Here is a 56,849-nt window from a genome sequence, read left to right as displayed (position 1 = left end):
CGGCGCCTTCAACCTGGGCAATGCGATCGGCGCTGCCGCGGGTGGGGCCGTGATCAGCGCGGGCCTTGGCTATGCCGCGGTGCCGGTGGTCGGCGGTCTGCTGGCGGCGGGGGGGCTGATGCTGGTCTGGCTCAGCCATCACCGCCACGGTGCGCCGGTGGCTGGCGCTGTCTGAGGCCCTGGCCTTCTGTCACGCAAAAGGGCGGCCCACACCGGGCCGCCCTTTTGGCATTAGGGGCCGGTTTCAGCTGTGGATGAAGTCCAGGACATCGTGAAAGAACTTCTCGGGCAGGGTTTCGACCAGGCCATGCGGCGCGCCGGGATAGGTCAGAAGCCGGGCCATCGGCGCGATCTTCGCCGCCTTCTCGCCGGAATTGGCGATCGGCACGATCTGGTCGTCGTCGCCATGGATGATCAGCGTCGGGATCGTCATCTTCTTCAGGTCCTCTGTGTAATCGACCTCGGAAAACTCGTGGATGCAGTCGTAAAGCCCCTTCAACCCGCCGGCCATGCCCTGCAGCCAGAAGCCGTCGATCAGACCCTGGCTGACCGCCGCCCCCGCGCGGTTGAAACCGTAAAAGGCGATGCTCAGGTCCTTGAAGAATTGCGAGCGGTTGGAGGCGGTGCCGGCGCGGATGCCGTCGAAGACATCCAGCGGCACGCCGCCCGGATTGGCCGGGGTCTTCAGCATCAGGGGTGGCACGGCGCCGACCAGGACCGCCTTGGCCACCCGCGCGGTGCCGTGACGCCCGATGTAATGCGCGACCTCGCCGCCGCCGGTCGAATGACCGATCAGGATGGCATCCTTGAGGTCGAGGCTCTCGATCAGCTCGTGCAGGTCGTCGGCATAGCGGTCCATGGTGTTGCCATCCCAGACCTGGGTCGACCGTCCATGACTGCGGCGGTCATGGGCGATGACGCGGTAGCCCTCCTGGCCGAAGAACAGCGCCTGCGTGTCCCAGGCATCGGCCGACAGCGGCCAGCCATGCGAAAAGACGATGGGCTGACCCTTGCCCTGGTCTTTGTAAAAGAGGTCGATGCCATCGGAAGTCTTCAGAAAAGCCATGGGAAATGTCCTGCCAACGCGATTAAGGAAGCGTACATGGCTCAGGCTTTTCCGCGCGCCCTCCCCAGCCGCAGGGCAAGGATAACGGGCCCGGGGGGCGGGTTATTGCAGCTTCGTGGTCGGTTTTTCACGATCGTGCGCCGGCAGGGCAGCCCTACTGGTTATCGCGGCGCCAGCGCCCTGGCGAGACGCCGACCTCGCGGCTGAAGATCCTTGTCAGGTGGCTTTGGTCGAAAAACCCGCAGTGGAGGGCAATCTGCGCCAGGGGCAGGTCGGTGGTGCGCAGCATCTGGCGGGCATGGTCCAGACGCTGGTTCAGCACCCATTGGTAGGGCGTGGTCCCCGTCGTCTCGCGGAAGGCGCGGAAGAACTGGCCGCGCGACATGTTCAGCGCATCGGCGATCGTGCCCATCGAGGCTTCGGGGCCGGTCTCCTCCATCAGCATCTCGGTCGCGCGGCGCAGGGCCGGGTCGGGCAGCCGCGGCACCCGGCGCGGCGCGCGCGGTCTTTCGGCGCCATAGCTGCGAAACAGATGGGTCACCATGGCGGTGCCGATCTGTTCGGCCAGAAGCGGGCAGGCGGCCTTGGGATCGGCCAGCGAGGGCAAAAGCGCCTGGGCCAGATGGCCCAGCACCGGGTCGTTCTGGGCGGCAAGCCGTGTCAGCTGCGGCAGGCGCCGGCTTTCGCCCCGGTTGGCAATCTCGGCCAGAAATTCGCGGTTCAGTTCCAGAAGGAAGAAATCGAAACTGCCCTCGACGTCACAGGCATAGGGATTCTCGAAATCGCGGATATAGGTCGAATCCTTGGCATAGACCTCGTCCCGCACCTCGCGCCCCTGAACCGACCGCCGCCGGTGGCCCGCGCGCAGCGACAGGCCGATCAGCAGGCCGCGGTCCTCGGGCGGGGTCTCCATCCGGGCGACATGCGGCCCCATCGCGGTCTTGCGGCGGAAGGTCATGCCGCCAACCGTCAGGCTGTGGTCATAAAGCAGCTCGTGCACGCCACAGCCGAGCGAATCCCGCACGACCAAATCGCTTGCCTGCGGCGGATTGGTGTTGAAATCCATCGGTCTCGTCCTTTCCTGCAGTCGTGTCAGACTGTTCGGGCGCATGTCGCGCAAATGTCCTGCATGAGGAACGCCGGTCAAGCTACCTCGAAATGCCTCACCGGTCACGGCAACTCGTCAAAATCCCATCAGCGCCACAAGCACAAAGGCGCCACTCAGGCCGATATGTTCAAAGAATGCGTCCATCTGCTGGGTCCGCGCCAAACCTTTGGGCTGTTCCCAGAACCGCAGCGCGATCAGTGTGGCGACCATCGTATAGCCCGCCAGCGCCAGTGCCGCGAGCGGGCGGTACCAGCCGAAGATCACCATGGCCGAGGTGGTCAGCTCGAAACAGATCGTCCCCAGCGCCAGAAGCCGCGGCGGGGCGAGGCCAAGCGCGATCATCTCCTCGGTCGCGGCCTGAAAGTCGAGGATCTTGGTCACCGGCCCCTGGATATAGGCCGCGCAAAGCGCCAGAAGGCACAGATGCAGCACGATGCCATTGTGCAGAAGTGCGGTGATCTGATCCATCTCAGACCGCCCAGCAGGCGCAACCCAGCGCCCCCCAGAAGGATTTGAGGTCCGAGGTCGGCAGACGCGCGCCCCAGGCGCTGGCATGGTCATGGCCATGCACGCCGCAGGCGCTGGCGCAGCCGCAGGTGCTCGCCACGGTTTGCGCCACATCGGGTTGCAGGCCCCAGGCGCCATAGCCGCCATAGGTGCGCACCGGCGACCAGTCCGGCATGGCGGGCGGCACCGGGTTGTCATCCAAGGGGGCGAAATCGCCTTTGGCAAAGACGATCCTGCCGCCGACCATGGTGAGGTCAGAGGTCATATGGGTGATCTCGGCCTCCGGCACGGCGAAATAATCGCGGTCGGGCAGGGTCAGATCGGCGAGGTAGCCGGGCGCGATGCGGCCGCGTTTGCCGTCCTCGTTGCAGAACCAGGCGACCTTTTCCGTCCACATCCGCAAGGCGGTTTCGCGGTCCAGACAGTTGCGCTGCGGGGTCAGGCGCAGGCCGCCCACCGTGCGCCCGGTGACCATCCAGGACAGGGAAACCCAAGGGTTGTAAGACGCCACCCGCGTCGCATCCGTCCCGGCGGAGGTGTGGATGCCCTTGTCCAGCATCTTGGCAATCGGCGGCGTGGCCTCGGCTGCTGCGGCGCCGTAGCGGTCGACGAAAACCTCGCCCTGATAGGCCATGCGGTGCTGCACCGCGACCCCGCCGCCCAGGGCCGCGATCCGGTCGATCGAGTGGTCCGAGATCGTCTCGGCATGGTCGAAGAACCAGTTCAGCCCCTGCAAGGGAATGTCCTTGTTCACCTTTTCAAAGACATCCAGCGCCCGGGTGATGGTCTCGTCATAGGTGGCATGCATCCGCCAGGGCCAGCGGTTCTCGGCCAGGATGCGGACCACGCCTTCCAGATCCTCCTCCATCGCGGCGGGAAGATCGGGGCGGGGCTCGCGGAAATCTTCAAAATCGGCGGCGGAAAAGACCAGCATCTCACCGGCGCCATTGTGGCGGAAGTAATCGTCGCCCTGGCGGTATTTGACCGACCTGGTCCAGGCGAGGAAATCGGCCTTCTCCTCCTTCGGCTTCTGGGTGAAGAGGTTATAGGCCAGCCGCACCGTCATCTGGCCCTCGTCGGCCAGTTTCTGGATCACGGCGTAATCGTCGGGATAGTTCTGAAAGCCACCGCCCGCGTCGATGACGCCGGTGACGCCCAGCCGGTTCAGCTCGCGCATGAAATGGCGGGTGGAGTTCACCTGGTAATCGAAGGGCAGCTTCGGCCCCTTGGCCAGGGTTGCATAAAGGATGCCGGCATTGGGGCGGGCCAGCAAAAGCCCGGTCGGGTTGCCGGCGGCATCGCGCTGGATCTCGCCCCCCGGCGGGTTGGGCGTGTCCTTGGTATAGCCCACCGCCCGCAAGGCCGCGCCATTCAGCAGGGCGCGGTCGTAAAGGTGCAAAAGGAACACCGGGGTTTCCGGCGCCACGGCGTTGATTTCCGCCAGCGTCGGCAGGCGCTTTTCCTCGAACTGGCTTTCGGTGAAGCCGCCCACCACCCGCACCCATTGCGGCGGCGGGGTGATGGCGACCTGGGCCTTCAGCATCGCCATCGCGTCCGACAGCGAGGTCACGCCATCCCAGCGCAGTTCAAGGTTATAATTCAGCCCGCCGCGGACGACATGAGTGTGGTTGTCGATCAACCCCGGCAAGACCGACCGGCCCTTGAGGTCGATGACCCGCGTCGCAGGCCCGGCGAGGGCGAGGATTTCTTTCTCCTCGCCCACGGCCTGGAACACCCCGGCCTGAATGGCCACGGCAGTCGCCTGCGGATTTTCGCGGTCCAGCGTGGTCAGCCGCGCATTGTGCAGGATCAGGTCGGGGGTCATGGGCAAGCTCCGTAAGGCAGGGGGAGGGGGAAGGGCCTAGTGCCCTTCCGAGGCGTTGAACATCGACTTGGCGTATTGGATGCCCAGGCCATAGGACCCCGCCAGACGCTGCGCGATACCGGTGGTGGAGGCATAGGTCTCGCCCCGGGCCCAGTCGCGCTGCAGCTCCAGCATATACTGGACCGAGGTCATCGGGCGGGCGCCGGCCTGCACCATCCGGTCCATCGCCCGGTCATGCGCCTCGGGCGTGACATCGCCGCAGGCATCGGCGATCACATAGACTTCAAACCCCTGATCCAGCGCCGAAATCGCCGGGCCGACGATGCAGACGCTGGTCCACAGGCCCGCCAGTACGATGCGGCCCTTGCCGATCTCGTTCACGCGGGCGATGACCGGGGCATCTTCCCAGGTGTTCATCGAGGTGCGGTCCAGCAGGGCCTGGCCGGGGAAGGGGGCTGTCACTTCATCGAACATCGGGCCGGAGAAGCTTTTGGCGGCGACCGTGGTCAGGATCGTCGGCACCTTGAAGCTGGCAGCGGCAGCGGCGACGAGGCCGGCATTGGTGCGCAGGTTGACGGCGTCGATGGATTTGGTCGCAAAGGCCATCTGCGACTGGAAGTCGATCATGATCAGGGTGTGGTCGGTCGGCGACAGCAGCGATTTACCGGGGGTTGCCGTTGCTTTGGGGGCCATCTTTATCTCCTGTTTTTTGGTTTCGGATCTGGAAATCGCCCGGGACGGGTCTTGGACGATCGTGCGCGGTCTTTCGGGATCGGGTTATTTCGCCAGGGCCTGCAGGGCGGGATGGCGGGCGAAGGCCAGCGTGCCCACCAGAACGATGGCGCCGGTGGCGATCAGCGGCAGGGTCAGTCCGCCCGACAGCCGGATCAGCAGCGCGCCGAGGGCGGCCCCGACGAAAAGCGCCACAACCGCGCCAAAGCGGCGTGCGATGTTGGGATTGGCCCCGCCAGCCAGGGTGCTGTCGGCGGCGATGCCGGTCAGGGTCATGGTCAGGACGGTGGTCGTCAGGTCCGGGATGCCCAGCCGTCGTACCGTCCCGTTGCGCAGGCCCATCGCCCCGCCGAGAAGGGCGATCATCGCCAGCTGGATCATGCCTTCCGCCGCAACGCCGCTGTTCAGACCCACCAGCGAAGCGGCCCAGATCAACAGGCTTTCGATCACCGCCGCCGTCAGAAGCCAGCGGTGCAGCGGCTTGCCGCGGTGCCAGTTGGCCGCCCGCCCGGCGATCAGGGCGCCGATCAGAAAGCTCAGCAGCGCCATCGCCAGCGGCACCGGCTTGAACCCTTCCGCCCCGCCCGCCGCAAAGCCAAGGAAGACGACATTCCCCGTCATGTTCGCCGTGAAGACCTTGCCCAGACCCAGAACCGAGATCGCATCGATCATCCCGGTCGTGACGGAAAGGATCAGCAAGAGCATCGGCATGGGCGACGCCATCTTGATCTCTGGAGTGTCCGGCATGGCAGGTTCCTTGCGGCAGGGATGCGGGTGGCGTGACGCCTTTCGACGGGATTATGTCCTTCTTTGCGGCAGCGGTATTGTTGAAAAGTAACGCACTGGTGACTTCAGTCTCCCCTGCGTTGCGCGCAGGGGACCGTGCGAGCCCTGGGTCAGACCCGCTCCAGGGCGATGGCGATGCCCTGGCCGACACCGATGCACATGGTGGAGAGCGACCTTCTGCCCCCGGTCAGCTTCAGCTCCAGCGCGGCGGTTCCGGTGATGCGCGCGCCGCTCATCCCCAGGGGATGGCCCAGCGCGATGGCGCCGCCGTTGCGGTTGACCCGGGCGTCATTATCGGCCAGGCCCAGAAGCCGCAGGGTGGCGATGCCCTGGGCGGCGAAGGCCTCGTTCAATTCGATCACGTCGAAATCGGCGGGGGTCAGGCCCAGCCGCGCCATCAGCTTTTGCGAGGCGGGGGCGGGGCCGATCCCCATGATCCGCGGCGGAACCCCCGCCGTGGCGCCGCCCAGCACGCGGGCGATCGGCGTCAGGCCATATTTCGCCGCCGTCTCGGCATTGGCGAGGATCAGCGCCGCCGCCCCGTCGTTGACGCCGCTGGCATTGCCCGCGGTGACCGAGCCGCCCTCGAACAGGGGGCGCAGCTTGGCCAGGGCCTCGGGCGTGGTGGCGCGGGGGTGTTCGTCGCGGTCGACCACAAGGGCATCGCCCTTGCGCTGCGGGATGGTCACCGGGGTAATCTCCTGCGCCAACCGTCCGTTGGCCTGGGCGGCGGCGGCCTTGGCCTGGCTGTCCAGCGCCATCAGGTCCTGCGCCTGCCGCGACACGCCGTAGTCACCCGCCACGTTCTGTCCGGTCTGCGGCATGGAATCGGTGCCGTAAGCCTTGTGCATCGCCGGGTTGATGAAACGCCAGCCGATGGTCGTGTCATAGATCGCGGCCTCGCGGCTGAAGGCGGTATCGGCCTTGGGCATCACCAAGGGCGCGCGCGACATGCTTTCGACGCCCCCGGCGATCATCAGACCCGCCTCGCCCGAGGCGATCTGCCGCGCCGCCGTCAGCACCGCATCCATGCCCGAGCCGCAAAGCCGGTTGATCGTGGTGCCGCTGACGCCGACCGGAAGCCCCGCCAGCAGCAGGGACATGCGGGCCACGTTGCGGTTATCCTCGCCCGCCTGATTGGCGCAGCCGAAGATCACGTCATCGACCGCCTCCCAATCCACGCCTTGATTGCGCGCCATCAGGGCCCGCAGCGGCACGGCGCCCAGATCATCCGGGCGCACGGCGGACAGGCTGCCGGCATAGCGGCCGATCGGCGTGCGGATATAGTCGCAGATGAAAACCTCGATCATGGCTCAAAGCTCCGGTACGGTCAGGTCGGCCACGGCACCTTCAAGGTGCAGCGTGGCGCCGGTCAGGGATTGCAGATCGTCGAAGGACAGCGAGGCGAGCTTTTCGCGCAGCACGAAATGGCCGGCCACAATGTCGATCACGGCGAGCGAGGAATAGACCCGGGTCACGCAGCCCACCCCGGTCAAGGGCAGGGCGCAACGGGTCAGAAGCTTTGGCTTGCCATCCTTGGTGACGTGGTCGGTGATGACCGCCACCCGCTTGGCGCCATGCACCAGGTCCATCGCGCCACCCACGGCGGGCACGCCCTTCGGCCCGGTCGACCAGTTCGCCAGATCGCCGGTCTCGGCCACCTCATAGGCGCCAAGGATCGCCACATCCAGATGGCCGCCGCGCACCATCGCAAAGCTGTCGGCGTGGTGGAAGAAGGCGGTGCCGGGCTTCAGCGTCACCGCCTTCTTGCCGGCGTTGATCAGGTCCCAATCCTCTTCCCCCGGCGCGGGGGCCTCGCCAAAGCCGAGGATGCCGTTTTCGGTGTGAAAGATCGCCTGTTTGCCGGGCGGCTGAAACTTCGCCACCATCTCGGGAAAGCCGATGCCGAGGTTGACATAGGCGCCATCCTCGATGTCCTGCGCCGCGCGCCAGGCCATCTGGGTGGGAGAGAGTTTGAGGCTCATTGCGCCACCTCCGGATAGACCGCCTTGGCGCGGTTCAGATCTTCTTCCTGCGCGGGCTCGGGAACCTCGACCACGCCGTGCACAAAGATGCCGGGGGTGATGACGGCTTCCGGGTCGATGGCGCCGGGCGCCACGATCTGGCTGACCTGTACGATGGTCGTGGCGGCGGCCATGCACATCAAGGGATTGAAATTGCGCGCCGCCATCCGGTAGGTCAGGTTGCCCAGCCGGTCGCCCAGATGCGCCTTGACCAGCGCATAATCGGCCTTGAGCCAGCGTTCCTGCACATAGGACCGGCCCTCGAAGACCTCCACCGGCTTGCCCTTGGCGAGGTCGGTGCCAAAGCTGGTCGGCGTGTAAAACGCCGGGATGCCCGCGCCCCCGGCCCGGATGCGCTCGGCCAAAGTGCCCTGCGGCACCAGCTCCAGCTCGATCTGGCCGGCCAGATAGCGTTCGGTGAAGACCACCGGATCGGCCGAGCGCGGGAAAGAGCAGATCAGCTTCCTGACCATGCCCTGTTCGATCAGCGCCGCCAGACCCACATGGCCATTGCCGGCGTTGTTGTTGACCACCGTCAGATCCTTCGGGTGACCGGTCGCAAGGAAGCGGTCGATCAGCGCATGGATCAGCTCGATCGGCGCCCCCGATCCGCCAAAGCCGCCGATCATCACGGTCATCCCGTCTGCGATCCCCGCCACGGCGCTGGCGAGGTCTGGAAGTGTCTTGTCCATCAAAGCCTCCAACCGGGCGATTCCGCACCCGCTTGGCGCAAGAGATAGGGGCAGGCGGGGGCTTTCGTCCATGCGGTTTGTGCGATATGCTGCGTTTGTTGACATATCGCACAAGGTGGGCAGATGACGATCAGCGAGCGCGACATCATGGGGGGCCTCGCCAAGGGGTTGCAGGTGATCGAGACCTTCACCGCCGAACGCCCGCGCCAGTCGATTGCCGAGGTCTCTGCGGCCAGTGGGCTGGACCGGGCCACGGCGCGGCGTTGTCTGCTGACGCTGGCCCACCACGGCTATGCCGATTACGACGGCAAGTTCTTCACCCTCCGGCCGCGGGTTCTGCGGCTGGGCACCGCCTGCCTTGCCACCATGCCGCTGCCGCAGATCGTGCAACCCCTGCTGGATGCCCTGTCGGAACGGATCGGGCAAAGCTCCTCCGTCTCGATCCTCGACGGGGCGGAGATCGTCTATGTGGCGCGCGCCGCGCAGCGCAAGGTCATGTCGATCGGCCTGATGCCGGGGTCACGCCTGCCGGCCTATTGCACCTCGATGGGCAGGGTGATGCTGGCCGCCCTGCCCGAGGCCGAGGCGCGCGCCCTGCTGGAGGCGGCACCCCTGCCGGCCCGCACCCCCTTTACCCGCACCGACCCCGAAGCCATCCTGATGGAACTGGCCCGGGTCCGCGCCGAAGGCTATGCGCTGATCGATCAGGAGGTGGAGCTGGGCCTGCGCTCCATCGCCGTGCCGATCCGCAATGCGCATCGCCAGACGGTGGCGGCGCTGAACATCGGCGCCAGCGCCTTTCACCAAAGCCCCGAGGGTCTGCGCGACGCCTATCTGCGGGATCTTCTGGCCCTGCAAACCAGCCTCGCGCCCCTGCTGCGCTAGCCCATGAAGGTTTCCGGCTCCATCGCATGGGACAGGAAATTCAGGCCGGATTTCAACGTCTCCCGCGTGATCGAGCCGCCAAGGCAGATGCGCAGGTGTTCGTCCGGCGTGCCGCCGACGGTGAAGGCGTCCGAGGGCATGATGCCGATATGCCGCCCCGACATCCGCGCGATGATATCGGCCCGGCTGGAACCTGCGGGCAGGCGCAGCCAGATGTTGAAGGCATTCTCGGCGGCGGCAAAGTCGAAGCCCGCCAGCGTCTCGGCGGCGAGCTTCTGGCGGGCGGCGGTTTCTTGACGGACAAAGCGGCGGATGCGGTCGGCGGTGCCATCCTCGATCCACTGGGTCGTCAGCGCGGTCGCGAGCGGAGAAGGCATGACCGACACCGCCCGCAGGGCCTGCCCCAGCGCATAGGCGTCCTTGCCGGTGGGCGCCACGGTATAGGCCAGCCGCAGCCCCGCGCCGATGCATTTGGCCAACCCGCCGATGTGCCAGGTCAGATCCGGCGCCGAAACCGCCAGCGGCGCCGGGGCCTTGGCGGGGATGAAGCCATAGGCGTCGTCCTCGATCAGCGGCAGGCCATGGCGGTTCAGGATCGCGGCCACGGCAAGGCGGCGCTCGGTCGGCATGGTCAGGGTCGTCGGGTTCTGCAGCGTTGGGTTGAGGTACAAGGCCCGCGGCCCGTGCTGGCGGATCGCCGCATCCAGCGCGTCGGGCAGGATGCCGGCGCCGTCCATTGCCACCCCTTCCAGCCGCACCCGCATCCGCCCGGCAATGTTGCGGATGCCGGGATAGGTGATGCTTTCGCACAGCATCACATCGCCCGGATTGGTCAGGATCGACAGGATCGCCATCATGGTCGGATGCGCCCCCGGCGTCACGGCGACCCGGTCCAGCCGTGGCACCATGCCGCGCAGCGACAGCCAGGTGGAGGCCGCGACCTTGTCCTTCTCGCTCCCGGTTGCGGATTGGTAGCGCAGCAAGGACACGAGGTTGGCCGAGACATAGTCCAGCCCCTCGCGCATCTTGGCGATCAGGGCAGGATCGGTCGGCTCCGGCGCCATGTTCATCGACAGGTCTTCCTGCTGGTCGCGCACCGGATCGGGCTGGCGGTCCACCGGCGCCGCCCCGGCGACGAAAGTGCCGCGCCCGACATGGCTTTCGACCAGACCCCGCGCCTGCGCCTCGGCATAGGCGCGCGAGACGGTGGTGAAGTCGATCCCGAGGCCTGCCGCCAGCCTGCGCTGCGGCGGCAGACGGTCGCCCACCGACAGGACCCCGGCGCGGATATCCCCCGCAATCGCATCCGCGATGGCGAGATAGCGGGGTTTGCCCGAAGAGGCGATCTTGGGAATCCAGTCAATCATGCGGCGCTCCTTTCCCGCTTTCTAGCGGGATGATTCGGAACATTGAAGCAGATTGTATGGATTTGGGCGACCGGAGGCCCGGCGAATATGTCGAATTGTAGGTATCGCGTTCGCGCCGCGTCGATAATTTAAGCGGATTTGCCGCCTGCCGCCCAAGTTTTCTGCGGGCAATCCGCCCATTGCCGCTATTATTGTATGTAGATTGAACTGCATATTGATTCATACAATCCCCGTGCGGCATCCCTGATTCACCAGCAGAAAAGGAGCGCGATATGCCGGCAGTTACCAAGGAACCGAACAAGGATGGCGACTTCCTCGTCGATTACGAGAACAAGGTTTTCCCGGATGTGAAGGCCGATCCGGGCGAGAAGGCCCTGATCACCTTCCATACAGTGGCCTTCGAAGGCTCCATCGGGCTTGTCAACATTCTCAACGCAATCCGCCTCAATCGGAAGGGCTACGAGACCTCGATCCTGCTTTACGGCCCGGGCGTCACCCTCGGCCTGCAGCGCGGCTTCCCGACGCTGGGGGACGAGGCTTTCCCCGGCCATCTGAATTTCAACAACAACCTCAAGCGCTTCATGTCCGAAGGCGGCAAGGTCTATGCCTGCCGCTTCGCGCTTCAGGCGCTGTACGGCCATGGCGAGGGCTCGCTGATCCCCGGCATCACACCGATCGCGCCGCAGGACGTGCTGGACTGCATCCTTCTGCACAAGAAGGCCAATGCCGTCATCATCGACACCTGGACCGTCTGACCCCCTGGCCGGGCCGCCACAGGCCCGGCTCCTCCCCCCCCCACCAGCCAACAGGTTTTCCGATGCGCACCGACATCATCCGCGCCGCCGCCGTCCAGATCGCCCCCGATCTTTCGGGCCGCGCCGGCACCATCGAACGCGTGCTGAACGCCATTGCCGAGGCGGCGGACAAGGGCGCGGGCTTCATCGTCTTTCCCGAAACCTTCGTGCCCTATTACCCCTATTTCTCCTTTGTCCTGCCGCCGGTGCAGCAGGGCCCGGCGCATCTGGAACTGTACCAGGAGGCCGTCACCGTCCCCTCGCCCGAAACCCAAGCCGTGGCCGATGCCGCCCGCAAGCGCGGGGTCGTGGTGGTGCTGGGGGTGAACGAGCGCGACCACGGATCGCTCTACAACACCCAGCTGATCTTTGACGCCGATGGCTCGCTGGCCCTGAAACGCCGCAAGATCACGCCCACCTATCACGAGCGGATGATCTGGGGCCAAGGCGATGGCGCGGGGCTGAAGGTGGTGCAGACCAAGGTCGGCCGCGTCGGTGCCCTCGCCTGTTGGGAGCATTACAACCCCCTCGCCCGCTATGCCCTGATGACCCAGCACGAGGAGATTCACGCCGCACACTTCCCCGGCAGCCTCGTCGGCCCGATCTTCGGCGAGCAGATCGAAGTCACCATGCGCCACCACGCGCTGGAGGCCGGCTGTTTCGTCGTCAACGCCACCGGCTGGCTGACCGAGGAACAGATCGCCCAGATCCACCCCGATCCCAAGCTGCAAAAGGGTCTGCGGGACGGCTGCATGACCTGCATCATCTCGCCCGAGGGCCGCCATCTGGCGCCGCCCCTGACGGAGGGCGAGGGCATCCTGATCGCCGATCTTGACATGCGCCTGATCACCAAACGCAAGCGGATGATGGACAGCGTCGGCCACTACGCCCGCCCCGAGCTGTTGCATCTGGTCCATGACACCCGCCCCGCCGTGACCCGCGCCGAAGTGTCCTTCCCCTCCGAGGAGAGCGAGAATGTCTGACGCCGCCCTGATCAACGATCTGCAAACCCATGGCATGCGGCTGGTCGATCCCCGCGTCGGCCACGAGGCGCGGCGCGGCGGCGCCGGCCCGTCTGACCACAAGGCCATCACGATTGGCGAGACGACGGTGATGGTCCCCGTCCATACCGCCCCGGCCTTTGAAAGCCCGTTTCTGGTCGAAGTGCCCGCCGCCGATGGCCGGTCACGCGTGCTGCGCGATGGGGAGGAGGTCGCCAAGATCCGCTTCCCCCTTCGTCCGCGCTTTTATGATTTGAAAACCGCCGAGGGCATCCCCTACAGCCATATCGCCACGCTCCATTCCCGCGACGTACTGGCGACCACGGTCTTGCAAACCTGCATCCGTTACGAAAGCCGCAAGAAAACCTGCCAGTTCTGCGCCATCGGCCAAAGCCTGGCCGCCGGCCGCACCGTGGCCCACAAGACCCCGGCGCAACTGGCCGAGGTCGCCAAGGCGGCGGTCGAACTCGACGGCGTCAAGCATATGGTCCTGACCACCGGCACGCCGCGCGGGTCGGATCGCGGGGCGGCGGTGATGGTGGAATCGGCCCTTGCCATCAAGGCCGCCGTCAACCTGCCCCTGCAGGCGCAATGCGAACCGCCCGAAGATGACATCTGGCATCAGCGCATGTTCGACGCCGGCATCGACACGCTTGGCATGCATCTGGAGGCCGTGACCCCAGAGGTCCGCGCCCGGATCATGCCCGGCAAGGCCTCGGTCCCGGTGGAGAAGTATTTCTCCAGCTTCGCCGCCGCGGTGAAGGTCTTTGGGCATGGCCAGGTTTCGACCTATATCCTGGCAGGCCTTGGCGACACGCCCGAAGCCATCCTCGCGATGTCGGAAAAGCTGTGCGCCATGGGGGTTTACCCCTTTGTCGTGCCCTTTGTCCCGATCTCGGGCACGCCCCTCGAAAGCCACCCCGCCCCGCGCCCCGAGTTCATGGCCGCCATCCTGCGGCCCCTCGGGCAGATGATCGTCAAGGCCGGCATGCGCAGCGAGGATATCAAGGCCGGCTGCGGCAAATGCGGCGCCTGCTCGGCGCTGTCCACCTATGAAAAGTTCAAGGTGTCGTGATGGAGCTTGCCCCCTCCCACTTCCAATGCCCCGGCTATTACATCCGCGAGGCCGCCACCGCCTGGGAGGCGAAAGGCGTGGCCGACCTGCGCCACCGCGTCTTTGTCGAGGAACAGGCGATCTTCCACGCCCATGACCGCGACGAGATCGACCTGATCGCCACCCATCTGGCCGCCCTGTCGACCTATGCCCATGAGGCCGATGCCGTGGTGGGCACGGTGCGGATCCATCAGGCGGAACCGGGCCTCTGGTGGGGCTCTCGCCTCGCCGTGGACCGCGACTTTCGCCAGGTGGGGCGCCTCGGGACCGAGCTGATCCGGCTGGCCGTGCGCACCGCCACCACGCGGGGCTGCCATACTTTCCTTGCCCATGTGCAAAAACAGAACGAGGTGCTGTTCCGCCGCCTGCACTGGCAAAGCCTGGGCGAGGTCACGCTGCATGGCGTGGTCCATGTGAAGATGCAGGCCGATCTGTCGGTCTACCCGCCGCTCGCCGATCCGGCAGCGGGCTGGTACCACCCGATGCGGCGGGGCATCGCGCGATGACGCCGGAAACCCTCGCCATGACGCTGCGCAGCCATCCCTCGATCCGCTCGAAACTGGCGATCGGGGCGGCGACGGGGGCGCTTGGCCTTTCGGGCCGATCGGCGGGCCAGCCGGGCGATGATGCTGCGGTGCTGGCGCGGGCGGGTGGCTATGACCTCCTGGCGGGTGAAGGCTTCATTCCGGCCTTCGTGCAGGATGATCCCTGGTTTGCCGGCTGGTGCGGCGTGATGGTCAACCTGTCGGACATCGCGGCGATGGGGGGGCGGGGGGTCGCGCTGATCGATCAGATCTGGGCGCCCGATGCTGCACATGCTGCACCCCTCCTCGCCGGTCTGCGCGCAGCGTCCGAGGCTTACGGCGTGCCCCTCGTCGGTGGCCATACCAACTTTTCGGCCAAGGAATTAAGCCTCGCCGTATCGGTCATGGGCCGGGCCGAGGCGCTGATCAGCAGCTTTGCCGCCCGCCCGGGCGAGGTCCTGATCGCCGCCATCGACCAGCGCGGCAGCTACCGCAACTTCGATAATTTCTGCGCAGCATTGGACGCCCCCGCCGCCCGCCTGCGCGGCGATCTGGCGCTGCTGCCGGCGCTGGCCGAGGCGGGCCTGGTGCGGGCGGGCAAGGACATCAGCCAGGGCGGCATCCTCGGCACCGCGCTGATGCTGGCCGAATGTTCGGGCGTGGGCATCGACCTCGACCTCACCCGCATCACCCCGCCCACGGGGATAGTCCTGGACCGCTGGCTGCGCAGTTTTCCGAGCTTTGGCTTCCTCCTCTCCACCCCGCCGCAGCGTGCCGCCGAGGTCTGCGCCCGCTTTGCCGCGCGTGACATCACGGCCGGCATCATCGGGCAAATCACCGAAGGCAGCGCTGTCCGCCTGACCGATGGCACCACCATGGCCACTTTCTGGGACCACGCCGCCGCCCCCTATCTTGGCCTTGCGCAAAAGGACCATGCCGATGCCTGAGACCTATTTCACCCTGCGCTGGCCCGATGGCACGGAAGAGCGCTGCTATTCCCCCTCCACCGTCATCACCGACTTCCTGTCGCCCGGCACCAGCTATCCACTCGACGCCTTCCTCAGCCGCGTCCGCATCGGGTTGCACCGCGCCTCGGACCGGGTGGCGGCGAAATACGGCTTCGCCTGCTCCTCTGCCATGGCGCAGCTGGAGGCGATCGAGACAAGGGCCGCAACATTCCGCGGGCAAGGTGATGTCACCTGCCTCGCCATCACCCAATGAAGGAGAAGGCCATGACCAAGACCCCGCATATTCCCGTCGTGATCGTTGGCGGCGGTCAGGCCGGCCTGTCGGTCAGCTATTGCCTCGGCCAGAAGGGCATCGACCACATCGTGTTCGAGCGGTACGGCAAGTTCCACTCCTGGCGGCAGAACCGCTGGGACACGTTCTGCCTTGTCACCCCCAACTGGCAATGCCGCCTGCCGGACTTTCCCTATGCCGGCGACGATCCTGACGGCTTCATGCTGAAGGATCAAATCACCGATTACCTCGACGCCTTCGCCGCCAGCTTCTCGCCCCCGCTGCATGAGAATGTGACCGTGACCCGCGTCGCCCCTGCGCCCGAAGGCGGCTATGAGGTTGAAACCTCGATCGGCAGCTGGACCTGCGATCAGGTGGTGATCGCGACGGGGGGCTATGACAATCCGATCATGCCGCCCTATGCCGCAGATCTGGACCCGGCGATTGCGCAGATCCATTCGGTTGATTACCGCCGCCCGAGCCAGATCCCCGAAGGCGCGACCCTCGTCATCGGCACCGGGCAATCCGGCGTGCAGATCATGGAGGATCTGGTCCGCGATGGCCGCAAGGTCCACCTCGCCGTCGGCCCCGCCCCGCGCAGCCCGCGCAAGTACCGGGGCCGCGATGCGACGGACTGGCTGTACGAGATGGGCCATTACGCCATCACCATCGACACCCACCCCGACCCGATCAAGGCGCTGTCCCAGACCAACCATTACATGTCAGGCCGCGATGGCGGCAAGGAAATCGACCTGCGCCGTTTCGTGGCAGAGGATGACATCTCGCTTTACGGCTCGGTCGCCGGCATGGCGGGCAGCACGATCCGCTTTCTGCCCGATCTGGCGAAGAACCTTGATGACGCCGACAAAAGCTATCTCGGCATCCGCAGCGTGATCGACGACTACATCGCCCGCGAAGGCATCGATGCGCCGGAAGAGCCGGCTTTCGTCAAGCTGTGGGAGCCCGCCGCGGAGGTGACCGAGATCGACACCGCAGCCCTTGGCATCACCAGCGTGATCTGGTCGATCGGCTTTCGGCCGGATTATTCCTGGATCCATGTCGATGTCTTCGACGAGCGCGGCAAGCCGAAGTTTCACCGCGGCGTGACCGAGGTGCCGGGCTTTCACTTCATCGGGCTTGGCTGGCTGAACACCTGGGGTTCGGGCCGTTTCCTCGGGATCGGCGAGGACAGCCGTTATCTCGCGGATGCCATCGCCGCCCAACTGGCCGAAGCGCCCGCGCTGAAGGCCGCCGAATGAGCGTGCTGGCCTTCCACCGCCCGTCCCAGCCGCGACCCCTCCCCGCCCTGACCGAGCGGGTTCGGCTGGGCATGATGCAACTGGGGCATCAGGGGGTGTCGGAACAATGGCTGCTGCGCTTTTGCGGCGACCAGCACTGGGCGCTTCTGGCCGGGGCGATGGGGCAGGACAGGGCGGTCTTTCAGGACGAGGCGGGCCGCCCGATCTATGCCGCCTTCTGCGCCACCGACCTGCGGCTAGGCCCGCCGCAGCCCGGCCTTCTGGGCGCGGATGCCATGCTCCACTCCCGCCTTTTTGCGGTGAGCGGCAGCCAGACCGGATCGATCCACCAGCTTGTTGCGGGGGGCACCCTTCTGGCCGAACTCTCGATGATCTCGACCTTCGTCGGCCATGATGCGACGCGGTCGAACCACCGCATCCTGCGCCGCCTGCCGCAGCACGAGGCGGCGCTGCCTCCGGCGCCCGCCGCCCTGACCGACCTTGCCGAAAGGTCGCGCCAGCGGGCCCGCGCCCTGCGGCAGGCGCCGCCGCTGAACGCCGCGCCCAGCATCACCCCCAATCCAGCGCTGGATTTCAACGCGGTCGGGCTGATGTATTTCCCCGCCTTCTCCCGCATCGCGGCCGAGGCAGAGTGGGCGCTGCACCGCAGCATGGCCGCGCTGGCCCGGCGCGAGGTGACCTATCTGGGCAACCTCAACGCCGGCGAGGCGCTGATGGTCGAAGCCGCGCCGGGCCGGGTGCAGATCGCCCGGCTGGATGGGCAGGTGATCTGCCATGCCCTCTGCGAACACCACGACGGCGCGCTGTCCTCTCAGCCGAGCAATGCCTGAAGCTCCGGCATCGCGCTGTTCAGCGCCGTGGCATAGCGGGCGATCCCGGTTTCGATCTGCGCCGCGGTGATCGACAGCGGCGGCGAGAAGGAGTTGACCGGCAGATAGGGCAAGCCGCGGGTCAGCACCCCCGCCGCCATCGCATGTTTGGCCACGATTCGGTGCGGCACGGTGCCGGCGGGGAAGGCGGCCTTGGTGGCCCGGTCGGCCACGAACTCGACCCCCGCCATCAGGCCGACGCCGCGAATGTCGCCGATGAACGGATGGTCCCCCAGCGCCTTGCGCAGCGCGCCCATCAGGACCGGCTCCAGCCGTGCGGCATTGGCCACCAGATCCTCGCGCTCCATCACATCGAGGTTCGCCATCGCGATGGCCGCCCCGACCGGATGGCCGGAATAGGTGAAACCATGCATGAAGGCCCCGGTCTGGGCCGAGGTCGCGCTCAGCACCTCATACACCCGGTTGGAGATGAGCGAGGCCGACATCGGGAAATAGGCGCTGGTCAGCCCCTTGGCGAGCGAGACGATATCCGGCCGGATGCCATAGGTGCCGCAGCCGAACCACTGGCCGGTGCGGCCAAAGCCAGTGATGACCTCATCCGCGATGAGCAGGATGTCGTGCCGGTCCAGCACCGCCTGAACCGCGGCGAAATAGCCTGCGGGCGGCAGGAAGACGCCGCCGGTGCCCATGACCGGCTCGGCGATGAAACCGCCGATGGTCTCGGCACCCTCGGCGGCAATCATCGCCTCCAGATCGGCGACCATGCGGGCGGTGAAGGCGGCCTCGCTTTCGCCCTTTTGGCCATAGGCGTAGTGATGCGGGCAGGAGGTGTGCAGCACGCCGGGCAGCGGCATGTCGAAAGCCTTGTGATAGGCGGCGATGCCGGTGAGGCTGCCGCTGGCCATGGTCACGCCATGATAGGCCCCGATCCGCGAGATGATCTTCTTCTTGGCAGGCTTGCCACGCAGGTTGTTGTAATAGCGCACCAATTTGTAGGCGGTGTCATTGGCGTCCGACCCCGAGTTTCCGAAGAACACCCGCGCCATGTCGGACCCCGGCACGGTATCGCGGAAGAGGGTCAGCAGCCGGTCGGCCAGCCGGACCGAGCTTTCAACCGAAGCGCCGCCGAAGAGATGCTGATAGCTTTGCGATTTCAGCGCCTGATAGCCGGCCTGGGCCAGCTCTTCGCGCCCATAGCCCACATTCACGCACCAGAGGCCCGCGCCAAGGTCGATCAGGGTCTGACCCTTGGCATTGGTCACCTCCACCCCCTGGGCGCTGGCATAGATCGCCGGGCCATTGGCCTGCAGATCGGCGATCGAGGAGGCCGGATGCAGCAGGCTCGCCTTGTCCATGTCGGCGACGGTGTAATTGGGTTGCAGGTCCATTTGGGCTCCTAAAGGGTCAGCCGGGCGCGCAGGGCTTCCACGGCGCAGGCGGGGGTGGTCAGGATCGGGCAGGCGAACAGCAGTTGCAGCAAAGGTGCGGCGCGGGCGAGCGAGAATTGGCCCAGGATGAGGGCATCAAGCCCGGCCAGATGCTTGCAGGCTTCGGCAACCAGGCGGTCATGGGTCGCGCCGTCGCCCGCCTTCAGCGCGGCTAGGGCACCCTCGGCCAATACCGGGGTGATGGTGATCTTGCGGCCCCGCGCCGCGGCCATCGCCTGCAACTCGGCAGTCAGGGCGGGCAGCGAGGGCGCGAAGGTCACGACCAGCCCCAGCCGGTCGCCAAGATCCAGCGCCTTGTCAAAGGCCGCTTCGTTCGGGCGCAGCACCGGGATGGTCTGGGCCTGCCGGACCGCCTCGATCGCCGGGCCGAAGGCGGAACAGGTGAAGAGGATCGCCTGCGCCTGCCCGCCCTTCCCGGTGACGCCGGCCATGTAAGCAGCCAGGGTCTGAAACCGCGCCATCATCGCGGCGTCCAACTCTCCCGCATCGGCGAGGTCGACGGCGAGCGAGGTGTCCAGCAGATCGAAGCACAGGGCCTCGGGCCAGACCTCGGCAAAGGCCTTGCGGATCGGCGCGATCGATTCCTCCAGCGCGTGGATCAGGGCGATGCGGGGGGTATCAGACATGCGCGCGGGCTTTCAGGGCGGCGATCAGACCGGCATCGCGCTGCGCCTCCAGGTCTGCGATGCTGCGGCCTGCTGCTTCTTCCGCGATACCCGCGACGAGTTGATCGCAAACCTCGGGCGTGAGCTCAGGACTGCCAAGGCTCTCCCAGCGGCGCTGCTGGCTGGGGCCCAGATGGGTCAGGTAATGCCCGATCCCGCCCGGCCCGCCGCCCAGGTGATAGGCCATATGCGCCCCCACCACCGACCAGCGCAGACCGGGGCCGTTGACCAGAGCCGCGTCAATCGCGCTGACATCGGCGATGCCCTCGGCCACCATATGCACCGCCTCGCGCCAGAGCGCCGAGGCGAGGCGGTTGGCGATATGCCCCGTCGCCTCTTTCTTCATCCGCACTGGAACCCGGCCAATGGCGCGGTAGATCGCCTCGGCCTGGTCCAGGATCGCGGGGTCCGTGCCGTAAAGCTCGACCAGGGGCACCAGATGCGGCGGGTTGAAAGGATGGGCGGTGATCAGGCGGGCGGGGTTTTCCATCTGCGGCGCCAGATCCGACCAGCGCAAAGCCGAGGTGGAGGAGGCGATGATCGCCTCCGCCGGGGCCAACGCCTCGACATCGGCATAAAGCGCCTGTTTCAGGGCGATGGATTCCGGCGCATTCTCCTGGATCAGCCCGGCGCCATCCACCGCCTCTGCCAGGGTCGCCGCCACCGTCAGCCGCCCTTTGGTCTTGTGCGGCTCCAGCGCCTCAAGCTGCGCCAGAGGGCGGTTGAGCCTTTCGGCAAAGCTGGCGCGGGCCGGCTCCATCGGGTCCCAGGCGGCGACGTCGAAGCCGAAATGCAAGAACAGCGCGGCCCAGCTTTCGCCGATCAGGCCGCAACCCAGAATGGCGATCCTCGGCCCTGCTGTCGCAACCCTGTCGTCCACAGCCGCCACCGGATTCCCCTGAATTGCTGATATTGCGATCGCAGTCTTACGCGGCGGCCTTGGCTGTGGCAATTCATTTCCACCAGCGACGCCCGGACCGCCGCATCGGCCCAGCGCAAATGCGGAAATTTCAGCGCAATGCTGCCGAGAAATTTGATCAAAATCCAAGAATCCCGGCCTCAGCCTCTTGAAAATGAGATCGCATTTTGTAATGTGGCGCCGCAATCACGACAGGGCACAGGACATGACCAGCACTCCTCCCGGCGGGGCGACATTGGCCGAGGCGCAGGCTTTTCTGGCCCGGCATCCGCAGGTCGAAGCCATCGACATCATCCTGACCGATTGCCACGGCATCGGGCGCGGCAAGTCGATCCGCCGGCACGAGCTGGAAAGCCTGTTCACCCAAGGCCGCGGCATTCCCGCCTCGATGTTCGCGCAGGATGTGGCGGGCGATGATGTGGAGGGGACCGGGCTGGTGCTCAACGACGGCGGCGGCGATCATCGCTGCTGGCCGCTGGCGGGGACGCTGGGTTTCATGCCCTCGACCGGGCGGGGGCAGGTGCTGATCAGCATGTACAACCCCGATGGCAGCGGCTTTGCCGCCGAGCCGCGCCATGCCCTGGTGGCGCAGGTGGAGCGCGCGCGGGCGCTGGGCTATGAACCGATGGGCGCGCTGGAGGTCGAGTTCTACCTCGTCGACCGCGAGCGTGACGCCAATGGCAGGATGCAGCCCGCCCGCTATCCCCTGACCGGGCGGCGCAGCCTGAACACCAACACCATGTCGGTGGACGAGCTGGACGAGATGTCGCCCTTCTTCGACGCGGTTTACGAAGGTGCCAAGACGCTCGACCTGCCCTTGGAGGCGCTGATCTCGGAATATTCGGTCGGGCAATACGAGCTGACCATCCGCTACCGCGACCTGATGCGGGCGGCGGATGATGTGGTGATCGCCAAGCGGCTGATCCGCTCGACCGCGCGCCGCTTCGGGATGGAGGCCTGTTTCATGGCCAAGCCCTTTGGCAACCAGGCCGGGTCGGGGATGCACCTGCATCTGTCTTTGGCCGATCAGGCGGGGGCGAACCTCTTTGCCGATCCCGCGCCGGATACCCTGTCGCCCCTGATGCTGCAGGCGATTGCCGGGGTGCGTGGGACGATTGGCGAGACGATGGCGGTTCTGGCGCCCTTCTACAATTCCTGGCGGCGCTTTGCCTCGGTCAATTACTCGCCCGGCAATGACACCTGGGGTTTTGAAAACCGCACCGTGGCCTTGCGGGTCCCTTCGGGCGCGGCCAAGGCGCGGCATTTCGAACATCGGGTGGGGGGTGTCGATGCCAACCCCTACCTGGTGGCGGCGGTCACCTTGGGCGGGGCGCTGGACGGGATCGAAGCCAAGGCCGACCCCGGCCCCGCCGTCATCGGCAATGCCTACGAGAATGCCGCCCCGAACACCCTGCCGCGCAGCTGGGTCGAGGCGATCGACCGGCTGGAACACTCGGCCTTCGCCCGCCGCATCCTGGGGCCGATGCTGCATCAGGGCTTCGTCGCGGTGAAACGGGCCGAGGTCGACCGGATGGCCCGCGAAGTCTCCGAGGCGGAATGGGCGCTTTACGGTTTCGCCGTCTAGGGCGCAAATTCGCCGTGCAGGGTCAGGAAGGCCATCCCGGCCAGAATGTCCTTCGCGATCGCCTCGGCCGCCGCCTGCCGGTCGCCGGTGGCGAGCGCCGCAATCGCCTGATCATGGAAATTCGCCGCACTCATCGTGGCCAGACCCTTGTTGAGGTGGCGCAGGAAGGGTCCGGCGCGCAGCCACATCAGCCGGATCATCGATTGCAGCGTCTGCGAGGTGGAATAGTTGTAAATGGTGAATTTGAGCCGCTGGTTGAAATCGAGGTAATCGTCGATCGCATTTTCCGCGATCGCACGTTCCAGCCCCGCCGCGCAGAGGTGCAGCTCCTGAAACCCGGCCTGATCGATGTTGCCACAGGCCTGCAGCGTGGCCTCGGCTTCCAGCATGGCGCGCAGGGTCATCACCTCGCGAAAGCCGCGCAGGCTGATCAGGGGGACGGAATAGGTGCCATTGGCATTCTGCACCAGCGCCCCTTCCGCCAGAAGCCGCCCCAGCGCTGCGCGCACCGGCATGTCGCTGGTGCCCAGTTGCGCGGCGAGTTTGCGGGAACTGACCTTCTGCCCGGGCGAAAAGCCGCCCCGCATCAGAACGTCGCGAATCTGGCTGTAGACGCTGTCCTGCATCGACGGGGCGGCAGCAGGCTCCACCCCGGGGCTGGCGGCAAGGCGGCTCATCTGGCTTGATCTTTCATCGCACATGTCCCGAAAAGCGCCTGGCGGCAGCGGGGGGAGCCTAGCGCGATCAGGGGCGGGGCTCAATCCGGATTGCCCATCTGCGATCGCGATTTTCTGCGCGGGCCAGGGCGGGAAGAGTTTCGCCGCGCCGCCATCCACGCTAGGATTGGACCCGCGCAGAATTGGAGTGCGGCTTTGGCGGATCTGTACGACTTCACCCTGAACGCGGTCTTTGCCGGCTATCTGCGCGGGGACGCGGCGCTTCTGGCGCAGGCGGAGGGTTTCGCGGGCCGGATCACCGTGGCGGGCGAGGGGTTGACCTTCACGCTGCCCGCCCTGTTCGACTTTGCCCGCAGCCTGCATGACAGCGCGGGCCTCGGCCTCCTTCCGAGCGCGCGCGCCGATTACCTGCGCTTTCGCGCCGAGCTTTATCGCAACCAGACCAACACCCGGCTGCGCGCCCTCGGTGGCCGCGTCGTGCTTGCCTTGGGCCATGAGGATCACGACCGAAGCCTCTACCGGCTGGAGCCGCTGAAGTCCGAGGCCTGACCGGCGCCGCCCGATCACCCCTCGTTCAGGGTCGCGGCGAGTTCGGCGATGTTGCGGACCTGCATCTTGGCCATGACGCGGCTGCGGTGCACCTCGACCGTGCGCATGGCGATGCCCAAGGTATCGCTGATCTGCTTGTTCAGAAGACCCTGCAGGATCAGGCGCATCACCTCCGCCTCGCGCGGGGAGAGGGAGGCAAGGCGCATCTCGACCTCCTGCCTTTGGCCGGATTTGCGCATCGTGTCGGCATGGGCCGCCATGGCGTTCAGGGCGACATCGACGATCTGGTTGTCGTTGAAGGGTTTTTCGATGAAGTCGAAAGCCCCGGCCTTCAGCGCCTGCACCGCCACCGGCACATCGGCATGGCCGGTCAGGAAGATCACCGGCGTCTTCGATCCCGCAGCGATCAGCCGGTCGAAGACCTCGGGCCCGGAAAGGCCGGCCATCCGCACATCGAGGATGAGGCAGGCGCAGTCGGCATGGGGGAAGGCGGCCAGAAACGCCTCGCCTGAGGGCCAGCCCTGCGCCGCGATCCCGCGTGAGGCGAAGAGAAAGCTCAAGGCGTCGCGGATCGTGTCTTCGTCATCGATGATATGGACGGTTCCGGTCATTCGGCAGCCCTTTCCACACGTGTCTGGCCCTCTGGCAGCACGACGCTGAACACGGTGCCGCCGGTCGGGCCATCGCGGTGGGTCAACTGCCCGCGATGCAGTTCGATGATCGAGCGGCAGATGTTCAACCCCATCCCCATGCCCTCGGCCTTGGAGGAGGTGAAGGCGTCGAACAGCCGGTCGCGGATGTCGGGGGCGATGCCGGGGCCCTGGTCCGCCACCTCGATCACCGCCTTGCCATCGGGGCGGGAGAACAGCCGCACGGTCAGCTGATCGCCACGCTGCGGGGCGGCGGTCATCGCCTCCATCCCGTTGCGGATCAGGTTGATCAGCACCTGTTCCAGAAGGATGCGGTCGGCCATGACCGGGGCGACCTCCTCCAGATCGGCCACCAGCTTCACCCGGTTCTCACGCGCGTCGGCGGCAAGGAAGCTGAGCGTTTCATGCACCACATCGGCCAGTTGCACGGTGGAAAACCGCGGCTCGCGCTTTTTGACGAAATCCTGGATGCCGCGGATGATCTGCCCGGCGCGGCGGGCCTGGATCTGCATCTTCTCGAAAGCCTGGCGCAGCAGCCCCATGTCGGGTCTTTCCTGCTGCATCAGGTTCATGCCCCCCGCGGCATAGCTGGCAATCGCCGACAGGGGCTGGTTCAGCTCATGCGCCAAGGTCGAGGCCATCTCGCCCAAGGTCACCAACCGCCCGGTGCGGGCGAGGCTTTCATCCTGCGCCCGGGCCAGACGTGCCGCCTTCTTCGTTTCGGTGATGTCGATGACCGAACCCATCCAGCCGCGATGCTTGCCCTGGGCGTCGATCAGGGGTGCCTCATAGACCTGCACATCGATATCGACGCCATCGCGGCTGCAAAACCGCGTCTCGAAGGCCTGCGGCTCGGCGCCACCGGCGTTGAGGGCGGCCTGCCGCGCCAGGGTTTCCTCCAGCCGGTCGGGCGCCCAATAGGGCATCGGCATCGGGCGGCCGATCAGGTCTTCGGCGGGCCAGCCGACGAGGTTGCAGAAGGCCTGGTTGACGTACAGGATCCGCCCGTCATGGTCCTTGGCGCGCAGGCCGACGGTGAGGCTGTCTTCCATGCTGCGGCGAAAGGCCATCTCGCCGCGCAGGCGCAGCTCGGCATGGCGGCGGCGACTGGCGTTGCGATACAAAGCCAGCAGCGCCATGATCGCGAAGGCGGCCAGCCCGCCGATGGTGGCGACAATCAGCGTATTGGCAAAGGCGGCGGGCGCGGCATAGGGCGCGATGCTGAGCACGCTGCCATGCAGCGGCGGATCGAAGCTTATGCTGTGGCCGGGCACGCCGGGGACCGGCGGGCGCTGGGCGCGTTCGGCCAGCACGCGGTCATCCTCCCCCATCAGGCGGACGGCATATTGTTCGGCGATCCACCAGGGGATGTGGCGTTCCAAGAGCAGCGGCAAAGAGATGGTCACCGCCACCAGCACGCCGTTTTCCTGTGGCCGGACCGCGAAGGTGACGTGATCCCCCGCGATCTTGCCATAGACCGGCCGGGTCGAGATCACGCCATTGGCCATCATCTGCGCCACCAGCTGCGGATCGGTCGGGGCCGAACGTCCGGGCACCGCATGGCTCATCTGCCCCGTGGCATCGAACCAGACCACCGAGACCACCTCGGGGTTGCCCGCGACATGCAGGCGGGCGCGGGTTTCGGACAGGTCGCGGGCGGTGCCGCCGATCTCGTCCAGCGCCATGCGGATCGCCATGTCCTCATCCACCGCCAGCTGAAAGCGCAGGGTCTGTTCGACCCAGAGCGCATCGGTCGCAAGCTTGGTCCGGGCGCGTTCGGCATCGGTGCGGTTGACCAGCCAGACCAGCGTGCCGACCAGCACCAGAAGCGCCACGATGGCCACCAGCGGGATCACCGACAGAAGGTCGATCCGCCGCGGCTGCGCCATGGCATTGACCGCCCAGGGGTCATCCCCCGGACGTTCCGCCCCCAAAGGCACGGGGCCCTGAACGCTGCTTGCGCCGGCGCTTTCGCCCGGCTCCCCCCTGGTCACGCGGCTGCCCCTCCTGACAGTGCGACGGGCATTTTGCGCCCCTTCCCCCCGAAAGCCTATTGCGGAAACCCACAATAGCGAAAGGGAAAGATTGCTGGCAATGAGAGAGGCAATCTGCCGGGAGGGCAGAGTTTGGAGGAGAACACCATGTTGACACGCCGCCTTTTGGGCCGCCTTGCCGCAGCCACCGCCCTGACCCTGACCTTCGCCGTGCCGGCCTTTGCCGAGCCGATCATCATCAAGTTCAGCCATGTCGTGGCCCCCGACACCCCCAAGGGCAAGGGCGCCGCCAAGTTCGCCGAACTGGCCGACCAATACACCAAGGGTGCGGTCAAGGTCGAAGTCTACCCCAACAGCCAGCTCTACAAGGACAAGGAAGAGCTGGAGGCGCTGCAGCTGGGCGCGGTCCAGATGCTTGCCCCCTCGCTGGCCAAGTTCGGCCCCCTTGGCGCGCAGGAGTTCGAGGTGTTCGACCTGCCCTACATGTTCTCGGGCTATGACGCGCTGCACAAGGTGACCCAGGGCCCGGTCGGCAAGGCGCTTCTGGCCAAGCTGGAAGACAAGGGCATCACCGGCCTCGCCTTCTGGGACAACGGTTTCAAGATCATGTCGGCCAACACGCCGATCAACACGCCCGATGATTTCCTCGGCCTGAAGATGCGCATCCAGTCTTCGAAGGTGCTGGAGGCCGAGATGAACGCGCTTGGCGCCGTGCCGCAGGTCATGGCCTTCTCCGAGGTCTATCAGGCGCTGCAGACCGGCGTGGTCGATGGCGCGGAAAACCCGCCCTCGAACATGTATACCCAGAAGATGAACGAGGTGCAGAAATACGCCACGATCTCGAACCACGGCTACCTGGGCTATGCGGTGATCGTGAACAAGAAGTTCTGGGATGGCCTGACCCCGGAAATCCGCACCGAGTTGCAGCAGGCGATGGATGAGGCGACCGTCTATGCCAATGGCATCGCCAAGGAAGAGAACGACAAGGCCCTGGCCGCGATGAAGGCCGCCGGCACGACCGAGTTCCATGACCTGACGCCGGAAGAGCTGGCCAAGTGGAAAGAGGCGCTTGCCCCGGTGGCCGACGAGATGGCCGGCCGGATCGGTGCCGACACGATTGCCGCCGTCAAGGCGGCCGCGGGCGAATAAGCCCACCCGGGGCGCCCTGGCGGTCCGCGCCGGGGCTGCCCCACCCCATCCCCCATATTCGCCACGAGGTGTGCCATGTTGCGCTTGCTCGACCGGCTGGAAGAAGTGCTGATCGCCTCGCTGATTGCGGTGGCGACGCTTCTGATATTCCTGTCCGTCACCCATCGTTACTCTCTGGGCCTGCTGGCCGACCTGGTTGGCTTCACCAAAAGCCACGGTTGGCTTGGCCTGTCGGCCGGGTTCAAATCAGCCTATTTCGGCCTGCGCTCGGTCAGCCTGGTCTGGGCGCAGGAGCTGACCATCGTCCTTTTCGTCTGGATGGCCAAGTTCGGCGCGGCTTACGGGGTGCGCACCGGCATCCACGTCGGCATCGACGTGGTGATCAACCGGCTGGAGCCGCGCTATCGGGCGGCTTTCGTGATGTTCGGCCTGCTCGCCGGGGTCACCTTCACCGGCATCATCGCCACGCTGGGCGCCAATTTCGTCTGGGACATGTACCACGGCTCCGCCATCTCGCCCGATCTGGAGGTGCCGATGTGGATCATCTACCTCGCGATCCCGCTCGGCTCCTCGCTGATGTGTTTCCGCTTCATCCAGGTGGCGGTGGCCTTCGCCCGCACCGGAGAGTTGCCGCACCACGACCACGGCCATGTCGATGGGCTGGACGAGGTGGGCGAAGCGATCACCGACAGCGACCTGACCCCGCATACAACCGGAAAGGACCGCTGAGATGGACGCTTTGCTGATTTTTGGCGGACTGATTGCCCTGATGCTGACCGGCATGCCGATCTCCATCGCGCTGGGTCTGACGGTTCTGGTCTTCCTCTTCACCATGACGACGGTGCCGATCGACACCGTGGCGCTGAAGCTCTTCACCGGCATCGAGAAGTTCGAGATCATGGCGATCCCCTTCTTCATCCTCGCCGGCAATTTCCTGACCCATGGCGGTGTCGCCAAGCGGATGATCAACTTTGCCACGGCGATGGTCGGCCATTGGCATGGCGGGCTGGGTCTGGCCGGGGTCATCGCCTGCGCCCTCTTCGCCGCCGTGTCGGGGTCTTCGCCCGCGACGGTCGTCGCCATCGGCTCGGTCATCCTGCCCGCCATGGTGGCACAGGGCTTCCCCAAGCAGTTCGGCGCGGGCGTCATCACCACCTCGGGCGCCTTGGGCATTCTGATCCCGCCGTCGATCGTGATGGTGATGTATGCGGTGGCGACCTCGGGCATGCAGGTCACCGGGCCGGACGGGCAGATGGTCGATTCCGCCTCGGTGGGCGAGTTGTTCATGGCGGGCGTGATCCCGGGCCTCTTGCTCGCGGGATTCCTCGCCTTCACCACCTGGAACCGGGCGCGCAAATTTGGCTTCCCGCGTCTGCCGAAAGCGAACTTCGCCCAACGCTGGAAAGCCTTCCGCGAGGCGATCTGGGGCCTGTTGCTGATCGTCGTGGTGATCGGCGGCATATACACCGGCATCTTCACCCCGACCGAAGCCGCCGCGATGAGCGCCGTCTATGCCTTCGTCATCGCCGTCTTCGTCTACAAGGATCTGAAACTGTCGGACGTGCGCCGGGTCTTGCTGCAATCGGCCAACATGTCGGCGATGCTGCTGTACATCATCACCAATGCGATGCTGTTCAGCTTCCTGATGGCGCATGAGAACATCCCGCAGGCCCTGGGCGAGTGGATGGTCAATGCGGGCCTCTCGTGGTGGATGTTCCTGATCGCGGTCAACATCATCCTCTTGGTCGCCGGCAACTTCATGGAGCCCTCCTCCATCGTGCTGATCATGGCGCCGATCCTGTTTCCGGTGGCGGTCAAACTTGGCATCGACCCGGTCCATTTCGGCATCATGATCGTGGTCAACATGGAGGTCGGCATGTGCCACCCGCCGGTCGGCCTGAACCTCTACGTTGCCTCCGGCATCACCAAGATGGGGATCACCGAGCTGACCGTGGCGGTCTGGCCCTGGCTTCTGAGCATGCTGATCTTCCTGGTGCTGATCACCTATGTGCCGGCGATCTCGCTCTTCCTGCCGCATCTTCTGGGCATGCACTGAGGCGGAAGGCCAAGAACAAAGGGGGGCGCGGCTGCGATGCCGCGCCCCTAGTCATGCCGGGCGGTGCCTTGCCAGCAGATCGCGCAGCAGGATCGCGCTTTGCGCCGCGCCATCGGTGCGGATCTGCAAGGCCTGCGGCGACAGCGGGCGGGCGATCTCTGTCCGGATCGCGGCGGCGAGGCTGGCGCCGGTCAGATCGGCCTCGGTCAGGGTCCGGGTGCGGCCGATCGCCGCCAGTTTTTCGGCGCGGTCGCTCTGTTCGGTTTCGCCATCGGCGGCATAGGGCACCAGAAGCGCATGGCAGCCCGCCATCAGGATATCGGCCACCGTATTGTAGCCGGCCTGCGAGACGGAAAGCCGCGCCCCCCGCATCAGGCTCGCCAGATCGCGGCGAAACCGGGTGAGGGTGACATTGGCCGGAAGATCCGCCGCCATCGCATCGTAATCGGCCTGCGGCAGGTTCGGCCCGGTGATGACGCACCAGCGCGGCAGATCGGGCAAAAGCCGCGCCGCCGCCACCGCCGCCGTGATCAACCCGCGCCCGGCTGCGCCACCGCCCGCAGACACCAGCACGTCGAAGGTTTCCGAAGGTTCGGGCGGCGCGGGCGGGCAGACGAGGCCGCTGTAGCTGACCTTGTCGGCGATCTGGTCGGCCAGCGCGAAACTGTCGCCCAGGGCTGCGAAAGACGGGTCACCATGCACCAGAACCCGGTCAAAGGCGCGGCGGACCAGCGCCACCGTCTCCTCATCCCGGCCCGGCTTGCTGCGCCGTTGCAGGATGTCGCGGACGGAGGAGACGAGCAGCGGCCGTGGCGTGGTGGCCGCAATGGCCTCGATCAACGGCAGCAGTTCGAAGCGCACCTGCCTGCGGCCGAAGGGGAAGGCCTCCAGCATCACGATATCGGGCCGGGCCGCGTGATATTCCTGCAAAAGCCTGTCCCGGCGGGCCTCCAGATAGGCCGTATCGGCGGGGGCGCCGGTATCGGTCACAAGCCCCGCAAAGGCGCCATCGGCCACGGCAATCGGCGGCAGGGCGATATGCGGGATGCCGGCAGAGGGGAAGCCCGGCACCGGCAGCCCGCCGGTCACGAGGGTCACGGTGAAGCCCTCGGCGATCAGGGCCTGGGCCACGCGGCTGGCGCGGGCCAGGTGGCCGATGCCCAGAAGGTGCTGGACATAGAAGAAGACCGAAGGTGCCGTCATGGCTTCACGCCCTCCAAGGCGAAAAGATCGACCAGTTGGGCGATGCTGTGGTGATAATCCATCGTGCCGCGCACCCGCGCCGCCGCCGCCGCGCCATAAGTGTGGCGCAGGGCGGGGGAGGTGATCGCCTCGGCCAGGGCTGCGGCAAAGGCCTGCGGGTCGTCGGGCGGGGTCAGCCAGCCGTTCTCGCCCGCGGTGAAGAGTTCGGGAATGCCCGAAATCGCGGTGCTGAGGCAGGCGAGGCCCTGGCTCGCCGCCTCGACCAACACATTGGGCAGCCCGTCGCGGTCGCCATCCTCGGTGATCCGGCAGGCCAGCGCGAAAAGGTCGGACTGGCGATAGGCCGCCAGCACCTCGGATTGTTCGACGGCGCCCTGCCATGCGGTGCGCTCGGCAATGCCCAGATCGGCGGCCAGCCGTTGCAGGGCCTCACGCTCCGCGCCGCCGCCCAGATGGGTGAAGCGCCAGTGCAGCCCCTCGGGCAGCAGGGCCAGCGCCCTCAACAGAACGTCATAGCCCTTCTTCGGCACCGCCCGCCCGACGCTGACGATCCGCACCGGATGGGCCGGGTCGGAGCCATCGCGGGCAGGCCGCGTATCGGTGAAGGGGGGGAAGCGTTCGAGGTTCAGGCCGTGATAGCTCAGATGGACGCGGGCCGGGTCCGCTGCCAGCGTTTGCAGATGGTCATGGCCCGAGGCGGTGCAGGTCACGGCCCAGCGGGCGCGGGCGAGCTTGCCCGCAAGCTCCCAATCGGGCGAGGTCCAGATATCCTTGGCATGGGCCGAGACGGTCCAACCCATCCCCATGATCCGCGCGGCATAATCGGCGACCGAGGCGGGGGTGTGGATGAAATGCGCATGCAGCCAGATGCCACCCGCCGGCCATTCGCCGACCAGCACCGCGGCCTGACCAAAGCGGCGCAGACGGTTGGGGCTGGGGTCGCGCAGAAGGTCACCCAGAAAACCGCGCAGCGTGGGCCAGAAGCCTGGGCGCCGCAGCGCCGCCCAAAGCCCGCGCAGCACGCGCAACGGCTCCTGATACAGGTATTCCGGCAGATAGAGGAGATCGGCCGCGATCTCGTCATTGACCGCATGGCGCTTCTTGTCGGTCGGGTGCCGCAAGGAGACGATGACCAGTTCCAGCCCCGCCAGTTCCAGCCCGCGCAATTCCTGCGCGATGAAGGTTTCCGACAGCCGGGGATAGCCCTTGACCACGACGACCAGCCGGGGCCGAGGTTCGGTGGCCGAGGTCACTTCACCAACCGCAGATGTCCCAGCCTTTCGGCCCGGGCGCGCAGATCCTCGCCCACCAGCCGCGAGATATTGGTCAGGCCCTCCAGCTGCAGCCCGGGGGCGGCATCCGAGGGGCGCTTGCGCCGCGGCAGGGCGCGCAGGGCGGCGGCCATGCGGGCGGGGTTGGCGGCCTCTTCCGGCAGAAGCATCTCGATCATGCCCAGTTCGGCGGCGCGGGTGGCGCGCAGAAGCTGCTCCTCGCGCGGCATGGTGCGCGGCACGATCAAGGCGGGTTTGTCAAAGGACAGGATCTCGCAATAGGTGTTATAGCCCCCCATCGCCACCACCCCGGCCGAGCCTGCGATCAGTTCTTCCATGCGGGTGTCAAACTCGATCACCTCGACCTGCGGGATCCCCTCGCCCTTGCGCAGGAATTCGGCCCGTTGTTCGGCGGGCATATAGGGGCCCAGCACGACGAGGGATTTCTGTTCCAGCGCGGGGTCGTGCTGATAGGCGTTCAGCACGTCGTCGATCAGTTCCGCCCCATCGCCGCCGCCGCCGGTGGTGACCAGGAGGTAATCGCTGTCGCGGCGCTGGGTCGAAAGCTTTTCCTGCGCCGAGCGGCGTTGCAGGAAGCCCACGAATTCCATCCGGTCGCGCACCGTCTGCGGCACGTCCAGCCCGGAGAGCGGGTCGTAGAAATCGGGCGGACCATAGACCCAGATATGGTCATAAGTCTTGTCGATCTTGTTCATCACATCGTTGCGCTTCCATTCCGCATCCAGAAGCCGCGGCGCATCCATCACCTCGCGCAGGCCGAGGACCAGCGTGGTGCCCCGGCCTTTCAGGAAGGCCAAGGTCTCCTCGATCTCGCCGCGCAGGCCCATCGGCTCCTTGTCGACGATGAAGATATCGGGCTCGAAGGTTTCGGCGGTGTGGCGGATGATCGAGCGGCGCATCTTGATCGTGTCCTGCACGTCGATGTGTTCGGACAGCGAGGTATATTCGCCATTGCGCAGCTTGATCACGCTGGGGATCTTCACGAAATCGACCCGGGCGCGGTAATCGAAGGCCCCGGCGATCTGCGAGCCGGAAATGATCAGCACCATCAGCCCGCTGTATTCCTGCACCAGCGCATGGGCGATGGTCCGGCAGCGCCGCAGATGCCCCAGCCCGAAGGTATCGTGGCTGTACATCAGGATCCGTGCGTTATCCAACGGGTGCTTCATTCACTCTTCCTCGGTCCGGACGGCTGAAGGTCGCCAGCCATTAACGCTAACATGCGTCGGAGTCACTCATGTATAAGGGTCGGCGGCATCGCGTAGCCCGTCCCCCAGGAAATTGAAAGCCAGGATCACGGCGATCACGGGAATGACAGGGAACATGAGCCAGGGGTAAAGCGCGATGATGTTGACGCTGCGCGCCTCGGTCAGAAGGATGCCCCAGCTGGAGATCGGCGCGCGCAGGCCAAGGCCAAGGAAGCTGAGCGCGGTTTCCCCCAGGATCATCCCCGGAATGGTCAGCGTGGCCGAGGCGATCAGATGCGACATGAAGCCGGGGATCATGTGGCGCCGGATGATCCGCCCGCTGCCCGCCCCCATCAGCCGCGCGGCCAGGACGTAATCCTCTTCCCTGAGCGCCAGCAGTTTCGATCTGACGCCCCGCGCAAGCCCGGTCCAGTCCAGAAGGCCCAGGATCAGCGTGATGCCGACATAGACCAGGATCGGGCTCCAGGTCACCGGGATGATCGCGGCCAGCGCCATCCAGAGCGGGATCGAGGGGATGGATTGCAGAACCTCGATCACCCGTTGCGTGATCGCATCGAACCAGCCGCCGTGATAGCCCGCCAGCCCGCCGATCACGATGCCGAGGATGAAGCTCATCGCCACGCCGAAGATGCCGATGGTCAGGGAGATGCGGGCGCCATAGATCATCCGCGACAGCACATCGCGGCCCAGCCGGTCGGTGCCCAACAGGAAGAACTGGCCATCCCTGGCCGGGCAGACCAGATGCAGGCTGGCCGGGATCATGCCCCAGAACTTGTAGGCATCGCCCTGGCAGAAGAAGCGCAGCTTCTGCACATCGGCGGTGTTGTCGGTATAGACCCGCTGCAACGAGACCATGTCCAGCGTCTGGGTGCGGCCATAGACGAAGGGGCCGACGAAGGCGCCGTCATGGAACAGATGCACGGCTTGCGGCGGGGCATAGATGAAATCGGTGTTGCGCGCCTGCTGGCTGTAGGGGGCCAGGATCTCGCTGATCAGGATCGAGGCATACATCACCAGAAGGAATATCCCGCAGGCCAAGGCGACCCGGTGCTTGCGGAACTGCCACCACATCAGCTGCAGCTGCGAGGCTTCGGACATCTTGCTTTTGGCCACGGCCGAGTTTTCCGCCTCGTTCGGGTCGAAGGGCGCGTCAGAGACGTAATGCCCCAAGGGCGCGCCGGGGGCGGGCAGGGCGGCCTGTTGGTCCTTCAATTCAGCACTCATCGCGAGCTTCCCTTGCCCAGCCGGATGCGCGGGTCCAGCATCGTCAGCGCGATATCCGAAACCAGAACCCCGATGACGGTCAGGAAGGCGAGGAACATCAGGAACGACCCCGCCAGATACATGTCCTGGCTTTGCAGCGCGCGGATCAGCATGGGGCCGGTGGTTTCCAGCGACAGGACGATGGCCGTGACCTCGGCGCCGGAGATCATCGCCGGCAGGATCGACCCGATGTCCGAGATGAAGAAGTTGAGCGCCATCCGCAGCGGGTATTTCACCAGGACCTTGAACGGATGCAGCCCCTTGGACCGGGCGGTGACGACATATTGCTTGTGGAGCTCATCCAGCAGGTTGGCGCGCAACCGCCGCACCATGGCCGCGGTGCCCGAAGTGCCGATGATCACCACCGGAATCCAGATATGCGACATGATCGAGGAGAACTTGGGCCAGCTCATCGGTTCGTTCATGAACTGGGTGTCCATCATGTTTCCGATCGAGACGCCGAACCAGATATTGGCGAAATACATCATCACCAGCGCCAGCATGAAATTCGGCACCGCGATGCCGATCAGACCCAGGAAGGTCAGCCCGTAATCCCCCCAGCTGTATTTATGGGTCGCCGAATAGATGCCGATCGGAAAGGCCACGATCCAGGTGAAGAGGATGGTCACGGTGGACAGAAGCACGGTCAGCCAGAGCCTGTCACCCACCACCTCGTTCACCGGAAGGCGGTATTCGAAGGAATAGCCGAAATCGCCCTTCAGCATCCCGCCCACCCACCAGAGATAGCGCACCACCTCGGGCTGATCGAAGCCATAGCGCTGGCGCAGCATGTCGATCTCGGCCAGGTCGGCGGTCTCGCCCAGAGCGCGCAGTTCGGAGACATAGCTTTCGAAGTAATCGCCGGGCGGCAGTTCGATGATGAAGAAGACGAGGACCGAGATCAGGAACAGCGTCGGGATCATCGCCAGGGTGCGCAGCAGGACATAGCGGATCATGGCTCAATCCTCCTCTGCATTGTAGAAGGTGTCGGGCAGATAGGCGCCAAGGAAGCTTGTGGGCGCAAAGCCGAACAGGGCCTCGTCGGGCACATTGGCCATCCGGGCCGAGCGCAGGATCGGCTGGGGCGCCGCGTTGACCGTGCCGATCGAAAACACCTGATCGGCCCAGATCGCCAGCATCTTGCCCCAGATCACCGTCCGCTCCTCGGTCGAGGTGCTTCTGCGCCAGTCTTCCAGAAGGGTGACGAGGGCGACGGCGGATTCGAGGTCGGGCGCCTGCCCGGCGGTATGGCCGGAACTGTACCAGCTGCCCCAGACCGGCCATTGCAGCTGATCGGCCAGGGTCGGGGCCAACTGGTCCGGCGCCATGTCGGCGGTGGGCACGCCATTGTCGAGGCCCTGCATCACGGCCATCTGCACCTCGCCCCCCATGGCGCGGCTGCGGAAGACGTCGCGCTGGGTGGAGCGGATGTAGATGGCGATGCCAACATCGCGCATGTGATCGGCGATCAGCTCCAGCACATCGGTCTCAAGGCTGCTTTCGCCGGCGGTCTCCACGATGATGCCGGCCTGGCGGCCATCGGGCAGCTGGCGGATGCCGCCACCGCCGCGCCCGGTCAGGCCCAGCTCGTCCAGCAGGGAATTGGCCAGATCCGGGTCATGCTGCGCCCAGGCCGTCGCATATTCCGGGCGGAACAGCGGGCTTTCCGGCAGGATCGTATCGGCGCTTTCTCGGCCGAGGCCGAAGAAATTGACCTTGTTCAGCTCTCGCCGGTTGATCGCGACCGACAGGGCGCGCCGCATCCGCACATCGCGGAACAGGTTGCGCCAGACATCGTCCTTGCAGTTGAGGTTGGGCAGCAGCGTGACGCTGGACCCCTGGATCTTGCGCCAGAGCAGGACCTTGACCGGGTGCTGCTTCTCGGCCTGTTTCATCAGGGTGTAATCGGGGAAGCTGACGCCATAGGCCTGAAGGTCGCTTTCGCCCGTGGCCGTCTTGGCCGGGATGATCTCGGCCGAGGAGACGGCCAGGGTGATGCGGTCGAAATAGGGCAGCTGCTGGCCCAGATGGTCGACGCGGTGGAAATAGGGGTTGCGCTCGAAGACGAATTGCTCGGCCGGGGGGGCGGTGCGTGGGCGCCAGGCCTCCAGCGTCGGCAGATCGGGGTTTTCCGGGCGGATCGAGCGGCCCATCTTGGCATGCAGGCTGGGCCAGTCATCGACCCGGTTGATCTTGATCAGCTCGGCCAGCTTTTCCGGCGTCTGATACTTGGCGTGGAACTGGCGCATGTAGACATTGGGCGCGAACAGGACGAGCGGCAGCGGTGCCGCAAGCTTCGGCAGGAAATCCGGCATCGGGCTGGCGAAGGTGTAGCGGACGGTCAGCGCGTCGATCACCTCGAACTCCACCACCTTGCCATCGGCCTTCAGGTCAATGGGCGGGCCGCCGCGGTAAAGCTCGGCGTTGTTCATCATGTCGTCCCAGCAGTAGCGGAAATCTTCCGCCGTGAAGGGATTGCCGTCCGACCAGCGATGCCCCTCGCGCAGGTGGAGCGTGTAGATGCGGTCCTCCTCCACATCAAAGCTGGCGAGGATATCGGCCACGAGGTTCAGCTTGGGGTCATAGCCCACCAGCCGGGAATAGCTGTAGATCGGGATCAGGCGGATGTCGCGCTGGCCGCCGATCAGCATCCGGATCGTGCCGCTGTATTCACCCGCCGACCGCCCCATAGAGGGCAGGTCGATGACGCGCGGGTTGCGCGGCAGGCGGGCGATCTGCGGCGGCAGGTCGCCGATCGCGGTCTGCGGCATCAGCGAGGGGATCTCGGCCTGCGCCACCTTGGGCAGGGCGACAGAGGCGAGGAGGGACAGGGCGGTGCGGCGGGTGATCATGGCACGAGGTCTCCCGCATTGGCGCCGCGCCGGGCCAGCACGAAATGCCCGCCGCCCAGATCCATCGGCGCCAGATCGGCGGGCGAGGTTTCGGGCCGGAAGGCTGCGGCCCAGCTGGCGCTGGTCAGGGTGCTGTTGCCGGCAAAGCTCGCGAAATCCAGCGGGCGGTCGAGGTCGGGATAGGGCACGGCGGCCAGAAGCGCCTTGGTATAGGGATGCACCGGGGCCTGCATGATCACCTCGCGCGGGGCCATCTCGACAATCCGCCCGGCCCACATCACCGCCACGCGGTCCGCCATGTAATCCACCACGGCGAGGTTGTGCGAGATGAAGAGATAGGTCAGGCCCAGATCCTTCTGCAGGTCTTTGAGCAGGTTGAGGATCTGCGCCTGGACCGAGACATCGAGTGCCGAGACCGGCTCGTCACAGACGATCAGCCCGGGTGCGAGGGCCAGGGCGCGGGCGATGCCGATGCGCTGGCGCTGGCCGCCGGAAAAGCTGTGCGGATAGCGGTGGCGCGCCGATTGGCTGAGGCCGATGGCGCCCAGAAGCGCGTCCACCGTCGCCCGTTTCTCTGCCGTGGTGCCGCGCTTGTGGATGTCCAGCGGCTCGGACAGGATATTGCCCACCGACATCCGCGGCGACAGCGAGGAGACCGGGTCCTGAAACACCATCTGGATCTGGGTCCGCAGATGCTGCAGATCCTCGCCCTTGGCGGCCAGCACATCGACCGGCCCCGTGCCGTCGTCATAGATGATCGAGCCCGCGTCGGGCGTCACCGCCCGCATCAGGATCTTGCTGACCGTGGTCTTGCCGCAGCCGCTTTCGCCGACCAGCCCCAGGCATTCACCGCGCTTGATGTCGAAGCTGACGCCATCGACGGCGGGGGCGGGCTTGGTGGCGGATTTGCGCAGGTCCCAGGCCTGGCCGCGCGTCTCGTAGGTCTTGGACAGATCGCGAACGGTCAGAAGCACCTCCGGCGCCTTGGCGGTCACCGTGGGTTTGGCCCGCGCCATCGCCTCCATCAGCGTGTCGCGCTTGATCTGGATGTCGCGCAGCGGGCGCAGCCTTTCGCCGCGCGCCATGCCGAAATGCGGGATCGCCTGCATCAGACCCTTGAGATAGGGGTGCTGCGGCCGGCGGAAGATGTCATCGACGGGGCCGGCCTCCATGATGCGGCCCTGGTAGAGGACGACGACCTCGTCGGCGACATTGGCGACGACGCCAAGGTCATGGGTGATGAGCAGGATCGCCATGTCCAGCCTTTGCTGCAGATCGCGCAGCAGGGTCAGGATCTGGGCCTGGATGGTCACGTCCAGCGCGGTGGTCGGTTCATCCGCGATCAACAGCGAGGGGTTGCAGATCAGCGCCATCGCGATCATCGCCCGCTGCCGCATGCCGCCCGACAGTTCGAACGGATACATGTCAAAGACCTTGCCCGGCTTGGTGAAGCCGACCAGGGCCAGCATCTCCTCGGACCGCTCGCGCTGTTCCTTGGCCGAGACGGGCTTGTGGATGCGCAGCGCCTCGGAAATCTGGTTGCCGATGGTGTGCAGCGCCGAGAAGGAGGTCATCGGTTCCTGGAAGATCATCCCGATGCGCTGTCCGCGGATCGCCCGGATCTGCCGCCCGTCACGCGGCAGGGTCAGCAGATCGACCATGCCGCCCGGCGCCTTGGCATCGGGCAGAAGGACGCGGCCGCTGACCTGGGCGATATCGGGCTGCAGCCCCATGATGACCTGGCCCAGGATGGATTTGCCCGACCCGGATTCGCCCACCAGCGCGGTGATCTTGCCCGGCAGAACCCGCAGCCCCACGCCCTTGAGCGCCTCCAGATGGCCGGTCGGCAGGTTGAACGACACTTTCACGTCTTCGACGCGCAGCAGATCCTTGCCCATGCCACTTCCCTGTTGCGTCATCTTTTCCGACTTTTCCGACCGATTTGTGCCACGCGGGGCATGAAGGCAGCTTCCTCTGCAGAAGAGCAGTCTTGGCTGGAAGTTCTTGTCATTTGCAAACAGAATGCAAGGACCATGGCACAAATCGGTGGAAGCCCCGGGGAAGGCGGCGGATCGTGGCAGCTTTGCCGCGCTTGTGCCGGCCTGCCGGGCGGGGCCGCGTTGCGGCGAAAAGGCAATTTGCAGCCGCGGCAAGAAAATGAGACTTTGAGCGCATATTAGCCCGACATTGATGATAGGTGCCGCCATGACCGATCTGCACGCTGACGCCTTCCTTGCCGATCTGCCCACCTTTGCCGAATTTGCCGATGTGGCCAATCTGTCGCGCTACCGGGCACTTCCGGAGGGTTGGGCGCTGGCGGTGGCGGATGTGGTCTCCTCGACCGAGGCGATTGCGGAGGGCAAGTACAAGTCGGTCAACATGGCGGGCGCTTCGGTGATCACGGCGCTGCTGAATGTGCTGGGCAACAGCAACATGCCCTTTGTCTTCGGCGGCGACGGGGCGGTGGTGGCCGTGCCGCCCGCAGGTTTTGCCGCGGCGCGCACGGCGCTGGCCGCCACCGCGCGCTGGATCGAGGAGGATCTGGGCCTGAACATGCGCACCGCCCTCGTCCCCCTGGCCGATATCCGCGCCGCGGGCCAGGACGTGCGGATCGCTCGCTTTCAGGCCAGCCCGACCCTGACCTTCGCGATGTTCGCCGGCGGCGGCTCGGCCTGGGCCGAGGCGCAGATGAAGCAGGGCGCCTTCACCATCCCGATGGCGCCGCCCGGCAGCCGGCCCGACCTGACCGGCCTCTCCTGCCGCTGGAACCCGATCCAGTCGCGCAACGGGCAGATCGTCTCGATCATCGCGGTGCCGATGCCCGGCGCCGACCCCGACGCCTTTCGCAAGCTGGTGGCCGATGTGGTGGCCGTGGCCAATGCGGCGGGCGGTCTGGGCAATCCCCTGCCGCCCGAGGGCCCGACGCCGCATCTCGCGCTGGGCGGGGTCGAGGTCGAGACCAATGCCCGCGCCCCGCGCGGTCAGCGCCTGCTGGCCCGGCTGAAGGTGCTGACCGCCATCGTCATGACGGTGATCCTCTACCGCAGCCGGATGACCCTTGGCGGCTTCGATGCGCGGACCTATATGCGGGAAATGGCGCGCAACACCGACTTTCGCAAGTTCGACGACGGGCTGAAGATGACGCTGGACATCAACGCCGCCGGCCTCGCCCGGATCGAGGCTTTGCTGGAAAAGGCCTCTGCCGCCGGTCTTTGCCAATACGGCCTGCACAACCAGACCTCGGCGCTGGTGACCTGCATCGTGCCCTCGCTGATGTCGGGGGATCACATGCATTTCATCGACGGCGCCTCGGGGGGCTATGCGCAGGCCGCACGGGTGATGAAGGCCAAGGCCGCGGCCCGGGCGCCCCTGCCGCAATGATAAACACCTTGCCTGACACGCAGGCATGATATTGAGTGACGCGGGCGGCAGGTTTCCGGCCTGAAGGCCGGTTTCGGCCGGGACGTTACGACCCTTTGTCCCCTGGTACTTCCCGAGGGCAGACTGAAGAGTGGAGGGCTGTGAGGCCATGCTGGACCCCAATATCTCGCGTTACATCTGGACTCACACGAAACGGCAGCAGATGTGGATCCTGGCCATCGTCGCCCTGTCGATGGTGCCCTATTTCCTGTCCTTCAACCTGCCCAAGCAGATCGTCAACGGCCCGATCCAGGGCGCGGGGTTCGAAACCGCCGGGGCCACGCAACTCTTCATGCAGATCACCGTGGACCTGCCGCTTCTGGGCACGGTCACCCTGTTCCCCGGCGTGCCGCTGGAACGGATGCCGACGCTCTTCGCGCTGAGCGGGGTGTTCCTGCTGCTCGTCATCATCAACGGGCTCTTCAAATACTACATCAACACCTACAAGGGCCGCCTGGGCGAAAGGCTGCTGCGCCGCATCCGGTTCACCCTGGTGGACCATATCCTGCGGTTTCCGCCCGCCACCTTCAAACGCCTGAAGGGCGCCGAGATGGCCAGCATGATCAAGGACGAGGTGGAACCGCTTGGCGCCTTCACCGGCGATGCCTTCGTGGCGCCGGCGCTGCTGGGCGGGCAGGCGCTGACCGCGCTGGCCTTCATCTTCGTCCAGAGTGTGCCGCTTGGCTTCATCACCGCGGCGCTCGTCTCGGTCCAGGCCTTCATCATCCCGCGGATGCGGCGGCGGCTGCTGATCCTTGGCCGCGAAAGGCAGCTGACGGCGCGCGAACTCGCCGGTCGCGTCAGCGAGATCTTCGAGGGCATCCACACGATCCACACCAATGACACCTCGAACTTCGAACGCGCCGATATCTCCTCGCGGCTGGGTCTGATCTACAAGATCCGCTTCGACATCTATCAGTGGAAGTTCATGGTGAAGTTCATCAACAACTTCCTCGCCTCGCTGACACCCTTCCTGTTCTACAGCATCGGTGGCTATCTGGCGCTGGAGGGCAGGCTGGACATCGGCCAGCTGGTGGCGGTGATCGGCGCCTACAAGGACCTGCCCGGCCCGCTGAAAGAGCTGATCGACTGGGACCAGAACCGGCAGGACGTGCAGATCAAGTACAACCAGGTGATCGGCCAGTTCGCCGTCGACGGATTGCTGGACCCGGAAATCCAGGCCCTGACCGAGGACGCGCCGCTGCAGCGGATCGAAGGGCCGATCGCCTCGGTCAACCTTGGGGTGACGGCGGAAAGCGGCGCCGTCGGGCTGGAGCGGGTGAATTTCACCCTCAACCCCGGCGAATCCGTGGCCCTGGTCGGCAATGCCGGATCGGGCGCCGAGATTCTGGCCGAGGTTCTGGCGCGGATCGTCTGGCCGAGCCAGGGCCGGGTCACGCTGGGCACCGACAACCTGCATGCGCTGCCCGAATCCATCAGCGGGCGGCTGATCTCTTATGCCGGGGGCGAAGCCATCTTCTTTTACGGCACCGTGCGCGACAACCTCCTCTACGGGCTGAAACACGCCCCGCTGGGCCAGCGCGTCCTGACCGGCAAGGATCTGGACCGCCGCAAATGGGAGATCCGCGAGGCGCATCAGGCCGGCAATGTCGAATTCGACATCCAAAGTGACTGGATCGATTACAAGGCCCATGGCGCCGAGGATATGGCCGCGCTGATGCCCTCGGTCTTCGAAGCGCTGGATGCCGTGGCCCTGACGCGCGACATGTTCGATCTGGCGCTGCGCTCCAGCGTCAAGATGTCGGAACATGGCGAACTGGCCGCCAAGGCGGTCGAGATGCGCAGCGTCCTGCGCGAGGAGCTGACCGCGCAGGACCTGAACGGCTTGATCGTGCCCTTCGAACCCGGCGCCTACAATGTCGAGGCGACGGTGATCGAGAACCTCCTCTTCGGCAATGCCCGCTCGCCCGAGCTGATGGCCGGGGCGATCATCTCGAACCCCTATTTCCGCTCGGTTCTGGACAAGCGCGGCCTGAGCAAGACGCTCTTCACCGTTGGGGTCGAGATTGCCCGCAACGCATTGGAACTCTTCAGCGATCTTGCGCCGGACCATCCCTTCTTCCAGCAGCTGACCTTCATGAAGGCGGACGATATCCCGCTTTATGACATGGTTCTGAAGAAGCTCGACAAGACCGCCGCCGTCCTGAGCGACGACGACCGCGCCATGATGATCCGCCTCAGCTTCGACTATATCGAACCGCGCCACCGCTTCGGCCTGCTGACCGACGAGCTGATGGCGCAGATCGTGGATTTCCGCACCGATTTCCACGAAGGACTGCCGCCGAGCCTGAAAGACGCGATCGAGCTTTACGATCCGGCGCAATACATGGTTTCCGGCACCCTTCTGGACAATATGCTCTTCGGCCGCATCAGCCAGAAGTACCGCGACGGGGCAGAGCGGATTTACGGCGTGGCGGGCGGCGTGTTGCGCAAGCTGGGGATTTACGAGGCCGTCCTGTCGATCGGGCTTGATTTCCATATCGGCGCCGGCGGCAAAAGGCTCACCTCGGTGCAGCGGCAAAAGCTGGATATTGCCCGCGTGCTGATTCGCCGCTCGGAGTTCTATCTCTTCAACCGGCCCCTGACCGCGCTGGACCCGCAGTCGCAAATGCGGGTCGCCACCGGTGCCCTGTCCTATCTGCGCAAGGACAATCGCAAGCCCGCCGTGGTCTGGGTTGTCTCAAATGCCCGTGCGGCGCTGATGTTTGACCGTGTTCTGGTCTTTGACCGCGGTCATTTGGTCGAAGATGGCGCTGTCGCGGAAGTTTCGCAAAAGAATGGTATCTTCAAGGAAATGATCGCGGCATAATCGGGAGGCATGGCCGAACCAGCGATGGAACGAGTGGGAAGGTGACAACGTGCTGTTGAATGACGAAGTCAAGATGCTGAGGCAGGTGCCTCTGTTCGTTGGCGTCTCTCCCGCTAAGCTCAAGCTGCTGGCCTTCACCTCGGAACGGGTCTCCTATCGGGTGGGCGAGGTTCTGTGCCGCCAGGGCGAACCGGGTGACGCAGCCTTCGTGCTGTTGTCGGGCCGGGCGGATGTGATCGTCGATGGCCCGACGGGGCAGATCAAGGTCGCGGACCTGGAGGAAAACGCCATCGTCGGCGAAATCGCCATCCTCTGCGATGTGGCGCGCACCGCCACCGTCAAGGCCGCCACCCCGGTCGAGGCGCTGCGGATCAGCAAGGACAATTTCTTCAAGCTGATGACCGATTTTCCGGAAATGACCATCGAAGTGGTCCGCGTTCTGGCCGACCGGTTGAGCCAGACCACGATCGAGCTGACCGAGGCGCGCAGCAAAGTCGCGGCCCTGTCCAAGCGCTGATTGGCGCGGGACAGGCGTTTTCGGATCGGGCGCGGGAAAAAGCACAGACAAAATTGGTATATGTGTGCAATCAGCTCTCGCATCCGGCAGCGATGCTTCTTAAGCTTCCCCAGATCAGCCATCCGGGGAAGCCTGACTTGTCGACGCGCGTGAAAGATGGGGTTTGGAACCTCCAAACCGATCCGCTCCTTCGGGACCGGTGCGCGCAATGACGACCAATCCGCAATTCCGCGTCAAGCTCTGGGGGGTGCGCGGCAGTCTGCCCGCCACCGGGCCGGAGTTTGCGGTCTTCGGCGGCAATACGACCTGCATCGAATTGCGCTGCGGCGACCATGTGCTGATGTTCGATGCCGGCAGCGGCGCCTTGCCGGCTGGCGCCGCCTTGCGGGGCGAGGGCTGCAAGAACGTCACCCTCTATTTCACCCATACCCATTACGACCATATCATCGGCCTGCCCTTCTTCCTGCCGATGTATTGCAAGGAATCCACCCTGCAGATGTGGTCGGGCCATATGGGCACCGAAATGACGACCAAGCAGATCCTGAAGGAGTTCATGCGCGCGCCCTTCTTCCCGATCGGCCCGGATTATTGCAGCGCCCATATCGACACCCGCAATTTCACCGTGGGCGATGTGCTGAGCCCGCATCCCGGGCTGATCATCAGGACCGACATGCTGAACCATCCGGGCAATGCGGTGGGCTATCGCATCGAATGGGCCGGCCGTTCCATGGCGATCATCACCGACACCGAACACGAGCCGGGCAAGCTTGACCCGGCGGTGCTGCGCCTGATCGACGGGGTGGATCTGTTCCTCTACGACGCCAATTTCGTCGATGACGAGATGGTCAAGTTCAAGGGCTTCGGCCATTCAACCTGGCAGCAGGCCCTGCGTCTGGCCGAGGTCGCCGGGGCCAAGCGGGTCGGCTTCATCCACCACAGCACCACCCGCACCGACGCCCAGCTGACCCAGATCGAACGCGAGGCGCAGGCCGTCTTCCCGGCCTGTTTCTGCGGGCGGGATTTTCAGGTGATCGACGTCTGACGCAGCCCTCGCGCACGGCTGCTCCTCCCGGCTGCCCCCACGTCAAATAGCTCTTTTTCGTCCTGAAAAAACCAGCTAATGCAGGCCTCCTGCCGGGCCAGCCCGGGCTGTGATCCCCGACGTGGAAGGTGGGAAAGCCTTTGTCCTCCGTCTTCACAAAGCTGCGCGACATTTTGTATTATGTCTGGACCGGCGGACATTACGGCGATGCCATGCCGGCGCGGGTGGTGGCAGAACTTGACCGCCGCGAGGCCATGGCCGAACAGACCATCGGCTGGGCGCAGCTGGGCATCCTCGGCTTTTTTGCGCTGCTTTACGCCGTGGCCCCCCGGGCCGAGGGGGCGAGCGGGTTCAACTTCGTGCCGATGACGCTGGCCGCCTATTTCCTTTTCACCGTGTTCCGCGTCGTCCTGTCCTACCGCACCGTGCTTCCGGGCTGGTTTCTGGTCCTGTCGATGGTCGTCGATGTGGGCCTTCTGTGCGGGATGATCTTCTCCTTCCACATCCAGTACCAGCAGCCGGCGGAGTTCTCGCTCAAGTCGCCGACGATGACCTATCTCTTCTTCTTCATCGCGCTGCGCGCCCTGCGCTTCGATCCGCGCTATGTGCTGATGGCGGGGCTGATCGCGGCCTCGGGCTGGGGGGTCATGGTGCTTTATGCGCTGACCGCGGATATGGCGCATACACGGATCACCCGGAATTATGTGGAATACCTGACCTCGAACAGCGTGCTGATCGGGGCCGAGATCGACAAGATCATGACGATCCTCGGCGTGACGCTGATCCTGACCTTCGCGCTGTTCCGGGCGCGGCGGGTGCTGGTCATCGCCATTCAAAGCCATGCTGCGGCCGAGGATCTGAGCCAGTTCTTCGCGCCCGAAGTGGCCGATCTGATCACCCAATCCGCCGACCTGCCCGGCATGGGCCAGGGCGAGACGCGGACCGCCTCGATCATGTTCATCGACGTGCGCAGCTTCACCGCCATCGCGCTGGGCCTGCCGCCCGAGACGGTGATGCGCATCCTTGCCCATTACCAGCGGATCAGCCTGACCGAGGTCGAACGCCACAACGGCCGGATCGACAAGTTCATGGGGGACGGCATCCTGGCCACCTTCGGCGCGGTCCACAGCAGCGAGACCTTTGCCGCCGACGCCCTGCGCGCCGCCCAGGCGGTGATCGCGGCGCTGGATGCGCAGTCCGAGGAATTCAGCGCGCTGGGCTGGCCCGGCCGGTTCCGGACCGGTTCGGCCGTCGCCTCTGGCGATGTGACGGTGGGCATCGTCGGCTCGCAGGGGCGCTATGAATTCACCGTGATCGGCAATTCGGTCAACCTCGCCTCCAAGCTGGAAAGCGCCAACAAGGCGCAGGGCACGCGGATTCTGACCGATGGCAACACCTTCCGGACGGCGGAGGCGCAGGGCTATGTCAATCCGGAAGCCTTGCGGCAGAACGGGGTTCGCGTTACGGGCATTTCTCATCCGGTCGATCTTGTTATTCTGGGCTGAGATCGGATTTTGGCCCGGACATCTGGTGCCGGAACGTCCAGCCTGCCGGCCCGCCCGGCAGGGGACATCGGAGGGGGCGGCATGACGACCGGCATTCCACAGGTTTCACGGCGGCCAAGGCTGCGCTGGTGGCCCAGCACGGCCCAGCTGCGCCTCGGCTCGGGCCTGGTGCTGTTCACCTTCGCCGCGACGCATCTGATCAACCATGCGCTGGGTCTGATCTCGCTGGAGGCGATGCAGGCCGGGCAGGATCTGCGCCTGCTGGTCACGCGCAGCCTGATCGGCACCGTGGTTCTGTGCACGGCGGCGCTGGTGCATTTCATCCTCGGCACCCTGAGCTTCATCCGGCAGCGCACCTGGCGGCTGGGCCTGCGCGGCGCGGCGCAGATCGTCTGCGGCCTGCTGATCCCGATGCTTCTGATCCGCCATGTCCTTGGCACCCGCGGGGTTTTCGAGTTCTTCGGCATCCGCGACAGCTATGCCTATGCGCTTTGGGCCATGTGGCCGGGCGAGGGGGTGCGGCTGGCGCTTTTGATCACCGTGGTCTGGATTCACGGCTGCATCGGCATCCATATGTGGCTGCAACCCAGGCCCTGGTACCGTCGCAACCTCTGGGCCGTTTATGGCGTGGCGGTGCTGGTGCCGACGCTGGCCTATGCCGGTTTCGTCTCTGCCGGCAGGTTGAGCAAGCTGCAGAGCGGCTATTCCAGCCCCTTCACGCCCGAACAATACCGCTCGATCTATCAGAGCTTTGCCACCTGGTCTTATGCCTACTCGGCCCTTCTGGCGTTGGCGGTGCTGGTCTGGCTCGGGCTGCTCTTGGGCAACAAGATGGCCTCGCGGATCACGGTGCAATATATCGGCGGTTCCAAGGTCTCTGCCGCGCGGGGCCTGACCATCCTGGAGATCAGCCGCGCCAACCGGATTCCGCATGCCTCGGTCTGCGGCGGGCGGGCGCGCTGTTCGACCTGCCGGGTGCGGGTGGTCGAAGGGCTGGAGGATCTGCCCCCCGCCTCCGAGGCGGAACAGCTGGTGCTGCGCCGGGTCGGCGCGCCGTCCAATGTGCGGCTGGCCTGCCAGCTGCGCCCGACGGCGGATCTGGCGGTGTCCACCCTGCTTCCGGCCCGGCTGGAGCCGGGTCAGGCGGTGGTCTTCGACAAATACCACTGGGGCGTGGAACGCGAGGTGACGATCCTCTTCTGCGACCTGCGCGGCTTCACCAAGATGTCGGAGGCCTGGCTGTCCTTCGACGTGGTCTTCATCCTGAACCAGTTCCTGGGCCGCATGGCCGAGGCGATCGAGGACAGCGGCGGCTTTGTCGACAAGTTCATGGGCGACGGGATCATGGCGATCTTCGGCATGGATGGCACGCCGGAAGAGGGCGCGCGCAAGGCCATCGCCGCGGCCCGGGCGATGGGCGGCGTGATGGACGGCCTGAACCAGAGCCTGCGCGACGAATTGCGCACGCCCCTGGCCATGGGCATCGGCATCCATGCGGGCCAGGCCATCCTCGGCCGGATCGGCGCCGCGCACCGGACCGAGACGGTGGCCCGCCTGACCGCGCTGGGTGAGACGGTGAACATCGCCAGCCGGCTGGAGGCGATGACCAAGGAGCTGGGCGTGCAGGTGGCGGTCTCGGCCTATGCGATGCGGCTTTCGGGCCTGCCGACGACGGACAAGACCGTGGCCCATACCGTCACGATCAGGGGTCTGAGCGAGCCTATGGATATCGAGGTCGCAGCCCATGCGACCCGTCTGCCGCAACCGGACCCGCAGCCGGCATAGGGCGGCTGTCCTCTTTGGCCATCCGCTCCAGCGCGGCGCCAAGCACCGACAGGAACCGCGCGAGGAAAGCCGCAGCGCCCTGGCCGGGATCGGCGCCCGCATCCCCCAGGTCCGCGGCCAGCGCCCGGTAGAGGGGCAGGCGGTCCTCGGGCACCCAAGGCAGGGCAAGGCGGCCTGCGACCCGGATCATGTTGGCGTCAACCACCAGATCCATCAGCGCGCAGTCCTCCAGCACCTCTGCCCGAAGCCCGTGCCTTGCGGCAAAGGCGCTGCGCTGCACGCCGGCGAGGTCGAGGAGAAAGCCCACATCGCGGCCTTGCACCCGCGCCAGAACATCGGGCGGCCAGTCTCTCGGCAACTGCCGCGCGATCAGCTGCGCCCGCCGCTGGCTGGCCAGAAAGGCGCCGAAGCTTTCAGCCGGGCCATCCCGCCCCTCGGCGTGGTAGAGCGCGGCAAGCTCCGGGTCGGGCGGCAGGTCGGCCAGGCTGACCGTCTCCACCGCCAGCGTTTCCGGTGTCGCGGCGATCACCTTGAAGGCCGGGGGGAAGGCCACCAGCGAAGGCAGGGAGAGGTCGGTCAGGCTGCCCTCTGGCGTGGTCAGGCTTGTGGTCGCGTTCACATGCATATGGCCGCCCAGATGCCAGCGCAGCCCCGCCGCGACCAGCGCCCGGCCGACCTGCGGCGCGGGACTGCGCCGGGTATAGACCGTGGCGCCGTAAAGGGCTTCCTCGGACCCGGCCTCGTCCTGAAACGCGTCCAGCACCGGGTAATGCGAGGTGGTGACCAGCGTTTTGCCCAGCGCCTTTGCCCGCGCCGTCACATCGCCGATCCAGTCGAGCAGAAAGGGTTTGACCCGCAACAGCGCCGTCCAGCCCGCATCCGAAGGCCCGATGAAGGCCTTCTTGCGGCTGGGGTCCAGCCGCCCGGGCCGCGGTTCGAAGACATTGGCGTCGATCATCAGAAGCCAGAGCCCCGCCTCCGGTTCGACCAGATAGGAAGCGTCCATCAGCCTCTGGCTGACCGAACCATCCGCGGCATGGGCCAGATAGGTCCGATGCTCCACCGCGTCCTGCGGCCCGAAGGGGCTTTCCCAATGCAGATCCTCGGGCCGGCGGAAGTAGCCAAAGCGTGCCATCGGGTGCAGCGCGGCAGGCTGCCCCTCGCAGCGCATCGCAGGGGTCAGGATCGCGCCCGGTGACGCCTCGGCCTCTTCCGCGCTGCTGGTCACCAGCACGGTTTCCCCCGGGCCAGAGAGGAAACGCATCGCCACATCCTTGCCCAGCGGGCCGAAAAGGTCATGGTTGCCGGGGGTTGCGTAAAAGCGCAGGCCGTGGCGCGCCTCGAAAGAGGTCAGCAGGGCGGCGAGGCGGCGGGTGTTTTCGGCCTGCCCGTCATCGGTGTAATCGCCCGCCAGCACGACATGGCGCAGGCCAAGCGCTGCGACCCTTTCCAGCGCGGCAGTCAGGGCGCCGACCGTCTCGTTGAAGGCGCGGGCGCCGGTGCGTGTGTCGGCCCAGCTGCGCAAAGCCAGCCGCCGACCGCCTACCATGATCCCGGCGCCGCCGAAATCGCCGGCAGGATCATGGAAATGCGCATCGGCGATGATGGCCAGACGATGCGCCAAGGCTCAGGCCTTGACCACGTTCTCGGCAGCGATGCCCCGGCGGGCAAAGACATTGCGGGTGTCGATGATCAGCTCGGACCATTTGGCCAGGGCGGCATAGTCCAGCACGTCATGGTCGGTCGCGATCACCACGGCGTCAAAGCCGCGGATCATCGCCTCGTCAAAGCTCACCGACTTGCGGCCCTTCAGCGCGCCGTAGGCCCTTGTCTTCGGGATCTCGGCCACGAAAGGATCGTGATAGCTGGCCTGACCGCCCCGCTCCTCGATCAGTTCGATCAGCTTCAGCGAGGGGCTTTCGCGGATGTCGGGCACGTTCTTCTTGTAGGCCAACCCGATCACCAGCACCTTCGACCGGCTGAGCGCGCGGCCCAGTTTCTGGTCCAGCGCCTCGGCCAGACGGCCCACGACATGGCGCGGCATTGCGGCGTTGATCTCGCCCGCAAGCTCGATGAAGCGGGTCGGAATGTCATATTCCCGCGCCTTCCAGGTCAGGTAGAACGGGTCGATCGGGATGCAATGCCCGCCAAGGCCCGGACCGGGATAGAAGGGCATGTATCCGAAAGGCTTGGTCTTGGCGGCCTCGATCACCTCCCAGACATCGACGCCCATCGCCTCGTAGATCACCTTCAGCTCGTTCACGAGGGCGATGTTGACGGCGCGGAAGATGTTCTCGGTCAGCTTCACCGCCTCTGCCGTCGCGGTGGAGGAGACCGGCACCACAGTCTTGACCACGGCGCCGTAAAAGGCCGTCACCAGCTGGCCCGCCAGTTCGCCATCGCCCGCAACCACCTTGGGAATGGTCGAGGTGTCAAAGGCGCGGTTGCCCGGATCCTCGCGTTCGGGCGAGAAGCCGAGGAAGAAATCCTGCCCCGAAACCAGGCCCGTCGCCTCCAGAATCCGCTTCACCGGGCCGTCGGTCGTGCCGGGATAGGTGGTGGATTCCAGAACCACCAACTGGCCCTTGCGCAGGGTCCTGGCGATGTCGTCGCAGGTCCGGGTGATGAAGGACAGGTCAGGCTCGCGGTGCCGGGTCAGGGGCGTGGGAACGCAGATCACGATCACGTCGCACAGCCCGAGCTGCGCGAAATCCGAAGTGGCGGTGAAGCGGCCCTCGGCCACCTGCCGGGCCAGAACCTCGTCCGTCACCGCCTCGATATAGCTTTTGCGCGCTTCGACCGCGGTGATCTTGCCGGGGTCGGTGTCAAAGCCGGTGACGGCAAAGCCGGCCTGCGCCGCCGCCATCGCCAGGGGCAGGCCGACATAGCCCAGACCGATGACCCCGACACGGGCCTGACGGGAGGTGATGAGGTCGCGCAGGGAAGTCAGGGGCATGATCACTCCGCCATGCTGGCATCTCAAGGTGAGATGCGGCAGTTCGGCCCATGTGTCAAGGATGCGGGACGGCGGAGGAAGGGGGTCGCTGACTTGTGAAATTGCGGGTAACTAGGGACGGTGGAGTGAAAATCATCTGGACGGCCCGCCCATGACCCGACCCGAGCGCCCCTTGCGGGTCGCCCTTTACGCCCCCTTGAAGGCGCCTGGCCATCCGGTGCCCTCGGGCGATCGGCTGATGTCGCAGCTGCTGATGGCCTGCCTGCAGGAGGCCGGGCATCAGGTCACGGTCATCTCCGATCTGCGTGCCTTTCTGGGCGATGCGCAGGATCAGGCCGGTTGGGCGCGGCTGCAGGTGGCGGCGAAGGCCGAGGTGGCGCGGATCGCCGCGGACTGGGAGAGGGACGGGGCGCCGGATCTCTGGCTTTGCTATCACCCCTATTACAAGGCGCCGGATCTTCTGGGGCCGGACCTGTCGCGCCGCTTCGGCCTGCCTTACCTGACGGTCGAGGCCTCTTATTCCCGGCGGCGCAATATCGGCATCTGGGCTGAGATGCAGGCCTTTGTCCGTGCGGCGGTGGCCGGGGCGCGGCTGAACCTCTGCCTGACCGCGCGCGATGCGGTGGGGCTGCGGGAGGAGCTGCCGCAGGTCCGCCTCGCCCGCTTTCCCGCCTTCATCGAGACGGCGCCCTTCGCCGCGCCCGCCGCACCGCAGCCCGGCCATCTGGTGACCGTGGCCATGATGCGGCCCGGTGACAAGGCGGAAAGCTATCAGCGGCTGGCGGCCTGGGTCGCCCTGCTGCCCGAGGGTCTGGACTGGCATCTGTCGGTGATCGGCGACGGGCCCTCCTGCCCCATGGTGCAGGCGATGTTTGCCGGACTGCCGGCCGGGCGGCTGCGCTGGCTGGGCCAGCAGGACCGCCCCCGGATCGCCGAGATCCTCGCCAGGGCCCGCACCTATGTCTGGCCCGGCTGCGGCGAGGCTTACGGGCTGGCCTATCTCGAGGCGCAGGCGGCTGGCGTGCCGGTGGTGGCCCAGGCCGTGGCCGGCGTGCCCGAGGTGGTGGCCGATGGCATCACCGGCTTTCTGACCCCGGCGGGGGATGATCCCGCTGCCGCCGCCGCGATCACTAGGCTCTTGACCGATGACGCCTTGCAGCGCCGGATGGGTCAGGCGGCGCGGAGCCGAGTTTTGCGCGACCATAGCCTGACGGGGGCCTCGGCCCGGTTGGACGCCCTGCTGCAACAGGCGATGGGAGAGACGCCATGACCGACAGCCTGCTGCGCGCGCTGGACCAGCGGGCCGCCTCCGGGCGCCCGGCCCGGCTTTGGTGGCGCGACGATGATACGGTGCAGCCCACGCCGGCGCTGGACCGTCTTCTGGACCTCACCCGCGATGGCGCCGTGCCGGTGACGCTGGCGGTGATCCCGGCGCATACGGGGCAGGACCTGGCAGACCGGCTGGCGGGGGTGCCGGGCGTCGCGGTCGCCGTGCATGGCTGGGCGCATCTGAACCATGCCCCGCCTGCGGAGAAGAAGCAGGAGCTTGGCCCCCACCGCCCGGTCGCTGCGGTTCTGGCCGAACTGGCGCAGGGCCATGCCCATCTCTCCCGCCTTCACGGTGCGCAATTCACCCCGGTTCTGGTGCCGCCGTGGAACCGGATCAGCCCGCAGGTCACGGCCGGGCTGCCCGCGCTTGGCTTCAAGGCGCTGTCGGTCTTCGGCCCCGAGGGCGCTGCCCCGCTGCCGCTTTTCAACACACATGTCGATGTGATGGACTGGCACGGCACCAGGGGCGGGCGGCCCGATGCCGTGCTGCTGGAGGAGATGGCCCGCGCCATCAGCTGCAGCGATGCGCCTGTGGGGCTTTTGACCCACCACCTTGTGCATGACGCGCAGGTCTGGGGCTTTCTGGAGCGGCTTTTTGCCCTGACCCTCGGCCATCCCGGCTGCATCTGGCGCGATCTGCCGGGGCTTGTCGGGTCACCATGACTTCCAGGCGATCAGCAGGCCGCCGGTTTCCTCCAGCCCCGCCGCGCCTGGGTCCGCCTCTTTCGGCAGGGCGCCGGCGATCAGGCTGGGCGGCGCCAGGCTGACCGCGCCGCCCCGTGCCGCCAGGGTGAAGACGAGGGGGCCGGTCGCCCACCAGGCCGGCGCCTCGGGCAAGAGGTCCAGCGCCCGTGGCAATTGCGCCTGCAAACGCAGGAGGGCGGGGTGGCCCGGCGGGCAGGCGATGAAGGAATTGTAAAGCAGAAGCCCGCCGAGCCCGGTCAGGCGCGGCACATCCTCGGCCAGCGCGGTCAGGCCCTGCAGCGGCATCAGGTCGTGAAAGCCGATATCCTGCCGCGCCGGATACCAGTCGCAGTCAAGGTAGATCCCGCCCTCTGCCGCAAGGATGGCATAGCGCGCCACATCGACGGCGCCGGGATAATCCCCCGCCTGCAGCATCGCGGCAAAGACCGGCTGGTCGGCAAGACCAAGCCCTGCAAGCTCGGCCTCTTGCCAGAGCTTGTGGCCATAGCCCTGCCGCGCCGCGTGGTCGCGCCAGGCGGCCACGCCAGGGGGCACGGGCAGGCGGCCGATCCAGATCTGGTGGATCATCTGCGGCACCGGGGCGCGACTGGCCGCCGTCATCGCCTGCACCTCGGCCAGGGAATAGCGGAACAGCGGGGCCAGAACCTCGGGTGGGGGCACCAGATGAAGCTGAAGTCCGGCGCGGGCGACCGCATCGCCCCGCGCCTTGGCCAGATGCAGAGAGGCGGCATGCAGGCGGCGCGGCAGGTGCAGCGCGGTCTGGGCCTGCAGGGCGCGGATCACAGGGTCGGCGGCCAGTGCCGCAAGCAGCGCCTCGGCACCGGCATGATCGCCCCGGTCGGTCAGGGCGCGGGCCTCGGCGATGCCGGCGTTCAGCCTTTGCTTGGGGGTCAGCGGCGCCACCTTGCGCGCCCTCAGGCCGGATCGGTCAGAAAGACATAGATCTTGCGGGTATGCTCCACGATCTCCCAGGTGCCCTTCCAGCCGCGCGGCAGCATGATCGCATCGCCCGGCCCCAGCTCGCGCCGGGTGCCGTCCAGCTGGGTCATCACGATCTTGCCTTCCAGGAAATAGCAGAACTCCGCCGCAGCCGAACGGTCTGCGGTAAAGCGCCCCGGCGTGCATTCCCAAAGCCCGATGTCCAGCGCCCCATCCGGCGAGGTCCAGAGGGAATGGGCCGCCTCCTGCTGGCCGGGGTTCAGCGTGGTCGGCTTGTCGGCCAAGGCGCCAAGGTCGATGCCCGACAGCGCGGTGAATACGGAAAGGTCGATCATGTCGTCTCCAGCGGGGCCATTGCCCGGCAGGTATAGCCGCCCCGCCGGGAGTTTGGCGAGGGTCTCAGCGCAGATTGGTCCGGGCCAGCTCCAGGATCTCGTCCCCGCGCCCGCTGAGCACGGCCTTCAGCATGAAGAGGCTGAAGCCCTTGGCCATCGACAGCTTGATCGCCGGTGGCATGACCAGCTCCTGCGGCGCGGTCTTCACCGCCACGAGGGCCGGACCGTCATGGGCAAAGGCGCGGGTGAGGGCGGCTTCCAGATCATCGGCATCCTCGACCCGGATGCCCAGGATCCCCGCAGCACTGGCGATGGCGGCGAAATCGGGGTTGTCGTAATGCACATTGGTGTCCAGGAAGCCGCCGGCCTTTTGCTCCAGTGCCACAAAGCCCAACTGGCTGTTGTCGACGATCACCACCTTGACCGGCAGCTTGAGCTGGCGCAGCGACAGAAGATCGCCCATCGACATCGAAAACCCGCCATCCCCCGACAGCGAGATCACCTGACGCCCCGGCGCCGCCGCCTGCGCACCCAAAGCCTGCGCCAGTGCATTGGCCATCGAGCCGTGGTTGGCCGAAAACAGCAACCGCCTTTGGCCATTGACCGCGATGTGCCGCGCCGCCCAAACCGTCGGCGTGCCGACATCGGCCGAAATCACCGCATCCTCAGCGGCCAGCTTGCTGACCAGATGGGCCAGGTACTGCGGGTGGATCGGCTGGCCCTTCGCGCTTGTCCGTTCCAGCCCGTCCAGCGCGGCGCGGGCCTTGGCATAATGGGCGCGGGCGGCATCGAGGAACCCGGGGTCGGCCTGCCCGTCCAGCTTGGGCAGGAGGGCGGCAATCGTCTCGCCCACGTCACCGACAAGGCCAAGCGCAAGCGGCGCGCGCTTGCCCAGCTGCGACGGGTCGATATCGACCTGCACGATCCGGGCGCCCTTGGGATAGAAGTTGCGATAGGGAAAATCGCTGCCCAGAACCAGCAGCGTGTCGCAGCTTTCCATCGCGTGATAGCCCGAGGAGAAGCCGATCAGCCCGGTCATGCCGACGTCAAAGGGATTGTCCCATTCGATATGTTCCTTGCCGCGCAGGGCATGGACGACCGGCGCCTGCAGCTTCCTGGCCAGCGCCACCACGGCATCATGCTGACCGGCACAGCCGCTGCCGCAGAGGAGGGTCACCGCCTGCGCCTCGTTCAGGAGGCGGGCCAGCTTGTCGATCTCCGCCGCGGCGGGCAGGATGCGCGGCACGGCGGGGGCTGCGAAGCTGGTGGAGGCCCCGGCAGGCGCCTCCTGCAGGGCCACGTCGCCGGGCAGCACGATCACCGCCACGCCACGCTTGCCGATCGCGGCCCGCATCGCGCGGTGCAGAACCTCGGGCATCTGGGCCGGGTTGGTGACCAGTTCGACGAAATGGCTGCACTCGCGGAACAGCTCCTGCGGGTGGGTTTCCTGAAAATAGCCGAGGCCGATCTCTGACGAGGGGATATGCGCCGCAATCGCCAGAACCGGCTGATGGTTGCGGTGGCAGTCGAAGAGCCCGTTGATCAGATGCAGGTTGCCCGGCCCGCAGCTGCCGGCGCAGACGGCCAGTTCGCCGGTCAGGGCGGCCTCGGCCCCGGCGGCGAAGGCCGCGACCTCTTCGTGCCGTGTCATCATCCAGTCGATCCGGTTCTGGACGCGCAGCGCCTCGTTCAGCCCGTTCAGGCTGTCGCCGGTCACACCCCAGATCCGCTTGACGCCCGCATTGGCGAGGGTTTCGGCAATCAGCGCGGAGATATTCATGGTGGCTTCCTCAGTTGCAGGATGGAGTGATGTCACAGGTGCAAGGGCGCGCCATGGGCCAAGTTCGCGGATGCGAAAGCGGGGTCCGAAGCCTTGGCGTCATGATCCTCTGTCCTTGCTGCGCCTGCTGTCTTCCGACCGGATGCTGCGGGCTTCGGCGGGCTTTGGAAAGCATACGAAGGTGTTGCCCCGATGAAGCCTTGTGGCGCTGCAGGGCAGGGGAACCGTACCGCCGCGCGCGTGCAACGCGCCAGCGCCTGACAGAATCAGGCGACACCGGCACCGCCTTTCGAGGGTGATAATTCCACCCGCCCCTGTCACGTCACACGTTCGTATGATTTTTCCGCGCCTGCCCCCTGTCTAGACAGGAGTCAGCCAAGGCGGCGTCGGCCGGGTCTGGAGGAGCATATCCTCCGCCCGGTCGCGCTGCGGCTTGGAACACC

Annotated in this window: 51 protein-coding genes (1 of these 51 cut by a window edge); 23 read left to right on the top strand and 28 right to left on the bottom strand. The window is 66.2% G+C overall.

The window, feature by feature from the left end:
- Positions 1-175, top strand: the final stretch of a protein-coding gene (locus AC1DZT_RS06575) for an MFS transporter (RefSeq protein WP_478005812.1). The gene continues 1,013 nt to the left of window position 1, outside the view; only the last 175 of its 1,188 coding nucleotides appear in the window; its start codon lies beyond the left edge, outside the window; the stop codon is at positions 173-175.
- A gap of 69 nt (positions 176-244) precedes the next feature.
- Here the strand turns inward: AC1DZT_RS06575 and AC1DZT_RS06570 are convergent, their stop codons facing one another.
- From AC1DZT_RS06570 to AC1DZT_RS06530, 9 genes are all read right to left on the bottom strand, one after another.
- A complete protein-coding gene (locus tag AC1DZT_RS06570) occupies positions 245-1,066 on the bottom strand; it encodes an alpha/beta fold hydrolase (RefSeq protein ID WP_478005811.1) in 822 nt (273 codons plus the stop codon).
- 154 nt (positions 1,067-1,220) lie between these two features.
- Positions 1,221-2,132: a helix-turn-helix domain-containing protein gene (locus AC1DZT_RS06565; protein ID WP_478005810.1), complete on the bottom strand. Its 912-nt coding sequence runs from the start codon at positions 2,130-2,132 to the stop codon at positions 1,221-1,223.
- Positions 2,133-2,249: 117 nt separating this feature from the next.
- Complete coding sequence (locus tag AC1DZT_RS06560) at positions 2,250-2,642, bottom strand: DoxX family protein (RefSeq protein WP_478005809.1); 393 nt, start codon at positions 2,640-2,642, stop codon at positions 2,250-2,252.
- A 1-nt stretch (position 2,643) separates the two neighbouring features.
- A complete protein-coding gene (locus AC1DZT_RS06555) occupies positions 2,644-4,506 on the bottom strand; it encodes an amidohydrolase (RefSeq protein ID WP_478005808.1) in 1,863 nt (620 codons plus the stop codon).
- Positions 4,507-4,542: 36 nt separating this feature from the next.
- The gene (locus AC1DZT_RS06550; protein ID WP_478005807.1) at positions 4,543-5,199 is read right to left on the bottom strand and encodes a hydrolase; all 657 of its coding nucleotides are present in this window, start codon (positions 5,197-5,199) and stop codon (positions 4,543-4,545) included.
- Positions 5,200-5,283: 84 nt separating this feature from the next.
- Positions 5,284-5,985: a YoaK family protein gene (locus AC1DZT_RS06545; RefSeq protein ID WP_478005806.1), complete on the bottom strand. Its 702-nt coding sequence runs from the start codon at positions 5,983-5,985 to the stop codon at positions 5,284-5,286.
- 149 nt (positions 5,986-6,134) lie between these two features.
- On the bottom strand, positions 6,135-7,334 hold the full coding sequence (gene pcaF / locus AC1DZT_RS06540; RefSeq protein ID WP_478005805.1) for a 3-oxoadipyl-CoA thiolase: 1,200 nt from the start codon (positions 7,332-7,334) through the stop codon (positions 6,135-6,137).
- A 3-nt stretch (positions 7,335-7,337) separates the two neighbouring features.
- Positions 7,338-8,009 (bottom strand): 3-oxoacid CoA-transferase subunit B, encoded by a 672-nt coding sequence (locus AC1DZT_RS06535; RefSeq protein ID WP_478005804.1) that lies wholly within the window; start codon positions 8,007-8,009, stop codon positions 7,338-7,340.
- A complete protein-coding gene (locus AC1DZT_RS06530; RefSeq protein ID WP_478005803.1) occupies positions 8,006-8,740 on the bottom strand; it encodes a 3-oxoacid CoA-transferase subunit A in 735 nt (244 codons plus the stop codon). Before AC1DZT_RS06530 ends, AC1DZT_RS06535 begins: the two co-directional genes overlap by 4 nt.
- Before the next feature lie 123 nt (positions 8,741-8,863).
- Here AC1DZT_RS06530 and AC1DZT_RS06525 point away from each other — a divergent pair, with 123 nt between their 5' ends.
- Entirely contained in the window at positions 8,864-9,625 is a 762-nt protein-coding gene (locus tag AC1DZT_RS06525) for an IclR family transcriptional regulator domain-containing protein (RefSeq protein WP_478005802.1), read from the top strand.
- Here the strand turns inward: AC1DZT_RS06525 and AC1DZT_RS06520 are convergent.
- Positions 9,622-10,992, bottom strand: coding sequence for an aminotransferase-like domain-containing protein (locus AC1DZT_RS06520; protein WP_478005801.1), 1,371 nt, complete (start codon positions 10,990-10,992; stop codon positions 9,622-9,624). The genes AC1DZT_RS06525 and AC1DZT_RS06520 overlap by 4 nt on opposite strands.
- A gap of 272 nt (positions 10,993-11,264) precedes the next feature.
- Here AC1DZT_RS06520 and AC1DZT_RS06515 point away from each other — a divergent pair, with 272 nt between their 5' ends.
- From AC1DZT_RS06515 to AC1DZT_RS06480, 8 genes are all read left to right on the top strand, one after another.
- Entirely contained in the window at positions 11,265-11,747 is a 483-nt protein-coding gene (locus AC1DZT_RS06515) for an MSMEG_0572/Sll0783 family nitrogen starvation response protein (RefSeq protein WP_477998595.1), read from the top strand.
- Positions 11,748-11,809: 62 nt separating this feature from the next.
- Positions 11,810-12,769, top strand: coding sequence for a Nit6803 family nitrilase (locus tag AC1DZT_RS06510; protein ID WP_478005800.1), 960 nt, complete (start codon positions 11,810-11,812; stop codon positions 12,767-12,769).
- Positions 12,762-13,862, top strand: a complete 1,101-nt coding sequence (locus tag AC1DZT_RS06505; protein ID WP_478005799.1) for an MSMEG_0568 family radical SAM protein — start codon at positions 12,762-12,764, stop codon at positions 13,860-13,862. Before AC1DZT_RS06510 ends, AC1DZT_RS06505 begins: the two co-directional genes overlap by 8 nt.
- A complete protein-coding gene (locus AC1DZT_RS06500) occupies positions 13,862-14,407 on the top strand; it encodes an MSMEG_0567/Sll0786 family nitrogen starvation N-acetyltransferase (RefSeq protein ID WP_478005798.1) in 546 nt (181 codons plus the stop codon). Before AC1DZT_RS06505 ends, AC1DZT_RS06500 begins: the two co-directional genes overlap by 1 nt.
- Positions 14,404-15,372: a sll0787 family AIR synthase-like protein gene (locus AC1DZT_RS06495; protein ID WP_478005797.1), complete on the top strand. Its 969-nt coding sequence runs from the start codon at positions 14,404-14,406 to the stop codon at positions 15,370-15,372. Before AC1DZT_RS06500 ends, AC1DZT_RS06495 begins: the two co-directional genes overlap by 4 nt.
- Positions 15,365-15,646: an MSMEG_0570 family nitrogen starvation response protein gene (locus AC1DZT_RS06490; protein ID WP_478005796.1), complete on the top strand. Its 282-nt coding sequence runs from the start codon at positions 15,365-15,367 to the stop codon at positions 15,644-15,646. The genes AC1DZT_RS06495 and AC1DZT_RS06490 overlap by 8 nt, the downstream gene beginning before the upstream one ends.
- Positions 15,647-15,657: 11 nt before the next feature.
- Positions 15,658-16,923 carry an MSMEG_0569 family flavin-dependent oxidoreductase gene (locus tag AC1DZT_RS06485; RefSeq protein WP_478005795.1) on the top strand — a complete coding sequence of 422 codons (1,266 nt, stop codon included), beginning with the start codon at positions 15,658-15,660 and terminating at the stop codon, positions 16,921-16,923.
- Positions 16,920-17,753, top strand: a complete 834-nt coding sequence (locus tag AC1DZT_RS06480; RefSeq protein WP_478005794.1) for a Pnap_2097 family protein — start codon at positions 16,920-16,922, stop codon at positions 17,751-17,753. Before AC1DZT_RS06485 ends, AC1DZT_RS06480 begins: the two co-directional genes overlap by 4 nt.
- On the opposite strand, the gene AC1DZT_RS06475 is transcribed toward AC1DZT_RS06480, so the two are convergent.
- From AC1DZT_RS06475 to AC1DZT_RS06465, 3 genes are read right to left on the bottom strand one after another with little or no spacing between them, the layout of a single operon-like run.
- A complete protein-coding gene (locus AC1DZT_RS06475; protein ID WP_478005793.1) occupies positions 17,735-19,141 on the bottom strand; it encodes an aminotransferase in 1,407 nt (468 codons plus the stop codon). The two genes, AC1DZT_RS06480 and AC1DZT_RS06475, sit on opposite strands and share 19 nt — an antisense overlap.
- An 8-nt stretch (positions 19,142-19,149) precedes the next feature.
- Positions 19,150-19,827, bottom strand: a complete 678-nt coding sequence (locus tag AC1DZT_RS06470) for an aspartate/glutamate racemase family protein (RefSeq protein ID WP_478005792.1) — start codon at positions 19,825-19,827, stop codon at positions 19,150-19,152.
- Positions 19,820-20,755: a 3-hydroxyacyl-CoA dehydrogenase NAD-binding domain-containing protein gene (locus AC1DZT_RS06465; protein ID WP_478005791.1), complete on the bottom strand. Its 936-nt coding sequence runs from the start codon at positions 20,753-20,755 to the stop codon at positions 19,820-19,822. Before AC1DZT_RS06465 ends, AC1DZT_RS06470 begins: the two co-directional genes overlap by 8 nt.
- A 235-nt stretch (positions 20,756-20,990) precedes the next feature.
- On the opposite strand from AC1DZT_RS06465, the gene AC1DZT_RS06460 reads away from it, so the two are divergent.
- Complete coding sequence (locus AC1DZT_RS06460; protein ID WP_478005790.1) at positions 20,991-22,370, top strand: glutamine synthetase family protein; 1,380 nt, start codon at positions 20,991-20,993, stop codon at positions 22,368-22,370.
- On the opposite strand, the gene AC1DZT_RS06455 is transcribed toward AC1DZT_RS06460, so the two are convergent.
- A complete protein-coding gene (locus AC1DZT_RS06455; protein WP_478005789.1) occupies positions 22,367-23,047 on the bottom strand; it encodes a GntR family transcriptional regulator in 681 nt (226 codons plus the stop codon). The two genes, AC1DZT_RS06460 and AC1DZT_RS06455, sit on opposite strands and share 4 nt — an antisense overlap.
- Before the next feature lie 195 nt (positions 23,048-23,242).
- On the opposite strand from AC1DZT_RS06455, the gene AC1DZT_RS06450 reads away from it, so the two are divergent.
- Entirely contained in the window at positions 23,243-23,596 is a 354-nt protein-coding gene (locus tag AC1DZT_RS06450) for a hypothetical protein (RefSeq protein ID WP_478005788.1), read from the top strand.
- 14 nt (positions 23,597-23,610) lie between these two features.
- On the opposite strand, the gene AC1DZT_RS06445 is transcribed toward AC1DZT_RS06450, so the two are convergent.
- Positions 23,611-24,207, bottom strand: coding sequence for a response regulator transcription factor (locus tag AC1DZT_RS06445; RefSeq protein WP_478005787.1), 597 nt, complete (start codon positions 24,205-24,207; stop codon positions 23,611-23,613).
- Positions 24,204-26,240: a two-component system sensor histidine kinase NtrB gene (locus tag AC1DZT_RS06440; RefSeq protein WP_478005786.1), complete on the bottom strand. Its 2,037-nt coding sequence runs from the start codon at positions 26,238-26,240 to the stop codon at positions 24,204-24,206. Before AC1DZT_RS06440 ends, AC1DZT_RS06445 begins: the two co-directional genes overlap by 4 nt.
- Before the next feature lie 147 nt (positions 26,241-26,387).
- Here AC1DZT_RS06440 and AC1DZT_RS06435 point away from each other — a divergent pair, with 147 nt between their 5' ends.
- The 3 genes from AC1DZT_RS06435 (at position 26,388) to AC1DZT_RS06425 (ending at position 29,445) form a co-directional block, all read left to right on the top strand.
- Positions 26,388-27,389, top strand: a complete 1,002-nt coding sequence (locus tag AC1DZT_RS06435; protein ID WP_478005785.1) for a TRAP transporter substrate-binding protein — start codon at positions 26,388-26,390, stop codon at positions 27,387-27,389.
- 75 nt (positions 27,390-27,464) lie between these two features.
- Positions 27,465-28,118 (top strand): TRAP transporter small permease, encoded by a 654-nt coding sequence (locus tag AC1DZT_RS06430; RefSeq protein WP_478005784.1) that lies wholly within the window; start codon positions 27,465-27,467, stop codon positions 28,116-28,118.
- Position 28,119: 1 nt separating this feature from the next.
- Positions 28,120-29,445 carry a TRAP transporter large permease gene (locus AC1DZT_RS06425; RefSeq protein WP_478005783.1) on the top strand — a complete coding sequence of 442 codons (1,326 nt, stop codon included), beginning with the start codon at positions 28,120-28,122 and terminating at the stop codon, positions 29,443-29,445.
- 51 nt (positions 29,446-29,496) lie between these two features.
- Here the strand turns inward: AC1DZT_RS06425 and AC1DZT_RS06420 are convergent, their stop codons facing one another.
- The 7 genes from AC1DZT_RS06420 to AC1DZT_RS06390 all read right to left on the bottom strand — a co-directional run bounded on the left by AC1DZT_RS06420 (position 29,497) and on the right by AC1DZT_RS06390 (position 39,161).
- Positions 29,497-30,648, bottom strand: coding sequence for a glycosyltransferase family protein (locus AC1DZT_RS06420; protein ID WP_478005782.1), 1,152 nt, complete (start codon positions 30,646-30,648; stop codon positions 29,497-29,499).
- A complete protein-coding gene (locus tag AC1DZT_RS06415) occupies positions 30,645-31,901 on the bottom strand; it encodes a glycosyltransferase (protein ID WP_478005781.1) in 1,257 nt (418 codons plus the stop codon). The genes AC1DZT_RS06420 and AC1DZT_RS06415 overlap by 4 nt, the downstream gene beginning before the upstream one ends.
- Positions 31,898-33,109, bottom strand: a complete 1,212-nt coding sequence (locus AC1DZT_RS06410) for a glycosyltransferase family protein (protein WP_478005780.1) — start codon at positions 33,107-33,109, stop codon at positions 31,898-31,900. The genes AC1DZT_RS06415 and AC1DZT_RS06410 overlap by 4 nt, the downstream gene beginning before the upstream one ends.
- A 66-nt stretch (positions 33,110-33,175) precedes the next feature.
- The gene (locus AC1DZT_RS06405; protein WP_478005779.1) at positions 33,176-34,372 is read right to left on the bottom strand and encodes an ABC transporter permease; all 1,197 of its coding nucleotides are present in this window, start codon (positions 34,370-34,372) and stop codon (positions 33,176-33,178) included.
- Entirely contained in the window at positions 34,369-35,367 is a 999-nt protein-coding gene (locus AC1DZT_RS06400) for an ABC transporter permease (RefSeq protein ID WP_478005778.1), read from the bottom strand. The genes AC1DZT_RS06405 and AC1DZT_RS06400 overlap by 4 nt, the downstream gene beginning before the upstream one ends.
- Positions 35,368-35,370: 3 nt before the next feature.
- A complete protein-coding gene (locus AC1DZT_RS06395) occupies positions 35,371-37,263 on the bottom strand; it encodes an ABC transporter substrate-binding protein (RefSeq protein WP_478005777.1) in 1,893 nt (630 codons plus the stop codon).
- On the bottom strand, positions 37,260-39,161 hold the full coding sequence (locus tag AC1DZT_RS06390; RefSeq protein WP_478005776.1) for a dipeptide ABC transporter ATP-binding protein: 1,902 nt from the start codon (positions 39,159-39,161) through the stop codon (positions 37,260-37,262). The genes AC1DZT_RS06395 and AC1DZT_RS06390 overlap by 4 nt, the downstream gene beginning before the upstream one ends.
- 307 nt (positions 39,162-39,468) lie before the next feature.
- Here AC1DZT_RS06390 and AC1DZT_RS06385 point away from each other — a divergent pair, with 307 nt between their 5' ends.
- From AC1DZT_RS06385 to AC1DZT_RS06360, 6 genes are all read left to right on the top strand, one after another.
- The gene (locus AC1DZT_RS06385) at positions 39,469-40,644 is read left to right on the top strand and encodes a DUF3095 domain-containing protein (protein WP_478005775.1); all 1,176 of its coding nucleotides are present in this window, start codon (positions 39,469-39,471) and stop codon (positions 40,642-40,644) included.
- Positions 40,645-40,792: 148 nt separating this feature from the next.
- Positions 40,793-43,513, top strand: coding sequence for an ABC transporter transmembrane domain-containing protein (locus tag AC1DZT_RS06380; protein WP_478005774.1), 2,721 nt, complete (start codon positions 40,793-40,795; stop codon positions 43,511-43,513).
- Between the two features lie 49 nt (positions 43,514-43,562).
- Complete coding sequence (locus tag AC1DZT_RS06375) at positions 43,563-44,030, top strand: cyclic nucleotide-binding domain-containing protein (RefSeq protein WP_478005773.1); 468 nt, start codon at positions 43,563-43,565, stop codon at positions 44,028-44,030.
- 208 nt (positions 44,031-44,238) lie between these two features.
- Complete coding sequence (locus AC1DZT_RS06370; RefSeq protein WP_478005772.1) at positions 44,239-45,072, top strand: MBL fold metallo-hydrolase; 834 nt, start codon at positions 44,239-44,241, stop codon at positions 45,070-45,072.
- A gap of 140 nt (positions 45,073-45,212) precedes the next feature.
- Positions 45,213-46,577 (top strand): adenylate/guanylate cyclase domain-containing protein, encoded by a 1,365-nt coding sequence (locus tag AC1DZT_RS06365; RefSeq protein WP_478005771.1) that lies wholly within the window; start codon positions 45,213-45,215, stop codon positions 46,575-46,577.
- A gap of 81 nt (positions 46,578-46,658) precedes the next feature.
- Positions 46,659-48,362 (top strand): adenylate/guanylate cyclase domain-containing protein, encoded by a 1,704-nt coding sequence (locus AC1DZT_RS06360; RefSeq protein ID WP_478005770.1) that lies wholly within the window; start codon positions 46,659-46,661, stop codon positions 48,360-48,362.
- Here AC1DZT_RS06360 and AC1DZT_RS06355 read toward each other — a convergent pair.
- Both AC1DZT_RS06355 and AC1DZT_RS06350 read right to left on the bottom strand, forming a co-directional pair.
- Complete coding sequence (locus AC1DZT_RS06355; protein ID WP_478005769.1) at positions 48,298-49,986, bottom strand: metallophosphoesterase family protein; 1,689 nt, start codon at positions 49,984-49,986, stop codon at positions 48,298-48,300. The genes AC1DZT_RS06360 and AC1DZT_RS06355 overlap by 65 nt on opposite strands.
- 3 nt (positions 49,987-49,989) lie before the next feature.
- Positions 49,990-51,318, bottom strand: coding sequence for a nucleotide sugar dehydrogenase (locus AC1DZT_RS06350; RefSeq protein ID WP_478005768.1), 1,329 nt, complete (start codon positions 51,316-51,318; stop codon positions 49,990-49,992).
- Positions 51,319-51,469: 151 nt separating this feature from the next.
- Here AC1DZT_RS06350 and AC1DZT_RS06345 point away from each other — a divergent pair, with 151 nt between their 5' ends.
- Positions 51,470-52,588: a glycosyltransferase family 4 protein gene (locus AC1DZT_RS06345; RefSeq protein ID WP_478005767.1), complete on the top strand. Its 1,119-nt coding sequence runs from the start codon at positions 51,470-51,472 to the stop codon at positions 52,586-52,588.
- Entirely contained in the window at positions 52,585-53,310 is a 726-nt protein-coding gene (locus AC1DZT_RS06340) for a polysaccharide deacetylase family protein (RefSeq protein WP_478005766.1), read from the top strand. Before AC1DZT_RS06345 ends, AC1DZT_RS06340 begins: the two co-directional genes overlap by 4 nt.
- Here the strand turns inward: AC1DZT_RS06340 and AC1DZT_RS06335 are convergent.
- From AC1DZT_RS06335 to poxB, 3 genes are all read right to left on the bottom strand, one after another.
- On the bottom strand, positions 53,302-54,255 hold the full coding sequence (locus tag AC1DZT_RS06335) for a glycosyltransferase (RefSeq protein WP_478005765.1): 954 nt from the start codon (positions 54,253-54,255) through the stop codon (positions 53,302-53,304). The genes AC1DZT_RS06340 and AC1DZT_RS06335 overlap by 9 nt on opposite strands.
- An 11-nt stretch (positions 54,256-54,266) precedes the next feature.
- A complete protein-coding gene (locus AC1DZT_RS06330; RefSeq protein WP_478005764.1) occupies positions 54,267-54,626 on the bottom strand; it encodes a cupin domain-containing protein in 360 nt (119 codons plus the stop codon).
- Between the two features lie 64 nt (positions 54,627-54,690).
- The gene (poxB, locus tag AC1DZT_RS06325; RefSeq protein WP_478005763.1) at positions 54,691-56,406 is read right to left on the bottom strand and encodes a ubiquinone-dependent pyruvate dehydrogenase; all 1,716 of its coding nucleotides are present in this window, start codon (positions 56,404-56,406) and stop codon (positions 54,691-54,693) included.
- Positions 56,407-56,849 lie beyond the last annotated feature (443 nt).

Source organism: Rhodobacter sp. P1_C2 (genome assembly GCF_056406375.1).
This window is presented reverse-complemented; position numbering and strand designations above follow the sequence as displayed.

Bases quoted from the DNA above. Each gene is read 5' to 3' on its own strand.
- AC1DZT_RS06420 (WP_478005782.1), bottom strand. From the start codon at position 30,648: ATGACGGCACCTTCGGTCTTCTTCTATGTCCAGCACCTTCTGGGCATC.
- AC1DZT_RS06495 (WP_478005797.1), top strand. From the start codon at position 14,404: ATGACGCCGGAAACCCTCGCCATGACGCTGCGCAGCCATCCCTCGATC.
- AC1DZT_RS06525 (WP_478005802.1), top strand. From the start codon at position 8,864: ATGACGATCAGCGAGCGCGACATCATGGGGGGCCTCGCCAAGGGGTTG.
- AC1DZT_RS06385 (WP_478005775.1), top strand. From the start codon at position 39,469: ATGACCGATCTGCACGCTGACGCCTTCCTTGCCGATCTGCCCACCTTT.
- AC1DZT_RS06550 (WP_478005807.1), bottom strand. From the start codon at position 5,199: ATGGCCCCCAAAGCAACGGCAACCCCCGGTAAATCGCTGCTGTCGCCG.
- AC1DZT_RS06545 (WP_478005806.1), bottom strand. From the start codon at position 5,985: ATGCCGGACACTCCAGAGATCAAGATGGCGTCGCCCATGCCGATGCTC.
- AC1DZT_RS06345 (WP_478005767.1), top strand. From the start codon at position 51,470: ATGACCCGACCCGAGCGCCCCTTGCGGGTCGCCCTTTACGCCCCCTTG.
- AC1DZT_RS06360 (WP_478005770.1), top strand. From the start codon at position 46,659: ATGACGACCGGCATTCCACAGGTTTCACGGCGGCCAAGGCTGCGCTGG.
- AC1DZT_RS06530 (WP_478005803.1), bottom strand. From the start codon at position 8,740: ATGGACAAGACACTTCCAGACCTCGCCAGCGCCGTGGCGGGGATCGCA.
- AC1DZT_RS06445 (WP_478005787.1), bottom strand. From the start codon at position 24,207: ATGACCGGAACCGTCCATATCATCGATGACGAAGACACGATCCGCGAC.
- AC1DZT_RS06390 (WP_478005776.1), bottom strand. From the start codon at position 39,161: ATGGGCAAGGATCTGCTGCGCGTCGAAGACGTGAAAGTGTCGTTCAAC.
- AC1DZT_RS06435 (WP_478005785.1), top strand. From the start codon at position 26,388: ATGTTGACACGCCGCCTTTTGGGCCGCCTTGCCGCAGCCACCGCCCTG.
- AC1DZT_RS06380 (WP_478005774.1), top strand. From the start codon at position 40,793: ATGCTGGACCCCAATATCTCGCGTTACATCTGGACTCACACGAAACGG.
- AC1DZT_RS06485 (WP_478005795.1), top strand. From the start codon at position 15,658: ATGACCAAGACCCCGCATATTCCCGTCGTGATCGTTGGCGGCGGTCAG.
- AC1DZT_RS06340 (WP_478005766.1), top strand. From the start codon at position 52,585: ATGACCGACAGCCTGCTGCGCGCGCTGGACCAGCGGGCCGCCTCCGGG.
- AC1DZT_RS06455 (WP_478005789.1), bottom strand. From the start codon at position 23,047: ATGAGCCGCCTTGCCGCCAGCCCCGGGGTGGAGCCTGCTGCCGCCCCG.
- AC1DZT_RS06410 (WP_478005780.1), bottom strand. From the start codon at position 33,109: ATGAAGCACCCGTTGGATAACGCACGGATCCTGATGTACAGCCACGAT.
- pcaF (WP_478005805.1), bottom strand. From the start codon at position 7,334: ATGATCGAGGTTTTCATCTGCGACTATATCCGCACGCCGATCGGCCGC.
- AC1DZT_RS06430 (WP_478005784.1), top strand. From the start codon at position 27,465: ATGTTGCGCTTGCTCGACCGGCTGGAAGAAGTGCTGATCGCCTCGCTG.
- AC1DZT_RS06480 (WP_478005794.1), top strand. From the start codon at position 16,920: ATGAGCGTGCTGGCCTTCCACCGCCCGTCCCAGCCGCGACCCCTCCCC.
- AC1DZT_RS06370 (WP_478005772.1), top strand. From the start codon at position 44,239: ATGACGACCAATCCGCAATTCCGCGTCAAGCTCTGGGGGGTGCGCGGC.
- AC1DZT_RS06475 (WP_478005793.1), bottom strand. From the start codon at position 19,141: ATGGACCTGCAACCCAATTACACCGTCGCCGACATGGACAAGGCGAGC.
- AC1DZT_RS06510 (WP_478005800.1), top strand. From the start codon at position 11,810: ATGCGCACCGACATCATCCGCGCCGCCGCCGTCCAGATCGCCCCCGAT.
- AC1DZT_RS06470 (WP_478005792.1), bottom strand. From the start codon at position 19,827: ATGTCTGATACCCCCCGCATCGCCCTGATCCACGCGCTGGAGGAATCG.
- AC1DZT_RS06520 (WP_478005801.1), bottom strand. From the start codon at position 10,992: ATGATTGACTGGATTCCCAAGATCGCCTCTTCGGGCAAACCCCGCTAT.
- AC1DZT_RS06400 (WP_478005778.1), bottom strand. From the start codon at position 35,367: ATGATCCGCTATGTCCTGCTGCGCACCCTGGCGATGATCCCGACGCTG.
- poxB (WP_478005763.1), bottom strand. From the start codon at position 56,406: ATGAATATCTCCGCGCTGATTGCCGAAACCCTCGCCAATGCGGGCGTC.
- AC1DZT_RS06570 (WP_478005811.1), bottom strand. From the start codon at position 1,066: ATGGCTTTTCTGAAGACTTCCGATGGCATCGACCTCTTTTACAAAGAC.
- AC1DZT_RS06565 (WP_478005810.1), bottom strand. From the start codon at position 2,132: ATGGATTTCAACACCAATCCGCCGCAGGCAAGCGATTTGGTCGTGCGG.
- AC1DZT_RS06500 (WP_478005798.1), top strand. From the start codon at position 13,862: ATGGAGCTTGCCCCCTCCCACTTCCAATGCCCCGGCTATTACATCCGC.
- AC1DZT_RS06515 (WP_477998595.1), top strand. From the start codon at position 11,265: ATGCCGGCAGTTACCAAGGAACCGAACAAGGATGGCGACTTCCTCGTC.
- AC1DZT_RS06490 (WP_478005796.1), top strand. From the start codon at position 15,365: ATGCCTGAGACCTATTTCACCCTGCGCTGGCCCGATGGCACGGAAGAG.
- AC1DZT_RS06330 (WP_478005764.1), bottom strand. From the start codon at position 54,626: ATGATCGACCTTTCCGTATTCACCGCGCTGTCGGGCATCGACCTTGGC.
- AC1DZT_RS06350 (WP_478005768.1), bottom strand. From the start codon at position 51,318: ATGCCCCTGACTTCCCTGCGCGACCTCATCACCTCCCGTCAGGCCCGT.
- AC1DZT_RS06425 (WP_478005783.1), top strand. From the start codon at position 28,120: ATGGACGCTTTGCTGATTTTTGGCGGACTGATTGCCCTGATGCTGACC.
- AC1DZT_RS06560 (WP_478005809.1), bottom strand. From the start codon at position 2,642: ATGGATCAGATCACCGCACTTCTGCACAATGGCATCGTGCTGCATCTG.
- AC1DZT_RS06460 (WP_478005790.1), top strand. From the start codon at position 20,991: ATGACCAGCACTCCTCCCGGCGGGGCGACATTGGCCGAGGCGCAGGCT.
- AC1DZT_RS06535 (WP_478005804.1), bottom strand. From the start codon at position 8,009: ATGAGCCTCAAACTCTCTCCCACCCAGATGGCCTGGCGCGCGGCGCAG.
- AC1DZT_RS06555 (WP_478005808.1), bottom strand. From the start codon at position 4,506: ATGACCCCCGACCTGATCCTGCACAATGCGCGGCTGACCACGCTGGAC.
- AC1DZT_RS06505 (WP_478005799.1), top strand. From the start codon at position 12,762: ATGTCTGACGCCGCCCTGATCAACGATCTGCAAACCCATGGCATGCGG.
- AC1DZT_RS06405 (WP_478005779.1), bottom strand. From the start codon at position 34,372: ATGAGTGCTGAATTGAAGGACCAACAGGCCGCCCTGCCCGCCCCCGGC.
- AC1DZT_RS06395 (WP_478005777.1), bottom strand. From the start codon at position 37,263: ATGATCACCCGCCGCACCGCCCTGTCCCTCCTCGCCTCTGTCGCCCTG.